Raw genomic sequence first — 56,289 nt, forward strand, 5'->3', positions numbered from 1 at the left:
TAAATAGTGTGTTTTTGATCTGTACCGGTTACATCAGGAGAAGCTCGATTTAGTTGTAAAATTTCTGGAAGTTAACACTGTTCTTCTATGATCTTTCTGGCAAGATACAGACCGACACCCGCTCCGTCTTTTACCTGTTCCTTTGCTTTCCTTCCCCGGTAAAATCTCTGATAGATCTTATGCAGTTCCTCCGCAGGAATGCCCATTCCTTCATCTTCTACTTCAATAAGCACATTGCTTGCTAGCTCCTGCGTCCTCACTGTAATCGTTGTATGTTCCGGTGAATATTTGACTGCATTCTCAAGGATATTCGTTAATGCTTCTACCGTCCATTTTGAATCATGGTTCACAACTATATCATCATCCATCTCCACCTGAATGGAAATATCTTTTCCTCTTGCCTTCATATAAATCTGACTGACAGCCTCTGTTAGCGTTTTCTTCAGGCTTTCATGAAGCGAATGTATCTGGATCATATGTGTTTCCAGCCTTGAAAGATTTACCAGTTCATTCAAGAGCTGTTCCAGTTTGGTAAGTTCCTGTGATTCCTGCTCCAGAAACTCCCTCTGTTCTTCTCCTGTAACCCGATTTTCTGCCACCAGCTCATGACTCATCCGGAGTGATGCAAGCGGAGTCTTCAACTGATGGGAAATATCTGTAATCAGACTCTTCGTACCATTTTCTTCCTGCTCCAGACGTTCCTTCAAATCTTCGAAATATTGCCCCAGCTCCTTTACAGATTCCCACACCTTTAACCATTGTTCCGATTCTGATGTTTCTTCAGGATATGTTTGGAATTTTCCTTTTCTGAATTCCTGCAGACATTCATATAATTGCTGTAATTGTTCCTCATCACCGTATCTGCTCCAGTTTTTTCTTCGGTCCAGGTACAAGAACAGGCTACATACTATGACTCCCACTAGTAATCCAATTCCCCAGATAATCCTTATAACCACATCTGAAGATCCACTCCCTGAGTGATAACCATAAGTTTCTTCCAGCATCTGTACGACTCTTTCTATCTTCTGATCGTCCCGGTCTCTTATAAAATCTACTGTTCCTGACTTTTCCCAGATTGCAACTATTTCCCCTTCCAGTTCAGGATGTTCTGCAAGGAGCAGTGCTATCTGCGTTGCTTTCGCATTTTCCTCATACTTTGTTATCAGATACATTCCTACTGTAAAAAATACTGCAAAGATTACATATACGATAAAATACCGTTTTAATTTTTGTTTACCTTTCCGGTCCATATATATCCCAGTCCTCTCACATTCGCTATCTCTTCTGTTCCAAGTTTATTCTTCAGTCTGCTTATATTGACAGTAACCGTATTATCATCGACAAATTGACCGTCTATATCCCATACATGCTCCAGGATACTTTCTTTTGAAACAATCTGTCCTGCATTCTCCCAGAGATACAGCAACAGAGAGAATTCTTTCTTACTTAAAGTAACTGGTTCATCCCCTTTATACACCTGCATCGTTTTCATATGCACCGTAATCTCTCCGGAAGACATAATCTGTGCCTGTACCTTAGAAAGCCGTCTCATCAATGCGTTCACCTTCGACACCAAAGCCATCAGTGAAAATGGTTTGGTAATATAATCATCTGCCCCTGTATCATAACCATTTACAATATCTATTTCCTGATCCAAAGCCGTAAGATAGATAAGATATGTATCTCCACCTGCACGTACCATCCTTCCAAAATCCAGTCCTGTACCATCCGGCAATGTAATATCGCTGATAACAAGAGCATAATCTCCTTTTTGAAATGCTTCTTTTGCTTCCTTTATTGTATAAACCTGACGAACCTCATACCCTTCCCGTGAAAGTAACAGGGCAATTCCCCGATTTAGATTCAAGTCATCCTCCAGTAATAATATTTTCTGCATCAAATACTCCACCTCTATTTGTAATAACCTGTTCTTTTATCATATCAGTCCTATCTTTTGTCTACAATAAAAATAAAATTAACATACATACTTTTCCTTCATATGTTCAAGGATTTCACCGGATACTGCTTCAGAAATCGATCAATCCATTTCTGATTGCTTCTCTGTAACATCCGAAGTCTGGATAAAAGCTGTAGACAACTGCAGCTCTATGTTACTAAAGTCCTATCCATCAATACAGGAGTTATAGAATGCCGTGAAGATACCGTCAAATTCCATTTCAATAATATGTAGGCTGTCCATTGTGTGCTCCAGATAAGTCAGTGTTCCTCTATCCAAATCTATACTCGGCTTTCCTAGTGAGTTTGCTATTACATCTGGATTTGTAATTCCAAACATCTCCTTTATATCCGGCATAAGATAATCCACGATATCCGGCAGCCTTTTCTCATACGCCTGTGCCAGTTCAACTGCATGCTTCTCATAATCGGAATGTATACTGTCACAGACAAATTCAATCCCGTTTATTTCCATCTTATAGTAATCATTATTCTCATCATAGACAAACGCTGTACCCTTACTTTTTTTATTTTTTTCCAAAATCCCCATGATATATCTACACTTTCCCGGTTCTTCCGCCATACACAGTCTAAAAAACTGTAACTTAATGCTTACGTTTGTAAAAAATAACTCCTGCCAAAATCAATAAAATAATTCCAACTACAATCATAAAAATAAAATTATCACCATTTAACTTCCCTGCTATGAAAATAGAAGTCGGGCCATCCGCACCACCAATAACAGAAACGGCTGTGTTTTCTTTCTGCTTCAGTACAATGCCAATGACTGCCAATACAATTCCTAAAATTCCGGCTATGATTCCCAATCGCTTTTTCATTGCTACCACCTCAAATCATTTTTATCTGCTCAATCAAATGTAAATTGTTATGCAAGTATTTCTATGCAAATGAAGCATAGATAACCCATATTTCTGCAAACATTACCAATAAAAGTACACCATCTATCATCCAATTAAACTGAATGTCCGTTAAGAAAGTTTTTGAATGTGTCAGGCAATATTTTACTTTTTCTCGTCCAGTCAAAAAAGTGATAAGCACTTGTAATATAGGAAATAAAAATATTTGTATTTTTCTTCCATAATCATCCGCAATCCCATTTGCAAAATGTACTGGAATAATACTCGGTAAGAAAAATATACTTACAAGAGCAAGCAAAAATCCTATTATACAAATTATCCATGTGAATTTTCTAGTATTGATAAATTTCATAACAATCCTTCTTTCTGCTAAATTCAAGTTTTTCCAATACATAACACGTACTTACATTATACTCCTCACCAATGCAAACCTCAATTTATTCTCCATCCTTTTTCCCGTTATTAAGCTTCGGGCAGTAAAATGCCTTTACTTCCACCCCATCTTCCTCCGACTCAATTTCCACATAATAATCCCGGATAAAGTATCCCGCATTATGCTCCTGAATGGCGTACAGCTCCAATGTCTGAAAATCCACCAGTACCAGATCACGGGGCTTGGGTTTTTGCGTTTCCTCACAGAATACCTCCATGCTTTCCACCAGCTTATCCAGGCATTCCTGACACAGATGGTTCTGTACTTTTTTCACATCGAAGATACTATCTTCCCCGTAATCCACCGATACTTCGGAAATCCCGTAATCCGACATCTGCTCCGTATGGAAAAAGCAGCCGCCTTCTCCTGTCCCGGTATAACCCATATGCCCGTTTCCCTGCGGGCCGGTAAGATTCCCGTCCTCATCATGATTCCGGATATGCATATCCATCACATACCAGTGATTGGTACAGATCACTCCCAGATCGTCAAACTTCCGGAAATAATCCATCATACTCCGTTCATCGCTTCCACACAGCCAGCACTGTTTTGGATCTTTCAGCTTGCTTTCTACTGATTCAGGCACCTTTCTTTCTACCGGGTGATATTCCTGCTCCTGTGTTTTTTCAAGATAACCTGTCAGATCCAGCCGGCTGATTCCCAGTCCGATCAGAATTCCTGACGCACATGCCAATAATCCCACATATCCCTTTTTCATATTATAGTCATCCTTTAAGAATTAGTTTTATAATGCTTTTAGGATTACTATATCAAATCTTGCAATCACTTTCATCATAAATCGCATATTTTTATGTGTTTTATTGCATATACAGCTTTCAAAAAAACTGCCTGCGGCAATTTCGCAGACAGCTTCTATTTCATCATCTCTTCAATTATCACATCCAGCATCCGAAGCACGCTTTCCTGCTTCTTCGGTGTGAGCCTTTCCAGCTTTCCTTCCACTACAGAAGTATGTTCCATTCTGGTAAGAGGAATCACTTCCTTCAGCACTTCATTCGGTTCCGCACCTAATACATTCAACAGCTTTACAAATGTTTCCATCGTAGGTGTTTTCACTTCCCGCTCAATCGCACCCAGATGGTTGGTACTGATATCCACCAGTTCAGCCAGTCTCTCCTGCGTAATTCCTGCCTCTTCCCTGTACCTGCGGATTGCCTTTCCCATTCCTTTCACACGCACACCTCCTCCTTCCAGTATTCACTAACGCTTAAAGCATTAGTCATGTAAATCCAGTATAATTGGTTGCAAATCACGCTTACAGTATCCATAAGGATTGCATTTATAACGCTTTTAGCGTTGGTCACATTTTTGGCACTCCATCGTCTGTAACTGGCACAGTCCTGCGATTGTAGCGGTAATTTACCCATGTTAAAATTGATATTGTCAAAATTATATGCAGAACGAAACGCAGCACTGCCGTATGGGAAGCCTCTCCTGCGGCAAATAAGCTGCGTTTTTTCTGTAAGATAGGAGGATCTTTACAATTTCATACTTTGATTTAGGACGCAGCCTGCATTGACCGGGCTGCGTCCTTTCTTGAGGCAGGAAAACCATAAGCAAAGGCAGGGGAGGTAATTCTCCTGCCGCTCTTATAAAAAGGAGGTACTTTTACGTGAAACACAAACTGAAAAACGCTCCGCCGGACACAAAACGGCATGTCAATTATGGCAGATGCCTGTATGCTGCATTTCTGGCTGTCACAGTCCTCTGCGGATACACACAGCCGGTTTTTGCCGCTACCATCTGGACCAAAGCCAATGAGATCATGAAGGATGTCTATAACCAGATTATCCTCATTTCCACCATTGCTGCAGTCGTAACGGCATCGGTTGCCCTTCTGATGATGAATTTTTCCAAAAGCGGAAAAACCGTGGACGAATCACGTGCATGGCTCAAGCGTATCGTCATTACCTGGGCGATCTTAAACGGGCTTGGCTTTATCATGGCTTACATCACCCCGTTCTTTGCAGGCGGAAAATGGAACGGATAGACGAAAGGAGATGCCACTATGGGAATACTTGACGGAATCGTGGAATGGATTGCCGAACAGGTCATGAACATTCTGGATCTGATCACCACTTCAGTCCTCGGTGCTCTGGGCTGTTCCATGGATACGTTTCTTCGCTACTTTCCTGCTGCCGAGACCATGTATCAGGTCTTTCTGGCACTGGGCATCGGGCTGATCCTCTTAAACTGGGTATGGCAGCTCTTTAAAAATTACTTTATGGGAGCCGGTATCGAAGCGGAAGATCCCATTAAGCTGTCCATCCGTTCCTTCCTCTTTATCTTTCTCACCTTCTATGCGAAAGATATTGTGGATCTGCTCCTGAAGATTTCAGGAACACCGTACAACTGGATTCTGACGGAAGACCTGCCGCCTTTAAAATTTGCGGATTTTAACTCCGTAGTCACAGTCATCCTGGGAGTCTGTGCAAATGGGGCGGTAGCCATCATTGCACTGATTCTGGTACTGATTCTGGCGTGGAACTACATCAAACTGCTCTTTGAAGCGGCAGAACGCTATATTCTTCTGGGGGTACTGGTCTACACAGCCCCGGCAGCTTTTTCCATGGGTGCCAGCCAGTCAACCGGAAATATCTTCAAAAGCTGGTGCCGGATGCTTGGCGGCCAGTTCTTTTTGCTTCTGATGAATGCGTGGTGCCTGCGGCTGTTTACTTCTATGGTCGGCACCTTCCTTGCCAATCCGTTATCCCTATAAGAAAGGAGGACCAAAATGAAACTTAGAAAGAAACTCATACCATTCCTGGTACTAACTGCCTGTCTGGTACTGTTTTGCTCCATGCCGGTCTTTGCAGCGGAGCTTACGGAAGCAGACGTGGAAGCGGCAGTTGCCAGTCAGGGAAAGGAAGCGGTAACCGGAAATGTCTTCGTCTGGTTCCTGTGTGCCATTGCCTTTTTAAAGGTATCCCAGAAAATTGATTCTTTTCTGGCATCGCTTGGCATCAATGTCGGCAATACCGGAGGAAACATGATGGCTGAACTTCTGATTGCAGGACGGAGCCTGACCGGTTCCATGCGTTCCCATGGTGGTGGCGGCTACCACAAAGCCTCTTCTCCCGGAAGTGCGGCTGTCGCAGGAAGCTTCCTATCCGGCGGGCTTGCCGGGGCAGTGGGAAGACAGGTACAAAGAGAAGCGGTCAATTCCGCAACCGGTTATACCGAACACAGCAGTATCGGAAACATGCTCTACCAGTCATCCCTGAACAAAGGCGGAGACTTTGCCAATCAGGTCATCAGCAACATTGCACAGGGAAATTACGGTCAGGTAGGTTCCATCAAGGGAGCAGACGCACAGAAAGCCTTTACTTCCTATATGGGCATCAATCCGGGCGGCGGTTCTTCCTATGATAATGTAGAAATCGGTGGCGGAAGGATCACCGGTACCGAAACCGGAAGCTCCGGAAACCGGGATTTTGCCCTGTACCATGCCGACCAGTATGCAGCTCCTACTCAGGGCTCCTACTCTACGGTACAGTCCGTGGATGGTTCCACCTGGTACAAGCAGTATGCACAGGATACGGTCGAAAAAACACCATATACTTCCGGCAGCGGCAAAGTAGCCTACAATGAATCCATTGTCCAGAAACTGCCGCCAGCCCCACAGCGAAAGGAGCGTATGTAACATGCCAAAAACAGCCTTGATGGGCAGTCCTCTTGCTGTCATCGGTACAGTATTCCGGCACAGGCGCACCCTTGCGAAAACTGGAGCAGCCGTCGGCGGTGTACTGATGCTTCCCATTCTGTTCCTTGTCATGCTTCCGGGACTCGTCTTCGGAGACCTCTCTGAAAATACCGGAGCACTGACCAGCAACACGGTAATCAGTGAAAATATCCGGGCTTCCAATCAGGCAATCGTGGAGGTGCTTCAGGAAAGCCATGATGCACTGCTTGCTAAGATCAATGCGGAAATTGCCAGACTCCCGGAAGGAGATACTGCCTCTATCAGCGATCCTTACGCTTCCAGTATCATCGTAAATGCGAACCAGCTCATCGCACAGTTTTGTGCCAGCCAGGATGACTATAAAAATATAAATATCAGCAAACTCAAAAGCCTGATCCGGGAAAACGAGGACGGGCTTTTTTCTTATGACGTTACTTCAGAAACGGCCACGGTGGAAGTTCCGGCGGAAGAGGAAAATGCACCACCCAGAAAGGTTACTTTTACCCGCCATACCTACACGGTCAGCTATGCCGGAGATGCCTACTTTGCAGATCACGTCTTTCATCTGACCGATAAGCAGAAAAAAACGGCAGACAGTTATGTGGAAAACCTGACCATGTTCTTTGGCGGCTCCGCTTCCGGTCTTGCCATGGCGGTAGGTGTCAGCGATGAGGTGCTGGCTTACCGGGCTACCATCCAGCAGGTCGCACAGAAATACGGCATGGAAGCTTATGTGGAACTCCTCATGGCAGTCATGATGCAGGAAAGCGGCGGGCGTGGAAGCGATCCCATGCAGGCGGCAGAAGGCGGCTTTAATAAGAAATACCCCCATGTCCCCAACGGCATCACCGATCCTGCTTATTCCATCGAATGTGGGATTCAGGAATTAAAGTATGCACTGGATAAAGCAGGATGTACCGGACCTACCGACCTGGACCGCATCAAGCTGGCGCTTCAGGGTTACAATTACGGCTCCGGCTATATCGACTGGGCAATGGAACGTGACGGCGGTTATACCAAAGAAAACGCCATTGCTTATTCGGATATGATGTGTGCCCGTCCGAACTGGCATTATGCCCGGTATGGGGACAAGGAATATGTGGAGCATGTTCTCCGGTATTATCAGATTACCAATACCGGCGGAAGCTATCCGGCAAACGGAATGCAGATTCCGCACTATCTCCAGACCGATTACGGGAACATTCCTTATGGCGGCGGCTCCATCGCATCTTCCGGCTGCGGGCCTACCAGCTTTGCCATGATCGCCAGCTACCTGACCGGGAATACCATTACCCCTCCGGATGCGGTGGCATGGTGCGGGAATTCCTATTACAAGCCGGGAGTTGGAACCTACTGGAGCTACTTTCAGGCTGCAGCCAGTCATTTCGGCTGTGGCAGCGTCACACAGACCAGCAATGCCAATACGGTACTTCAGGCACTCTCCGAAGGCTGTCCGGTCATCTCCTCTCAGCGGGCAGGACTTTTCACCAGCGGCGGACACTTCATCGTACTCCGAGGTGTTACGGCAAACGGCAAGGTACTGGTCAATGATCCCAATGACAGTGACGCAAAGAACTATATTAACCGTGAATTTGATATGATGTCGGAAATCCATGCTACGGCAAATGCCTACTGGATCTTCGACAAAAAATAAAGGAGCCATTATGAACAGAACAAAAGTGATTCTTTCCATTTTTCTGATGCTGTTTCTGCTGCTTGCCGGACTGGTTCTCCCCAGTTTCTGGAAAAGCCAGAAAAAAGAAGCTTCCGGAAACAAAGGCAGGGAACCGGCAAAGGAAACAACAGAAACAAATTCTGATACCCCCATGCCGGAATATCTGGATTTTGATGCTTTAAAAGCATTTTTCTCCGACAGCCAGATTGCTTCTCTCAAAGGGCAGTTTCCTGTCTACCTAAAAGAGTATGTCAAAAAAGAACAGACAAGCATCACCTTCCTGCCGGAAAAAACCAGCTACCCTACCGAAACAACCGTCTGCCTGATGTTTTCACTTTCCGATCAGGATACGCTTCCGGTTACCTATCACACCCCGACGGGTGTGTTTTTATTTGGAGAAGACGGGGTACAGGTCTCTGCAGATACGACTGTTTACGAAAAGCAAACCGATGATTCCCTGCCGTCCCTGACTTCGCAGGACATTGAACACCTGCAGGAAGGCGGGTATCCGGATACTTCTGACAGCCCGGAAGCTCCGGACACAGAATCCGGCAGTGCCTCTGTGCCTTCCGAAGATGCGAAAGATACGAAAAAGGAGGTGCAGCCATGACACAGCCAGAAGAAACACCGGTTTCCTTTATCCCTTCCAACTTCATTGAGAAAGGCAAGATCCTAAACGGAACTTTTGACATCCGCAATGCCATAGAAAGCATTGTTCTTTCCCTGGCAATCGGTATCCCTGTTTTCCACCTGCCGCTGTCCCTGACTGCCCGCATCATCATTCTCTGCATGACCGCACTTCCAGCGGCAATGGTAGCCCTGATTGGAATCGGCGGGGAGAGCATCACTGCCTTTTTGATGAATGCCCTGCGTTTTGTAGTGAACCGCAGGGTAATCTGGAGGTCCGACAGTCTTCCGGAAGGAAAGCCACGCAGGAAACCACGTTTCAAAGAGCCAAAGACAAAGAAACACCGGAAAGCAGAAAAAATGGCAGAGCCTTCCAAAGTAATGGCATCGGCTCCCCCACAGTCTGAACCGGACGCACCAGCTCCGCCAAAAAGTAAAAAAAAAGAACACCGGCAGTTTGATACCTCCACCAAGCGGGGCATCAAAAAACAGGCAAAGGAAGATATCCGTTATCTGAAGTGGGAGCAGAAAGAAGCCAGCCGACAGAAAAAAGAGGCGGCGAAACAGATAAAAATACAGAAAAAAACGGAAGCCCGGAGACGAAAGGAGGAAGAAAAACGGGCAGTTTCCGAAAAGCGGGCTGCAAAAAAAGAGCAGAAAAAAAAGGTGGTTTCCAAGGAGGACACCTCATCTGCCACGTCAAAACCCGTTTCCCGGAAAAAGCGAAAGAAAGACCAGACCTTGGAGGATTATCTTCCGGTGGAAAAAATCGCAAACGGAATCGTCTATACCACAGACGGACGGTACGTGAAGATCCTGGAGATTGAACCAATCAACTTTCTGCTTCGAAGTGCCAGGGAACAGCAGGGCATTATCTACAGCTTTATCAGTTACTTAAAGATCAGCCCTGTCAAACTCCAGATCAAGATGATCTCCAAAAAAGCAGACATCAATAAGCATCTGGAGCAGTCCCAGCTGGAGCTGGAGCGGGAAACCGATCCCCACTGTCAGGAACTGCAGCGTGACTACATCCAGTTTGTCCAGAACTTAAGTTCCAGAGAAGCAGTATCCAGACGGTTCTTTCTGATCTTTGAATATGAACCATTCAACGCAAACCGAAAGGAAGAGGAACGGGAAATCCTTGCTGCTCTTGAGACAGCCTCCCAGACCGCCAAAACCTTTCTATACCAGTGCGGGAATGAAGTGGTCTCCCATGACAATGAGGATGAATTTACTACGGATGTTCTCTACACCCTTTTAAACCGTACCCTTTGTACGGAGGTTCCGCTTTCGAACCGGATCAGCACTGTACTGTCCGCCTATACAAAGGAAAATCGCATGGAGGAACTGGATCACATCCGGATCAACGAGTTTCTCGCACCGGAAAGTGTGGATTTCAAGCACTCCCATTATGTGCAGATCAATGGGCTTTACCATTCCTACCTGCTTGTGCCGTCTGACGGCTACAAAAACCGGGTAACTCCCGGATGGCTGTCACTCCTTGTCAATGCCGGGGAAGGGATTGATATTGATTTCTTTCTCCAGAAACAGCCAAAGGACAAGATTCAGCAGCGTCTCGGTCAGCAGATCCGTATCAACCGTTCCAAATTAAAGGATGCGTCCGATACCAACACTGATTATGACGATCTGGATTCTGCCATCCGCTCCGGATATTTTCTGAAGCAGGGACTTGCCAACAACGAAGATTTCTATTACATGAATCTTCTCATCACCATTACTGCTTCCACGTTGGAAGAACTGCAGTGGCGGATTCAGGAAATGAAAAAGCTCCTGATCTCGCAGGATATGAACTTACACTCCTGCTACTTTTTACAGGAGCAGGGATTTTTATCCTCTCTGCCGCTGGCAAATCTGGACAAGAAGCTTTTTAAGCTGTCCAAGCGGAACGTACTGACTTCCGGGGCGGCAAGCTGCTATCCCTTCGTCAGCTACAGTATCTGCGATGATAACGGAATCCTCTTTGGGGTAAACAAGCATAACAATTCCCTGGTCATTGCGGATATCTTTGATTCCAGGCAGTACAAGAACAGCAACATCTGTATCTTAGGCTGTTCGGGAGCAGGAAAGACCTTCACCATGCAGACCATGGCACTAAGGATGCGAAGAAAAGGCATCCAGGTGTTCATCATCGCTCCGCTAAAGGGACACGAATTTTACCGGGCTGCAAGGAATGTCGGCGGAGAATTTATCCAGATCTCTCCTGCCAGTAAGAACTGTATCAACATCATGGAAATCCGGAAGGTAGACAATTCTGTAAATGAACTGCTGGACGGACCGACACTGGATGCCTCCGCACTGGCAGGCAAGATCCAAAGGCTTCACATCTTCTTCAGTCTGCTGATCCCGGATATGTCCCATGAGGAGAAGCAGCTTCTGGATGAAGCCCTAATCAAAACCTATGCCAGAAAAGGGATTACACATAAAAATGAATCCCTGACAGATCCGCAGCATCCGGAGCAGTACAAAAAGATGCCCATTCTGGAGGATGTCTACAATGTCCTGCTGGAAAGCGAGGATACCAAACGTCTGGCTCATATCCTGAACCGCCTGGTTCACGGTTCTGCTTCTTCCTTTAACCAGCAGACCAATGTGGACCTGACCAATAAATATACGGTACTGGATATCTCCGAACTGACCGGTTCCAGCGATCTTTTAACGGTCGGCATGTTCGTTGCCCTGGATTATGTCTGGGATAAAGCGAAGGAAAACCGTACCGAAGAGAAAGCCATCTTTGTCGATGAGGTCTGGCAGCTCATCGGTGCATCCAGCAACCGGCTTGCAGCGGAATTCGTACTGGAGATTGCCAAGATCATCCGTGCTTACTCCGGAGCCGGCATCTTTGCCACACAGGATTTAAACGACTTCTTTGCTCTGGATGACGGGAAGTACGGCAAGGGTATCATCAATAACTGCAAGACCAAGATTATCCTGAACATGGAGGATGAAGAGGCACAGCGGGTGAAGACTATCCTGCATCTATCGGAAACAGAAGTAATGAACATCACCCATTTCCAGCGGGGCAACGGTCTGATCTCAACCAACAACAATAACATCACTGTGGAATTTAAGGCTTCCAATCTGGAAAAGGAGCTGATTACCACAGATCGGCAGGAGCTTCTGGAAATCCTTGCGAAACAGAAGAAACAGGCTGTGTAACTTTTGGCAGCACTGACGCTGCCCTTTTCATTTGAACTTCAAGAAGGAGGAGACTTATGTTACAGACATACAAATCCTATACCAGACGGACGCTGGCTATGCTGCTGGCAGTCCTTGTCGCAGTCGGCGCATTGTTTTCCGGCAGTTTTCCGGTTCATGCAGCCGACGGCACCATCAGCTATAAGGCAGGTGCCAATATCCCTTACGGCAGCTATTTTACCTCCCGCATGAGCTTTGACGGGAGCAATACTGCCTACTGCGTGGAACCACTGAAGAAAACACCTTCCTCTGGTTCCTATTCCTATGACCTTTTAAGCCAGAACTCCCCGCTCAGAAAAGCGCTCTACTACTTAAACGGCGGTTACGGCTACGATAAAGTCGTCAAGGATAAATATTTCAGTGGCTGGAGTGATGATAACAGCTATGTCATCGGACATCTGGTTGTCGCTTACATCTATGCCGGTAATTCCGCTGACACCGGAGCTTTCCATGGCGCCCCGCAGTCCTATATTGATAAAGCACTGGAAGTAGCCAGTGCCATTCAGGGACTTCCGAACCCGCCGGAAGGCTTCCGGGCATTCATCGTTCCGGGACAGGGCAGCCAGACCATTGCCGGAAGCTGGTATCAGGTTCCAAACGGCTGGATCGAACTGAAAAAATCTTCTGCCAACGGAAGCGTATCGGACGGGAATCCGAATTACAGCTTAAAGGGTGCTGTGTATGGGATCTATCAGGGTGAGAAGCTCATCCAGAAACTGACCACTGATGAAAACGGGTATGCCAGATCCGGCGAACTGGAGGAAGGCGATTATACCATAAAAGAGCTCTCTGCTTCCAAAGGCTACATTGTAGACACCAAAGCTCACAAAGTCACCGTAAAAGCAGAACAGACTTCTGCTGCAAACGTAACAGATATTCCGCAGAATAATCCCATGAATCTGGTGCTTGAAAAGCTGGATGCCGAAACAAAGAAAGCCTCCCCACAGGGAGCAGCTTCCCTTGCAAACGCAGAATTTACAGTCAAGTTCTATACCGAGCAGTCTGACAGTGATCCTGCGGAAGCTGGAAAGAAACCGGCACGTACCTGGGTATTAAAAACAGATGTTTCCGGAAAGATGCATTTTACCAAAGATTCCTTTGTAAGCGGCGATGCCTTTTACTATACCAGTGATGGCAAGACCGTCTGTCTTCCGCTCGGTACCATAACGGTACAGGAAAGCAAAGCCCCTGCCGGATACCAGCTCAATCCAACTGTCTTCGTACAGAAAATTACAGGTGACGGTAAGCAGGAAATGGTTTCGGTATACCAGTCTTCTACCATAGAAGAATCTGTCATCCGTGGCGGAGTGAAGATCCAGAAACGTGACAGCGAGACCGGAGAAGCAAAACCGCAGGGTTCTGCCACTTTGGAAGGTACTGTCTTTGCGATCACTACGTTAAATGAAAATCCGGTATTAGTAGACGGAACATCCTACACGAAAGATCAGGTTGTCCTTACACTTACTGCCGATAAATCCGGTTCTGCTGCAACTGCAAAAGATGCTCTCCCATTCGGACATTACCGTGTGGATGAAACAACTGCACCTTCCGGTTATCTGAACAGCGGAAAGATCTCTGTAGAATTTGACATCACAGAACAGGGAAAAATCGTGGAACTGACTGCAAAAGACAATTCCATCTCCAATCAGGTCATCCGCGGGGATCTGGAATTTGTCAAGATTGCTGACGGCAGCCAGAACCGTCTGGCAAATGTGCCATTTAAGATCACTTCCAAAACAACAGGCGAAAGCCATGTGATTGTGACAGATGCCAACGGTTATGCCAGCACTTCCTCCAAATGGAACAAACATACCGCAAATACCAACCGGGGTGAGTCTTCGGAAGACGGCATCTGGTTCGGCACCTCCAAACCGGATGATTCCAAAGGCGCTCTCATTTACGATACTTACACTCTGGCGGAACAGCGTTGTGATTCCAACAAAGGCATGGATCTTTTAACCTTTGAAGTCAAGGTTTATAAGGATTCTGTTCTGATACAGGTTGGAACTCTGACCGATGATGCCATTGAGATCGGCACGACTGCTCTGGATGCCGAGACCGGTACACACATGAGCCAGCCGGCAAAAGAAGTGACCATTGAAGACGTTGTGGAATACGAAGGACTGAAAAAGGGCCAGAAATACAAACTGACTGGAACCTTAATGGATAAAAAAACCGGGGAACCAATCCTTGTGGATGAAAAACCGGTGATTTCTGAAACTGAATTTACTGCAAAGAAATCCTCCGGCTCCGTCAAAGTAACCTTTACCTTTGATGCAACTTCCTTAAAGGGAAAAACAACCGTTGTCTTCGAGGAATTATATCAGGATGAGATGCAGCTTGCAGTCCATACCGACATCAACGATGAAGACCAGACCATCTATTTCCCGGAAATCAAGACTACTGCGAAAGATGCGGACACGAACTCCAATATTTCCTGTGCAAAGGAAGAAATCACGCTGGTGGATACGGTTTCCTTTAAGGGGCTGGTTCCTAACCAGAAATATGAAGTGACTGGAACTCTGATAGATAAAGAAACAAAGAAACCAGTCGAAGCAGACGGAAAACCGGTGACAGCAAAAGCATCCTTCAAGCCAAAAGAATCCGCTGGTACGGTAGATGTTACCTTTACCTTTGATGCCAGCTCCTTAAAAGGGAAAACAGTAGTTGTCTTTGAATCCCTGGCTTACAAAGACAAGGAAGTTGCCGTACACACAGACATTGCGGATGAAGGACAGACTATTTACTTCCCGGAAATCAAAACCACTGCAACAGATGCTGCTTCCGGCACACACTATGCAAAACCGGAAAAAGAACTGACGCTTACAGACCTTGTGGAATACAAAAACCTGATCCCAGGCAAAGAGTACAAGCTGACAGGAACACTCATGGATGCGGAAACCGAAAAACCTTTCGATGTGGATGGCAAAGCTGTGACTGCAGAAACAAGTTTCACTCCGGAAGAAGCTAACGGCAGCGTAGAGCTTTCCTTTACCTTTGATGCCTCTGCACTTTCCGGAAAAACGCTCGTGGCATTTGAAACAATGACTTTTGAAGATCACGAAGTAGCGGTACATGCGGACATCAAAGATGCCAACCAGACCATCTACTTCCCGGAAATCAAAACCACAGCCAAAGACGGCAGTGACGGGGATCAGGATGTCTCTGCTTCCAAGGAAGCGACTATCGTAGATACGGTCACTTATCATGGTCTGATGCCTGGATCTGAGTACAAAGTCATCGGAACCCTGATGAATAAGGAAACCGGAGAGGCTTTGTTAAAAGACGGAAAACCAGTTACCGCTCAGGCAGAATTTAAAGCAGAAAAAGCTGGCGGCTCTGTGGAAGTTACCTTTACCTTCGACGCTTCTGCTCTTGCCGGACAGGATGTGGTTGTCTTTGAAAAGCTCTACTATACAGACGGAAAAACCGAGCATGAGATTGCTTCCCATGAGGATCTGAAGGATGAAGGTCAGACCGTACACATGACGGAGCTTCCGAAAGAACCGGAGACGCCTCCGGTAGCTCCGCCTGTAAAGACCGGCGATGAGACGCCGCTTCTCCTGTATGCCGGAATCGCCATAGCTGCACTTGCAGGTGCAAGTGTCCTGGGCATCGTTTACTTCAAACGCAAAAAGAAACATCAGTAACTCATAACGAAGACTCCTGCAGGCAGCTCCCACATGGAACTGCCTGCTTCTTTAGTAGGTGATGAATATGAAACACCCCCACTGCAAGACAGATGCCAAGCACATCCGTCATTTTCTGAACCTCTGTGAAGGGAACTGGCACTCCTGTATCTACGTCTGGTGCCGCACTTGTAACGCACAGGAAAGCTGTGAGAACTCTGGCTTTTTATTCCATCCGGATGAAACGGGAAGCCCCTGCATCCTCCCTCTTTCAGATGCAGCGCTTTTGTTTCCCCGGATACCGGAGCCAACCGAATGTACCGGAAGCATGAGCATTGCTGCTTTTACAGAGCTTTATCTGCCCTATCTGGCCGCTCAGAAGCTGCCTTTAAAGCCATGTCCCATTCCGGCACTGCTCCGGCTTCAGGAGAACCAGCAATATGACTGGTAACAAAAAGTTGCACTTTCAGGCTCTTATACGTACAGGATATGTAAAGAAAGGAGGCACTGCCTATGTTAAACGTAATTTCAATCATCCAATGTATCGATCAGGTCTTTACGAACCTGATATTTATTCCCATGATTTTTGTCCTGTATGTGAAATTCCGTCCGAAAAAGCCATGGACCAGAAGGCGCAGGAACACTTACCTGCTCTGTCTGGTACTGATCAGCTTATTCCTGCTACGGATTTTCTGTGAGAAGTTCATCTTTACACCGGTTAATTATCCACGTTTCACAGACAGCGGCTTATTCCCGCTCATCCGAGCAATTTTCTATCCCGGCATCTGAAAAATGGGGATTCGTGCCATTTAGTCCGAATCTGGGATCAGTATCCGCTTGCGTCCTATGGGAATTCATCACCTGCTTACTTACAATATAAGTATACAGTACGTACTGGTTATTCACGTACACGTTACGTATCGTGTATGTACAAGCGAGGTGAAAACAGATGAAGAAACCAAAAATCATCCGCTGCCCTTACTGCGGCGGAACAGCAATATTAAGAGATGCATCCTTTGTATATGGAACGCATTCTCATGGCGGACAGGTTTATGTCTGCTCCCACTATCCATCCTGCAATTCCTATGTCGGGGTACATCCGGGAACCAAGATACCAAAAGGAACGCTCGCCAACCGGGAGCTTCGTCAAAAGCGGATTCAGGCACATCGAATTTTCGATCAGATCTGGCAACAGGGCATCCTTTCCAAACCGGAAGCATATCGCTGGGTGGCAGATAAGTTCTGTCTGACAGATAAGCAGGCTCACATCGGACAGTTCAGCAACTATATGTGCGACCAGCTCATTCGGGAATCCGCAGATGTTTTAAAGAACAACCATATTCCCTTCCGCCTCCGGGCAGCCAGCTGAAAGGCGGTGATTGATGATGACCTTACCACTAAATAAAAAGCAAAAACAACTGGTGGAAAAATCCATGGATCTGGTTCCGATCATGATTCGTTCCATGACCCGCACCGCTGCCTATGTAACTGAGGAAGAACAACAGGAATTATGTCAGATTGGATATCTGGCTTTGTGCCGGTCGGCTGTCGGATTTGAGGAAGGAAGATCATTCCAGCCTTATGCCAAAACTATCATCCGTCATGCCATCTTTGACTACTGGCGGAAAATTGCCCGTGACCGCTCCATGCTCTGTTCTCTGGACGAAGCATCATCTGAAGATGAACATCTCCATTATCGTGATTTGTTTTCCTACGAGGATACACAAACAACTCACCCGGAAAAGGACACAAACCAGACCTTGCTTCTTGAGCATTTAACCCAGCTTGGCACCGGACAGTCCTCAACTATTCAGAAGGGAATTGTAGCCCTCTATCTGCAACAGCAGGGATATACCAGCTTTGACTTGGCAAAACACTACCAAGTACCAGCCAATCGTGTACGGGCATGGCAGAGCAAAGCACGGAAACTATTACAGCAGGATGATGCACTCTATGCACTTCTGACTTAACCTTGAAGGAGGGAACTTTTATGCTGACACTTTATACTGCTGTCGGAACCTTAAAATTTCAAAAAACGACAGGCGGAAAATCCATTCCTCTTGTAATCAACGATGGACAAGAATATGGACTATCGGATGACGAGCTGCTGCTCTGGAGCTGTCTTGCCTTCCAGATTCTGACGCTCCATGAACTCCAGGATGCCTATACCCTGCGCCAGATACAGAAAGAAGGTCCGAAAGGCTTATCCTTCCAACACTATCTGAACCGACTTTCCTTACGCGGTCTGGTTGTAAGCGGAATTGGACTGACAGGGGTGGATGCCTTATATCGCCTTCTCGGCAGTCTGACCATTATTCCCTTGAAGGATACCTTTCCCATCCGGCTCTTTGGCTGCGTTCAGCTTTATCTGGAAGGAACTATTGGTGCAAAAGAGTTTGGCAGATATTTAAAGAAGAAACCCTCTTCACCGATGGAAGATACCATTCTGAAGCTGGCTGATAAGGTATCCCTCACGACCGCTGAGCTTGTCACAAGTATGGAGCAGGAAAAAGTAATCCACAACGAATCGGATATTATGGATGAGTTATACACAGAACCGGAGACAACTTACCAAACACTTGTGGATGATGTCCAGATTCACCATACCCAGTATCCAGTGCTGCAGGCTATTGCTAATTTGTACCTGAATAAACAAATCACATTTCATACATGTTAAAGGAAGGAACCTTATGCCAAAACCATTTTTCACAAAGCTGGTTGCCATCAGTGCAATCGGCTTTTTCTGTGTACTTTTTGGGTGCATCTTCGGGATCGCCACCCATGACCGGCTCTTTATCCTCATGAGCCTCCTCATCGGAATCTGCAGCATCTTGCGTGCACTCAGTTTCTACCACCTGATCCATACACATGCTTATCTGTCACTGGACGTAAGCTGCACGAAACGGGAACAGACACTCTTCGGGAAAAACCAGCAATATTGGTTTGCCAGTGATAACGGAAAGGAATACGCCTTCTCACTGGAAAAGAATATCAAACTCCTAGAGGGACATCGGTATCGGCTGTACTTCCGGAAACCACAGCAGGGAACAGGGCAATCGATGCCATGTGCCGGAGATATTCTCGGATATGAAGAACTCACCGATCAACTGCCGGAACTTCCGGATACATCCGTTTAGATAGAAAATGAGCCGCCCGTACTGCATCACCCCTACAGTTCTGGCGGCTCATTTTATTATAAATAACCTCTCTTATTTCTATCAAACAATAGTGTTTGTATCCGCTTCAATGCCATGAGCATTTGCTCCGGGAATGTCTTAGTTAAACTTGAAAGAATTAGATTTTCATTCTCATTACACAAATATTATTAGATAACCAATTCAGAAATATCAATGCTCGTTTTATAGTTTTGTTTTACTCCGCCAGGAGAAGTAATAAAAATCGTAGCATATTCCCCATTTTCATAAAGGGTAATTTCTTTTATATCTTTTTCTTCATCTTGGTTCGTAGTATCGCAATAAAATTTTATGGTATATTTAGGGTTCATACCTATGCTTTTTTCTGTCTCTTTCCATGATTTTATATTTAAAGCAGAAATAACCTTGTCTATATTATGCTTATCATCATACTTTACCAGCAATTCCTTATTTGCGGCATCATATATCTCTATAACTTTTACACCTTTTACATAATTGTCCATTCTCTGCCTTTTTCCGCCCCGCCAGATACCTGTGCCGGTATTTCAGCTCTGCATACTCTGTGATCCGTTTCATGTAGACTGCATCATAAGCTCCGCCTACAGCACCAACCACCGGAATTCCCTGTAAGAACTTCATATACAGAAGCTCTTTTGACAAAGCTCCCGCCGTTTGTTCGATCTGCTCCTTATCCTGATACTCTTCCGGCAGTATTCCGTTTCTGATAAATTCATTTACTTTCCCGTCAATCTCACAAAGTGTATCCCCATAGGATACTGCTCCCCGGATCAATAATAAGATAAAATATTTTTCTTCCCTGCTTTCATAGCTGTATCCATACTGCAGAGCAGTCTCATAAATATTCTTTAAAATCATCCCTGTAAATACCGGAATATCCGGCAGACCGATTCCCAATACGCCCATCCCGATTCCAGACACACCGGATAGCAGTAAATTCTTTGTTCCCGTATCTCTTGCCTTTTTAGAAAAAGAGCGGAGGGATTTGGAATTCTGCTTTACATCCGCCATATACTGCCGCACCTGATAATCCTGCTCCAGTTTTGTCCGCTGATACGTCTTTTCAATAACCCCGGTTCCTTTCTCGAAAATCAGAGCAAATGCCTTCGCAAAAGCGGTATCCAATGTTTTCTGAAGTTTCGGCGGTATCTTTTCCTCCAGTTTCTGATTCAGAATGCTCTCCCTTTTCTCTGAACGCTTCTGAAGGAATCTCTGCTCCTGTACTTCCAGCTTTTCCCACTCCTTCTGAAGCGGTGTCCTTTTATCAAATAATCGCATCTTAATACACCTCCGCACCAAACGGCATCAATGCCAGTTTCGCCAGTTTAAACTGCTGTAAACCAAACGGGATTCCGATAATCGTCACACATAAAGCTGTACCCAACGCCAGATGCTCCAGTGCAAGAGGCAGACCGGATACAATCAGCCAGATGATATTCAAAAGGAACGAACCAGCTCCGCCACCATACTGCACCTCTTTTCCAAAGGGGAAAAAACTAAGCGCCGCAAATTTAAAACACTGCATCCCCACCGGAATCCCCACAACGGTAATACACCAGAGACAACCTGCCAGACACCAGCTCAGCCCACTGACTGCGCCGCCAAACACAAACCACAACACATTTCCCAGGCATCCCATATGCTACACCTCCCCATTCATCCGATTTTTCACATCAGCAAGTATCTTTTCTATCCGGTTGATGGCATCATCCACCTGTTCTCTTGCATCTGCAATCTTGCTCTGCACCATATAATCTGCCACCAGCCCGTCCAGAAAGAAATCCGCAAAGGAAAGGAAGCTGCCGATTTCCATGCGCAGATCCAAGGAAACCTGCACATCTCTTAATTCTCTCTGAAAACGCTGAATATCGCTTTTCGCCTGTTCCATCAACGCAGCTGCGTCATTCATTTTAGAATGCTTCACAAAGTCACTGATAAAGCCTCCTCCAAGCATATCAAAAATGCCCCAGTTTCTCGCACTTCCCAACTTATCCCTTGCTGCGTAAAGGCTCTGAAGCGCCCGCTCCCCTGCCTGTACTGCTTCCTGCATTTCCCGTTTCATCATTTCGTTACTCATCGTTTATCCTCTCTTTCTTTTTAGCAGACTATTGCGGCAGATTTTCTATATTTCATAATAAAAAAAGACTCCTATCATGACCTCTGCCACAATAAAAGTCTTGCTATCTCATTTGCTACGGGTATCTCTCGATACCGGTTGTCGGTTACAAAACCACCTCTTTCAAGGCGTTCAGCTACTCCCTTTTTTGCTTGAGATGAATATAACATATTGGAAATAATTTGTCAAATCATGCATTTTTCTTTTCCAACCGTTCCGCTTCTCTGGCAAATACATGCGAGATATCAAACAGTTCCGGTACATCTGATATGGTACACACATTCACACAATAATTGAGCCATGGAAATTCTTTTGTCATCTGATAAATAACTGCCATGGCTTTTGCTTCTGACATTGCTTCCACCGAATGATATCCCGATCCCTGAATATGCTCAAATCCGTTTGCTTCAAAAAAGTCCCTTACATCCGCATATGCATTATGCCAGTCACCTTTCGGATAATATTCCTTTAGTGCTTGTGTATTCAGGTCAAAATTGATGCCTTTCCTCTGTAAGCTGTCCATCTGTTAGTTCCTTATAAAGTCTGTAATCAGGTTCTCCTTTTCTGTTCCGTTATACCAGAAACACTCTAACAAATTCTCTGCAATTCCTACGGAGTTTTTCAACTGAAAGATTGCTGCCCAGAATCTTCCATAGTCCTGCTTGCGTCCCCGGTCAAGATAAATCCTGCTTCCAAGGGCTTTGACTGCACAGCTTAAATCCTCCTGCTCAAAAATCTGATCTGCCTGTTCACACATCTGATTTACCGTTTCCGGAGCGAGCTTGCTTGTATCAAATTTAAGTTCTACTTTATACATTATACTCATCCTTTCATACAACAAATGACTGAGTGACTCTTCTCTTTCTACTGTAATTCTACCATGAAACCTATATAAAGTCATTCCCCATTTTCACTTGCTTTAATATAAATTTTTCCTTTTATTTTGGAAACACAATCTCCACACAGAACTCATTCCCTTCTATCCGGGCGCTGATTTTCCCATCCATACGAAGTACCAGCTCTTTCGCAATTGATAAGCCGAGACCGCTGGAAGTCTTACTGCGTGCTTCATCCGCTTTATAAAACCGTTCAAACACCTGATCTACATTTATTTTTTCCACATGACATACTTGATTTTTTATCTGTATCCGGATGTTGTTTTCAACTTCTTCCAGTGAAATACTGATTTTCTTCTCCCCGTGATCCAGTCCGTTTTTTATGATATTCTGAAAAATTCTCTGGATTCCCTGTTCATTTCCGTTCATAAACAGCAGTTTATCTGTAATCTGTATCTCCGGTTCAATTCCTCTGCCCGTCCATTCATCGTAGTAGGAAAATATGGTATCTTTCAAAATCTTGTTGATACAGCAGGATGACATTTCCAGATGAAAAGAATCGTTTTTAAGTTTTGTAAAAGTAAATAATTCTTCCAGCATTTCTTTCAGGCTGCCGATTCTCTCCTGTATGATCTTCATATACCGTCTCTGCTCTTCCTGGTCTTCACAGGTTTCCATTAACTGAAAATATCCGTCAAGGGATGTCAAAGGAGTACGGATATCATGTGAGAGATTTGTATATGTATCCGAAATCATCTCCTCTTTCTTCAAGTATTCCTTCTTTTCCCTTCGCTTCAGTTCCAGCCATTCGTTTAAAACATCTGCCAACTCACCAATGCCTCCAAAATCCATTTCTCTGGTAATCAGCATGTTGCTGTCGTGCTTCATCAGAAACGACAACTGGCGGCAGATGTCTTTCACCTGCCGCTGGTATTTCCAAAATAACATTCCTTGTACCAGTATCACTGCTATCAATAGCACGAACCCTAGTTTTATCATTTAGATATCTCTCTTTCTGAATACCCATGCTGTCAGTAATGTAACCACGATTCCGAACGCCGCCGCAATCACAACTGCCGTCAGGCATTCCTTATTGGTCGGTGACATGGATAAAAGTGCAATCTTTCCTGTCACTGTATATTTCAAAATCTGGAAATTCTCCACACCTGCCTTCTGGATCAAATGATTGATCACTCCGTATAAGACAATCATGGTATTCATGCACAGGCAGATAACAATCGTCATGCTGAACACGTTGCTGTTCAAAACCACCGCAATCGCCATACTGATTAGTACCAGTGCATAATGAAGCAAAATCTGAATACCAAAGTATCTCAGCAACTCGCTTCCATTCCCCCACTCCAGATATCCGAAGTACATCTGCTGTGCAATAATCTGAATGATGAAATAAAGCAGCATGGTAACAGTCGTATACACAAACAACACGGAAGCTTTGGAAAAGATCAGGTTTCTCCGGCTCCTTACCTGCCCGCCGATATTTTTAATATAACCGCTTCCTATATCTGCACTGGAAAACAGCACTGTAAAAATCACCAGAAACAACGCCTCAAACTTCGCCTGCAGGTTTGCATATACCTGATCAAAGACCGTTACTTTTTCTCCCGGCTGTGTCGGCAGGAATACGGACATTCCCATATTGATGGTTTCTGGTTTCACTGTTTCTGCAATGTTTTCTGTCTGCTGTTGTTCCGCTTCCTTGTTCATCGTATCAATATCCAGTTTCGACATGGATGTGGAGAAGAATATAGCTGCCGCCATCACAATCCATACCACATACATACTTTTTGTCCGGACCATCCGGTACAGATCCATTTTTATCATATTAAGCATTTTGATTCCCTCCTGTCAGATTCAAGAAATAGGTTTCCAGTTCTTCACTGGTAATGGAAATTCCATTGACCAAAATTCCTGCTTTTGCCAGTTCCATATTGACATTGGCGCTTTCATTCAATCGTTCAAATATATGGATATGGCTCTTATCTGTAACCTGATAGTTGGTAAATCCCATTCTGTCCAGAATCGGGACTGCCTGCTCCGGATGGATTAACTCTATTTCAATCCGTTCACTGCAGCGTTTCATCAGTTCTTCGCTTGTCAGCTCCTGCAGAAGACTTCCATTATGGATAATTCCATAATCCGTTGCAATCTTAGATAATTCCTCTAAAATATGACTGGATATCAAAATCGTCATATTCCGTTCATCTCGCAGTCTCTGTATGGTATCACGCACCTCTGCAATTCCCTGGGGATCAAGCCCATTGATCGGTTCATCAAGGACCAGGAGATCCGGCTCCCCGACCAGTGCCAGCCCGATTCCGAGACGCTGCTTCATTCCAAGGGAAAAATGTTTCGTTTTTTTCTTTCCGACACCTTCCAGTCCGACCGTCTCTAAGATATCTTCGATGTATCCCTTTTTCCGAATACCAAACAATTCACATTTTATTTTCAGGTTTGTATATGCATTCATGTTGCCATACAGCCCCGGTGCTTCAATCAGACACCCCACACGAGAACGAATCCTCTCCAGTTCTTTTCCTTTACACCCGAACATCTCAATCTCTCCGGCTGTCGGTCTTGCAAGTCCACTGATCATCTTCAGGCAAGTCGTCTTTCCCGCACCGTTCCGTCCGATAAATCCATAGATAGCACCCTTTTTTATGTGAAGGTTTACTTTATCCACTGCCTTATGATGACCATACTGCTTCGTCAATCCATTTGTACTTAATAACAATTCACTCAATGCTTTCATCTCCTTTTCTTATCTGCTGTTATCATATCGGATAAATCCTAATCAAACGCAAATAAATAGTAAAAAAAGAGTAAAGATTAAGAATGCAGACGGTAGCCGATTCCCCATACGGTATCAATATATTCCTCCTGCGTTACTGCTTTTATCTTTTTCCGGATATTGCTGATATGTACATCCAGTGTCTTTGTCTCTCCCATATAGTGTTCATCCCACGCATATTCAAAAATCTCTTCTTTGCTGAAGACCTGTTTCGGATGCTCCAGTAAAAGCTCCAGAATTGCAAATTCCTGCTTTGTAATTTTGGGAAGCAGCACTCCGGCAATCCGGACTTCAAAGCGCTCACGGTCCAGTTCCAGGTTTTTATATGACACGCTTTTATGTTCCGGCTCCTGCTGCATATGGCGGAGCTGAACCTGAATCCGGGCAAGCACCTCCTGTATCTCAAACGGTTTTGTAATGTAATCATCTGCCCCACTGGTAAGAAGCCCGATTTTTTCATCCAATCCGTCTTTGGCTGTCAGGACAATAACCGGCGTATTGCCCTGTTTCCGAATCTGGGCAAGCACCTCTTCTCCTGAAATTCCCGGAAGCATCAGATCCAATAGAATCAAAGAAAAGCCCGCCTTATCCATCTGGAACAGCATCCTCGCTTCCGTCCCGGAAAAAGCCTGTACCGTCTCATACCCTGCTTTCTGTAATGCCGTATATAAAAGATTATTGATATCCGTATCGTCTTCTACAATCAGAATTCTGTTTTTCTGCTCCATTTTTCTCATCCTTCCATTTTCCGATTTAAACAATATTATATTGCACTTTTATAACTATGTCCAAAATTCTTTTGATATTATCCTTCCACCTCGTCTACATATGCTATATATAGTTCTAATTCTTTTGACATATGCTATATCTTGTGTTAATATAATCTTGTATTTAAGTTTTTGTGCTGTCCCGTCATGGGAGTCTGGACCATTCATCCAGAAGCATATGCAGTTTAAGTTTGGAAAATCGTGTCATTATACTGCCGTTTTATACGGTGCTATAATGGCACTTTTTTTATTTTAATCTATTTTAACGCCCAAAGAGGCAGAAAGGAGAATTTTTATGTCAGCAATTTTAACAATTTTAGGGAGGGCCACAAGAGATCCTGAGATGCAGCAAGGAAAAAATTCCGGTACGGAATATGTTTCTCTGGACATTGCAGTTTCACAGCGAGGCCAGGATGGAAAGGAAGAAACCATTTACTATCAGTGCTATTTTAACAAGTTCCTTGCAGAACGCTTAGCAAAAGCAGGCGTAAAGAAAGGAACCGGGCTGATGATCTATGGTGATCTGGAGCTTCATCCGTTCATTTATCAGAAAGGAAAGAATGCGGGGCAGGCAAATGCCGGTCCGAGGATCAATGTCAAGGACTGGCACTTTGTACCATCCAACCGTTCTGACAGCAATACCGGACATCCGGGTGCAAACCAGAACAGCCAGCCGAATGGTGGTGCGGCAACGCCCGGTGCAGCCGGCAATGGCAGCTACCCAATGCAGGGAAATCCCAATGGCAGCTACCAGAATCAGGCAATGCCTGGCGGCTATCCACAGCAGGGAATGGCTCCTGCTAACGGTGCCTACACGCCTCCTGCAAATGGCGGACAGTATCAGGCTCCGCCAAACGGAACCGGTCAGCCACAGAGCAGCTACCCGCCGCAGGGCAGTTATACCGGAATGCCAAATTACGGAGGTATGCCGGGCAGTCAGCCAACTGACGGCTTTCAAAATGTGCCGGAACAGATGGCATCCCAGTTGCCCTATTAACTCTCAAGGAACCCTATGTTGAGGAATTGCATTTATCATCTTTGTGATGATGCAGTTCCTCTTTTTCATGTCCGGAAGCGGCGATTTCCCATCCAGCTTCCGGGCTTGTCTAAGAATCATGAATCAGAAAGGAATCAGCTCATGAAAAAATCAAATCGAAAAAAATTCTTACAGTTTGTCGTGCTTGTACTGTTTCTTGCAGCACTTTTCGTACCACAGGATGCCAACCGGCTTCTGATTGCAGGCATTGCCCTGATCGGTATCGGAGTCACGCTGTTCAGTTATCTTCTCCCGCTTTTCACGGAACGCCTGAAAAACAGGGAGCATAAGCTACGAAAACGCCCAGAAAGAACTCGTCATCTGGAAGGAACACCTGATCTGGAAACCATTCTCTGGAGACAGATCAAATTCCAGATTACCGGAAAGCTCAAGGAAGCCTTCCCGGATGCCACATGGGATTTTGTGAAAGAACCACCGCTCTCCCAGATACTGGATGGGGAACCATTACGGATTCGCACACGGAATACCGGAAGTTATAATTTTGCGGAAATTCTCATGGATGCCCGTGGCAGTCTGACGCTTCAGATGATGACCATTGAATCCTTACATAAAAAGGAACCGTCAGAAGGAAATCCGGATTCCAGACCAGCCGTTAATCCCAAATCATGGTATTCCCTGATTGGGAAACCGCTACTGATGGAATTGGTCGGTGACTTACAGGCAAGGGGCTATGAAAAGCTGTTTATCAACGAGCAGGGAGATGTCTATATTCTGAACGGCACTGAACCGGAAATCCGGGGAAAGCTGGAACATTTCCCGCCCAAAGATTACTGGGGCGAATTGACGGAGATTTTTACTGAAGATGAATTGACCACAGAAGAGACCGAGCAGGCACTGGAACTGTCCTGGATCTCATAAGAAGGAGGAACGAATCATGGCAAATAACATCGTAGCAACCTGGGGGTTCAAACGCAAACTCCCGGAACCATTTGAGGATTATACGGACCATGCAATCTTTGATGACATTGCATCCAAATACTGTACTCAGCCACGGAAAAAATCCACGCTTCATGCAGCTACCCTGCGGGCAGTCCTTGCTTATCTGGAGCTGGAAAACCCGGTTGGCAGTACCCCGCCGGAAAAGCTTGGGGCGGTCGGTACCCAATCCAACAATTTTGTTGTGGCGGAATATCCGAGCAAAACCGGTGATCTTCAGGTGGTTGTCTACAACCAGCTAAACGGAAAGTTTTACGGAGGCTGCTATACTCCTCCGCCGGATGTGGAAAGCACACCGGAAAAATACGAATTTAAAGACTCCAAACAGTCCGGTGCGGCTCTGCTGTTCGCACTGATGCCGGTTTTTCTGGCAGATGAAGAGTGTAATGAAAAGTATCAGGAATTAAAAGCGCACCGGGACAACGGTTATCCCGATCTGGACGCCGCTGCGGAAACAGCAGCCGTTCTCTGCGACAACATTTACCGGAGAACCCGCTATGCATCAGGTCTCCCGACCGGTGGTGTTAAGATTGACCTTCCGGCAAACGGCGTATTGTCGCTGATCAAACCGTTAAATATCCAGAAGGGGGTCTATGCACCAACCGAAGTGCTCCATGGAGACTTTCAGGTGTTACGTCCAGGAAGTGGATTTAAGAAAGCACAGGCAGCCATTTCCAGAGATGATTTTGTTGGGAAATTTATCCTGACCGCATCCCGAAGGCTGTCTCCGGAAGAGGAGGTATCTGTTCCGACATTGGCAGAGTGGTACATCATCCCTCCGGAAATCAAACGGATCTGCGAACACGCAAAACTGACAACGGATACCACACAGCCGATGCGGAATTTTCTTTTACGGGGACCGGCAGGTACCGGAAAGACCGAAGGAGCCAAAGCCATTGCTTCCGCACTTCACCTTCCTTACCGCTGCATTACCTGTTCCGCAAATACAGAGGTATTCGACCTTTTAGGTCAGATTCTTCCGGATGTGGACGGAAAACGCACCCGGCTTCAGCGGCAGTACCCGTCTTTTCAGGAAATCCAGTTAGATCCCTCCGGTGCCTATCAGAAGCTGACCGGAAACTATGATGAAGAAATTTCTGCCGAGGACACCTACCAGAAGCTGATCGATACGATTTTTGATGAAATGCACAGCTATTATAAGGAACACACCTCCGGACAGAACTTCCAGTATGTGGATACGCCTCTAGTCGAAGCCATCCGCTATGGGTATATTCTTGAGATACAGGAGCCTACGGTCATTGCTAATCCCGGTGTACTGGTTGGACTTAACTCCCTTTTAGACCGCTGTAACAGCGTATATCTTCCAAACGGAGAAACCATCCACCGTCATCCGGATACGACCATCGTAATCACCACAAACAATGACTATGCAGGCTGTAAACAGATGAACCAGTCTGTCATTTCCCGAATGAACCTTGTGATTGATCTGGATGAACCGGATGAGGATACACAGGTAGAACGTGCCATGGCTGTTACCGGATGCAAGGATGCAAAAACGGTACGTCTGATGACACGCATTGTCAAATCCATGGCTGTCTACTGCCGGGAAAATCTCATTACAGATGGCTGCTGTGGCATGAGGGAGCTGATTTCCTGGGTGCAGTCCTACATGGTCTGCGGGGATATCCGGGAAGCGGCCCGTTACACGGTGCTTGCCTCTGCCTCTGCCGATGCTGAGAACCGTACGGAAGTGGAAGAAAGCTGTCTGGATACTGTGCTTGCTGCGTAGGACACGCCTATGAGAAAAGCAGCACTCACAGAAGCCCAGATCCGAAAGCATCTGGCAGATAATCTGTCTTATCTCCGGCAAGCCAAAACACCGAAGTTATCACAAAAGGCAGTTGCCAGAATCTTAAATCTTCCCCCGAAAACCATTATGAATTATGAAAATGCAAACTCCTCCCCGATGGCTTATGCCGTCCTTCGCCTTGCTGTGTATTACGGCTGCACGATGGAGGAACTGCTGACAAAAAATCTAAGAAAAGAAAGGAAGAATATCACGTGAATCACAGCCAAAGAAATTTAAAGAAACTAATCCGGGCAAAAGAGGATTCCATTGCGGATGAGGAGTTATTCCTCTCCGCTGCCTATCAGAAGTACCAGACCTCCCTTGCCAGAGCCGTTACCGGACGTTACCGGTATGGACTGCAGGTACTGCTGGACTGGGACATTTCCGAACAGGCAGGCGTTGCATATACCGACAATTATAAGGTACATCTCAACGCAGCGAACCCGATCACCCAGTCTTTCCCCACCCGTTTCTTACGTTCCCAGAGCCTGACAGGGCTCACCGGGCATGAAGTGGGGCACTTACTCTATTCTGATTTCACAGCCCACGCTGTTCATCTGAGGAGTCTGGAAAACGGTTCCTTCTATCCGAAGGAGCCGGAGCTATCCCTTCCAGCTTATCAGACAGCACTGGAGGAGATCAAAGAAGTGTTAGAAGAAAAGGACAAAGCCGGATGCCTGACACTGGCACGATGCGCCGCAACTTTTCAAAACATTCTGGAAGACATCCATATTGAAGACCGTATGTGTGAGGAATTCCACGGCACCTTCCGACAGGGGATTGAACTCAATAACCTGCGTATGTCCGAACAGATTCCTTCCATACAGGAACAAATTGACAAAGAATACCAGCCATTTTCCATCATTGCCAACCTGATCCTTTCCTATTGCCGGACCGGAAACATCAACAATCCCACCGGCTATCAGGGGGATTATCTGGATACCATTTCCGATTGTACCGATCTTCTGGATACGGCAATGGAATCGGAAAAAGGCACTGACCGGATGCTGGTTTCCAATGCGCTCTTAGCCCTGACCTGGAACTATATCCAGCCGCTCATCGAAAAAACACGGGAGGAATTGGAAATGCATGGCGAGGATTCCGCTGCCGATGCTCTGGAAGATCTTCTAGGGGATGAAGTCAGCAGCGGCGCTCCTCTTCCGACCGGAAAAAGCGGTGCCATTCCAAAGAATATCAAACCAGCTTCCCCAAAAGGAAGCGGGAATGATGAGGGCAATGCTCCTTCCGGTCCACGTACCAAAGAGGATGCTATAGAGGAAGCCAAACAGGTGCTTTCGGAAGAAGGCGGGCGCATCGCTCTTACAAAGACCAATACCATTCTGGATGAAAACAACCCCGGCGTCACTTATGTCAGTCAGTATCAGGGCAGCGGCTATGAGCATGCTGCAGAGGATCTGTTCCGGATCTTGAACGATGTGGCTGCAGAAAAGGTGCAGGAAGACTGTCAGACGGAACTGACCGAGGAACTGCAGAAAACAGCCAATGATATTCATTACGGCAATGCCCATGCAGGCATCCATGTTACCATCCATCGCCTGACCAGTGTTTCCGATTACCTGAAGAATGAATACCAGACAGTTGCTCCCCCGCTCCTGCGGGCTTCCAAAAAGCTGCAAAGCACCATCCTGCCGCTTTTGAAAGAAGAACAGCAAGGCGGAAAGCAGAAGAATCTCCTGTTTGGAAAACGTCTGGACTCCCATGCTCTCTATAAGACAGACGGAACCATCTTTACCAGAACCAGACTTCCAGGAGAGGAAAAACGTCTGGCTGTTGCCCTCCTGATTGACGAGAGTGGTTCGATGGGTTGGGGTGACCGGATGACACATGCAAGAAAGACTGCCATTGTCCTTTATGATTTCTGTAAAAGCCTCGGTATCCCTATCACCATTTACGGGCATTCCACGGATGCAGGCGGCGTTGCTCTTTACTCCTATGCAGAATTTGATTCTGTGGACAATGAGGACTGTTACCGGCTGATGGATATGTGCGACCGCAACGGGAACCGGGACGGCGCAGCTCTCCGCTTCGTAGCAGAGCATTTGTGCACACGCCCGGAGCTTCAGAAGCTGCTGATCCTGATTTCTGACGGTCAGCCAGCCGATTACGGCTACAGCGGAACGGAAGCAGAGGCAGATCTGCGGGGCATCAAGAAAGAATACGAAAAACGGGATGTCATCCTGTTTGCGGCTGCCATTGGTGACGATAAGGAAAATATCCGCAGGATTTACAAGGACGGATTCCTGGATATCACGAAACTGGAAGAGCTTCCAAAGAATATGGCACAGCTTGTCAAACAGCATCTCAAATAAAGGAAGGTGAATACTCATGAATGAAACTTATCAAAACCGGATTACCGACCAGATCTGCAAGATCCAGAATGACCGGGCACTCATTGCCTTTTATGACCGGCTCCGCTACGCACCACTCGGCAACTATGCACAGCTACATGCCAAAGGGGAATATCAGGAAAACGGGCATAAAGTACATTCTTTAATCTGCATCACCATTCAGGATTATTCCAACGGTACCGGAGACCGGAATATCATCACCCGTTTCAACCTGGCACCGGAACAGATCCAGTTCCTCTTAACCCGGATCACTTCCGGTTTTCAGGAATTTGAATGGAGCCAGAGCAAGATCTACGGCAATCCCGATCAGAACGGTTATTCCACAGCCCAGATGTTTTATATCTCCAGACATCCCTATGATTCCAAAGGGCAGCCTATGAAAAGCCCATGGAAAATCCAGATTGTAAATGGGAAAGGCATCAAAGCACAGAATAAGAACGGTGGTTCCTACATGCAGCCACGCAGCTTCCAGTCCGAAAAGACGACAGCCATCCAGCTTACCGACATGGATCTGTTCACGCTTCTGAAGCGGACGGATTCCTATATTTCCAACTGGGAAACGGTGATTGCTGCATCACTGATCAATAACGGAAAACGGATGCTGGCAGACCAGCAGAACAGTCAAATGCAACAGACAGCACAGGCTCCGCCTTACGCTGCCTAAATTTTCAGAAGAGAAGCGGTACTTTACTGCTTCTCCTCTTTTTAAGAAAGGAGACTTTAGTTATGAATATTGCACTCATCCGGACCATGGACTCTCAGGGGCGTATCGTCATCCCTGCAGAAATCCGGAAACAAATGAAGCTCTCAGACGGAGATGCACTGGAACTGGAAAATGTGGGAATGGAGCTGCTTTTACGCAAATGCCCTACCCACTTAAACGGAAAAGAGGAAATGGCTTCCTATCTTTCCGTCCTCTACAGTGTCATCCACTGTGGTATCGCAATTTGCAGTGAGGCTCACATACTCGTATCTGCGGGCATCTATCTTCCGGAAGGCACTCCCGTTACAGAAGAACTCGCCGAATTGGTTGCGGACGGCCAGGAACTGATCTCTGCTGAGAACTGCCCTGTCTACCCGGTATCCAACACCCGTCAACCGGTTTGTGCTTTTTTCCCGATTTTAAGGGAAGACAGAGAGCCGCTGGCACTTCTTCTCTGTTCCAGAACCGGACAGCATTTATCCGAGATGGAATTGGGATGCGCTAAACTGGTCGCTGCCGTAATTGCAAACAAAATTAAGTAAGGAAAGGAGCGTGAAATCAATGAAGAATACAAATATAACCTTACACACCACCCAAAAGAAAGAATATGTCCTCACCGGAATCCTGTCCCTGCCCCTCCATCTGGGAGAACGGGCGTGGATCTATAGTTATAACCAGACCTTTGCTACCAGTCCGGTGCAGAGTATTCTGGAAGTATCCGAAAACGGTGTGGTATTTGAGACCTGCAACAGTATTTACCGTCTCAGCTACACCCGTGTTCCGATGGAGCTGGAGGCGATGTGTGCTTGACAAGAATGGAAGAACTGGAGAGCTGCCTTTCGGGGCTCCTCTCCACCTTAAAGAAGAACCGGGAACATGTGCCTCTGGAAGTGCTGAAGACACAGTATAAGCAGCCGTATGAAGAACTGGTCAGAAACATCAACCTGACCGCTTCTGCCTATGCAAAATCTGTGCTGCTCCACCGGCTGGTCCTGAATCCGGATGCAGATGTGGAGGAACAATGTACCGTCATCAACCAGATGATACAAACTTCCGGGATGCTGAAGAAAATCAGCTCCTGCATGTCCAAAACCTATGATGTAGGACAGATATATCCTCTGATACTGGAACTACGCCATATGGTCGAACAGGCACTCTGGCCCTATGTGAATCAGGCAACTTGTCTGGTCGCAGATCTGGATGATATAGAAAAAGAACCGACAATTTACAATTTTTTGACACATGAAGTTTATGAAAATGATACCTGGATTCACCGAGAAATCGACCTGCGCTGGAAACTACTGGTACATCTTACTCCCGAACAAAGAGAATCCGTACCACCAGCCAATCATAGTATGAATGGAGGAATTTACCATGAAAGAACAACCATCTAATCCTTGCGAGAAAGTCTCATTTATTTTGACCTATGACCAGCTTGAAGCTGCTTATAACATCTACCGGGAACAATTTATTTCCTGCGACTTCATCCGCCGCTCCATGGAACGTCTGGAGGAAAGAATCGGACTCTGCAACCTTCCATATGAAACGCTGCGTGATGATCCAAGCCTTCTTCATGAAGCATACCTGCAGTTTCTCCGACTGGAAGACTGCAATGTGGCTTATAACGACACGCTGGAGCAGGTAATTGATGCAATCGAACAATGGCTTGCCTCTGGCACCTTATCCCCTGTAAACCTTACGGTTTCCAACCAGAATATGGGTGAAACTTTTGGAACGGAGGTGGATGTGTAATGGCAAATATCTGCTGTGATGATGTGATCTTTTATACAGAAGGAAATCCGGAAGGACTATATGACTTGTGGGAGGACCTGGAAACCTACATCATTCTGAACCAGAATCCTGATTTATGCTGGATTGGCAATTTATTTTCCCACAAGAAAATAGATTCCACCGGAATATCTCTTCGTGGAAATGTCAGCTACATGGAATGGAATGATACGTATATTCTACTTTCTTTAGAGACAGCATGGACTCCACTTTATGAAGCATATCAGGCGATAGCCGCTGCATATCATGTTCCCTTTGTGATGCAAAGCATAGAACCTGGAGAACGAATTTATTATAACACGGATGAAGCACACCTATTTTTCCCTGACCGATATTGTGTCCGCTTATATGAAGAAAGCCTATTGACTCCATGTGGCTTAATAATCGGAGAAAAGCTGGAAGACGGTGAACCATTTGAAACGGAAACAGACGTATTAGAACGATTCAGAGATTGCGGATATCCAGCAGCTACACTAAAAGAGTTGGAGCTCATGTTCGATGCGGATGAACTTATTATTTTTGAATTTACAAATCCATATTTGGATCTGGAGCAGAAAAATGCTTGTGCATGAAACTTCTCCCCTCCACACCAAAGACGATTATCATCAGATTTAAAGGAGGAACACCATGACTGATTTGGAACTGGATGTCTGGGATGCATGGCTCAGGGAACGTCAGGAACATCTGGAAGAAACCCTGTCCAATATCTCACCATCGGAAGAACCCTGCAGATATTACCTGCTAACCGGATATATTCAGGGAATGCTAGAAGCTCTTACCATGCTTACGACTGTTGAGGATGGGAAACGCTTCAAGATCAAACTGGAGCAATTTCGCCAGAATCTGCTCCTCTCTGGAGATTACGATGCTACCGGTAACTATAAACAGGCAGTGAAGAAAACTGCTGTTTAAATACTTCGAGCCGCCCAATCGGACGGCTCTTTTTATGCCCGAAAACGGTAGCCTACACCACGTATCGTTTCTATGTAGTGCGGTTCTTCCGGATTTTCTTCTATTTTCTTTCTCAGATTCTTGACTAACCCATAGACACGGTTATCCACTTCTGACTCCACATCCTCATAAATATGCTGGTAAATCTGTTCTTTTGTAAATACCCGATTGGGGGATAAGGCCAGATAAAAAAGCAGGTCATATTCATGTCTGGTAAGTTCCACAACCTTACCATCTTTGATTACGCTCCGCTGAAGCTGGTCTATTTCCAAACCTTGGAATGTCAACTTTTCAGAATTTGTAATCTCCATAACTTCTAACGTACTTTCGCAGGCTAGAACTGATTTAATTTTATTCAGGATTCCCTCTTCGGAATCAGAAATGGTAAGAATCATCACTTTCCCATAACATCACCTGCTTTTCTTAGCATTTAGCTTTCACTCCTCATTAACAATGTTTATCGATTGGTTACATAGATATATGCATCTTCCAAAGTTACGTCACAAGCTATACATCCACTTTCTGACGGCATATTCTCCCCTAACAGTCTTAATCTAATTCCTTCCTCCGTATACTGCTTACTGGAAATATGATATTTTCTTTCTAATTCTCTTGCAAGGCTTTCGTCCTCTGTACAGCATTCCCATACATGCCCTCTTGCCTTATTCAATAATTCCCTCATTGTTCCTGTATAAAGGAATCTACCTTTTTTCATAACCGCAAGCTGATTACAGGTTGCCATCAGATCCTCCACCACATGCGTTGAAAATAATACGGTGCGTTCTTCTGCAAAATCTACCAGTAAATTACGGATACGGATGCGTTCCTCCGGATCGAGCCCTGTTGTTGGTTCATCCACAATTAAAAAATCCGGCTCATGGAGTAATGCCTGCACTAATCCAACTCTTCGCTTCATTCCACCTGAAAGCTGCCGCATTTTCTTTTTCTGATGGTCTGCAAGACTGGTCTTCTCCAGATAGTAATCAATCCTTTTCTTGCTTTCTCTTTTCTCAATTCCAGCCAGATCTCCCATATACTCCAGACATTCTCGAACAGTCAAAGACGGATACAGATCAATTTCCTGTGGCAGATACCCAATCTTTTTCTGTATCTTTTCGTAATTTGCTTCGCAATATAGCGTACCATCTAACAGAACTTTTCCACTTGTGGGTGCAAGCACCGTTGTAAGCACCCGCATCAACGTTGTTTTTCCTGCACCATTTTCACCTAACAGACCAAATATCCCATGTGGGATTTCCAGATCCACATGATCTACCGCTGTCACTCCATTTTTAAATGTTACTGTTAAATCGTCTATTCTTATACTCATAATCTTACCCTCTCTTCTTTAATATCTTAGGAACAAATGCAAGCATCATCCCCGCAAATACCACGCACAGCACCTTCCCGCCAAGCCATCTCCACTCTGTCAGCTTACCGAAATCACAAGTTCCGTAGGAAAATGGTCCCCAGTTTTTCAAAAACTGAGTTGCCTTTCCGGAAATAGAGAAAAACCAGAAAAGCAGCACGACACCCATACCAATCCATCTGTTTCGAACCAGATTGCTGACAGTTACGGAAAGCACACTCCAAAACAAAACAGTTCCGGGAATCGCAATACAATAAATTCCAAACAAGGCACCGCCATCTAATTCTTCTGTCAGATTCACCGGTTTCTGCCAATAAAAGAGTCCATATGCCAACAAACTGATTCCAATCAGATAAGCTACCTGCACAAATAGTCTTTTATAAACTACCCCTGCCTGCTTTTTTAGATTATAAAGGCAGAATACTTCCGAGCGTTTGCTCTGCACTTCCACCAGATAAGTATCTGCACAGAAAACGACTGCCAGAAGCGAAACAGCTCTTTCTACTGCCTGCCCGATTTCATTCGCATATACAACAGGCTGGATTGCACTCAATATCACAACAAAAGCGATTGAATATGCAATTTTATAATATGGCATACATATTTTTACTTCTTTCTTCAATATACTCTCCTCCTTTTCCACATCCACACCGCTATAAACATGAGCAGTATGGATGCTGCCACAAGAAGCAGTTGATTGAGATATACCTGATGTGGCAATTCCGTTTCAAAAAAATTCCCCGGAAATCGAACCATAATAGAGAATGGTCTTGCATGACACTGTCCTTTGCTATCCCATGTCAGCATATTAGAATAAATGATATAAAGAACCAGCGCCGGAACCGCTGGAAGCGGATTCTTAAACAGCAGCGCTGTAACCGCATACACACAGCAGATCATCAGGATGTTCGGCAGGACATACAGGATCGAATTCTGAACAAAATCCAGTATGTTCATAGCAAATCCTGATTTTACTGCCGTGGCGTAACACAAAATGATAAATACGATATTCATAATGACCAGTGCCGCCGTCATAATGAGAAATCCACTGCTTATTTTCCCGGCAATATATTGAAAAGCCGTCATCGGTTTGGTGTGCAGCAATTCATAAGTATTTTTCCTCATATCCTGGAAAAATAAAAACGCCAGCAGAACCGTTGCAAAGAATGCCATATGCAGGCTTGCAAAATCTGTAAATTTTCTTCCGAAATAATAGGAGAATGGATGTTTCTCAAGATTTTCTCTGATATACCGGTTGACTTCCTCCGGGCTTCCCTGATACCATGAAACGTCCTCATACACATAATTGGCACCATTAAAGTGGTATTCCGTTTTCAGATACTGACACGCCTCCGTAATCTTCATCTGTTTCATCTCAGATATCACTGCCTCCGCCTCTACTTCCGACATGCCAAACCCATTCTCTGTGTCCTGAAGTATCTTTACAATCTCTTTCTCCCACAGTTCTCTCTCCTTATCCGGTGTTGCCGGAATACATCCCTCCATAACATCCCCATCGGAGGCCATTTTTACCTTCCTGAAGGTTTCATCCGACTTCACGTAATGAATGGACAGATAGGGTGCAAGTGTCTGGTACATACTGATTAAAACAACAATCAAACCGATCCAGAATATCGGATTTTTAAGATAATTTTTCAGATTCCTTTTTATGATTGCTTTCATAAGTCATCCCGCCTTTCTTTTTTCTACAAACAGCATAGCCTACAAATCACAACAAAAAAACAACAGCCATTTATTTCTGCTGTTGTTCTTCTAATACATAATTTTTAAACACTGCCTCAACTTCCGCACCGCCATCTGCTACATTTTTTATCAGCAGTTTCCCACCATGCCGTTCGCAGTAGATACGGCTGATATACATACCCATTCCAAAATGCTTTAAGTCATCCTGTGGATTCTCATGATAAAACGCCTGTGTCACCCTGTCGATATTTTCCTGAAATCCAATTCCGTCATCCCTGATACTCATTTTCAGATATTGGGGTGTCACTGTCAGCTTCAGCCTAACTTCCTGATTGGCATAGCGGAATGCGTTAGCCAACAGATTATCCGCTACTTCCATGATGATTTCCTCATCCGCAGTCAGTATTTCAGATTCTCTCACTGTCGTCACTGTAAAATTCTTTTCTGATTTTTCCACCACGACTTCTGCCAGAGCTTCTATCTGGTTTATCAACTGCCGGATATCTACCACGGAACAGTTTAATTCCCGTTCTTCCAATTTCGTCATCTTCCTCATACTATCAATAAAATGGTTCATCCGTTCAATCTGAAGCATACCGCCCCTTAACATCTCCATCATTTTCTCTTGATCAAGCATATCTTCCGGAACAAATTCCAAAAGCATTTCCTGATATCCCCGCATGATTGCAAGCGGCGAGCGGATATCATGGGCAATCGCTGCACGCAGTACCCGCTCATCTTCGATCATCTGCCAAAGTCTACGGTTATTTTCTTCCAACTGCCCACGCATCCTTTCAAATTCCCTGCACAGCATCCCCATCTCGTCCTCGTTCTCATAAGCCATATGAAAATCCAGATCTTCCTCCGCAATCATCTGTGATGCCATCTTCAGTTCCTGAATCGGTCTCTTTAATTTATTTTTGTAAAACAGGCTGACCGCAATTCCACATCCGGCAAAAGAAAAAAGCAATACTCCGTACGTCCGAAGGAAATCACAGGTTTCTGAAATATGCCAGTCCATTCTGCTCATTTTACTCTGATTCGGTCTCGGTACCACTACCTCAAAATTTTCATTGCGGTCATTCATTGCCTGATAATACTCGTCCTGATCCACGTACTTCCACCAGACCTCCTCCTGTATCTGCCCGGCAATCTCAATAATTGACACAGAAAGAAAAAAAGTGACAATCAAGCTGAGTATCGTATATAAAACCATTGTCTTTTTCAAGGATAAATTTCTTATCTTTTCCATCGATACCCCATCCCCCATACTGTCTCAATGTATTCTGTCTGCGTATATTCCGCCAGTTTCTTTCTCACTCTCCGGATCAGTTCCGTAACAACACGGCTGTCACCTTCCGCATCATAACCACACACCTTTTCGTATATCCGCTCCCTGTCAAAAACCTGTCCTGGATTCATGGACAAAAACTCAATGATTGCATATTCCAGCTTCGTAAGCTCCAAATCATTTTCACCGATCTGAACCCTCTTTGCTCCATAATCAATACTGAGGTCTCCGTGGAATCTGTATTCAGACTTCCCTTTATGACGCTCCTCACGCTTCAAATGTGCAATAATACGAGCATCCAGTTCTTTCAGACTAAACGGCTTCAGTATATAGTCATCCCCACCGGATAAAAGCCCGTTTACCCTGTCCTGCTCCTCCACTTTTGCCGTCAGGAAGATAATGGGACAAGTTACTTTGCCCCGGATACGTCTGCATACTTCTAATCCGTCTATTTTAGGCATATTGATGTCCAGCAAGATAATATCCGGTTTCTTATGGATTTTTTCCAAAGCATCTGTGCCATCTTCTGCCATCATTACATCATATCGTTTGATTTCAAAATAGTTCTTTAACATCTTTAATAATTCGATGTCATCATCCACGATCAAAATTCTATATGCCACTTTTATCACCTCGTTTTATCAGTATACAACGAAAAAAACAATAAATAAACAACAAGAGAAACACTTCGAGCCGCCCATTGCCGGACGGCTCCTTTTATGCCCGAAAGCGATAACCAACACCACGTATCGTTTCTATGTAGTGCGGTGTTTCCGGATTTTCTTCTATTTTCTTTCTCAAGTTCTTAATCAGACCGTAAATTCGGTTATTCACTTCTGACTCCGCTTCCTCATAGATATGCTGATAGATCTGTTCTTTCGTGAATACCCGATTAGGAGATAAAGCAACCACAGCGATTTGCTTCAAAAGTCTCTTTCGCCTGGTATACCGTTTATAACTTCTCATGTTTATCACCTTCAATCTGCTTTCAAATTTAATAATCTATATTTTATGACAATTCAGCATATAGAAAAGTTAGTTATTCGTGAAAATTATTTTTAAATTTAGAACTTGCATAACCACTACGATGTAAAAACAGTTTAGAGGCATTTATGACAGAGATTGATTTTATCTGGTTTTCGACTTTCTCCACGAAAGTGGCAAAAAATACCTGGCTACGAATTCCTTCGCTTAGGGCAAATCTGAAATCCTGAACGCTTTTATTCCTGTAGCCGACAAATTTGTCATCAACATAAGGCAAAAGCTTCATTGAGGAATCTATTTCATTTGACATATACTACATCTAGTGTTATACTGTTCTTATATCAATTATTTGTGTCAATCCGGAAAGGATTTATCACACGCAGTTTAGGTTTGAAACGTAGTCAGGAGTTTTCCTATGCCCAACAAGCAGCAGGGACTTCTGGCTTTTTTTATTTTGCAGGAAACTGCATCTATTTTGAGAATGAACATAAGCGTCATTCTCTTTTTTTATGCCTGAACGCAGGGAAAGGAGGATTACGGAAACAAATGATTCCGGAACTGGCACGCCACAAAAGAAAGGAGACTCTATGTCAGTCAAAAGAATTAAGAATCTTGTAAAACAACTCAATGAATACCGTCATGCCTACTACAATCAGGATGCCCCTCTGGTATCTGATGCCGAGTATGACCGACTCTTTGACGAACTGAAGGAACTGGAGGAACAGACTGGTTTCATCCTGTCAAATTCTCCGACACAGACGGTTGGATATTATCCGGTCAGTGAACTTGCCAAAGTCACCCATCCGATTCCACTGCTCTCGCTTGAGAAAACAAAACTGATTTCAGAGCTTTTAGATTTCATGAAAGGACAGGAAGTTCTCTTTATGCTGAAACTGGACGGTTTGACTACCAAACTCATTTACGAAGATGGCAGACTGATTCAGGCTTCTACCCGTGGAGATGGTGAAGTGGGGGAAGATATTACACACAATATCCCGGCATTTTTAAATGTACCGCTTACCATTCCACACAAAGAACGTCTGGTCATTACCGGTGAGTCTTTTATACCAACCAATGATTTTGAACGTCTGAAAGATACTCTGCGTGATGGAAATGGAAAACCTTATAAAAACGGACGTAATTTTGCTTCCGGATCAGTACGAAGTCTTGATCCGAAGAACTGTATCGGACGTTGTGTTCGCTTTCTTCCGTTCAATGTATTAGAAGGAATGGAGGATGTTCCCTTCCCGGACAGCAGAGCCTGCAAATTAGAAGGTTTAACACACCTGGGCTTTGGTTACTGCCCGTTTTTCTCAATTTCAGGAACCGGACTTTCAAAAGAATATGCGGAGAAATTCATTCAGGAATTGGTATCCACAGCAGCAAATTTACATCTTCCTATCGATGGCATTGTCATGATTTTTGACAGTCTCAGCTACTCCAAAAGCTGCGGAAAAACCGGACACCACTATAAGGACGGCCTCGCCTATAAGTTTGAGGATGATACCTACGAAACTTTCTTGCGTGAAATTGAATGGACACCGACCAGATTCGGAGAGATTGCTCCGGTCGGCATCTTCGATACCGTGGAGATTGACGGCTGTGATGTTTCCAGAGCTTCCCTTCATAATCTGACCTTTATCAAAAATCTGGAGCTTGTACCCGGATGCCGGATTCTTGTTTCCAAACGAAACATGATCATCCCACATATAGAGGATAATCTGGATCGTGGAAGGTATACCGACATCACGCCTCCGGTCTGCCCTTGCTGTGGTTCCAAAACCAGAACCTACAGCCGTAAGACCAGCGACGGTCGCACCGTAGAAACTCTGCATTGTGATAATCCGCAGTGCGACAGCCAGATCACAAGAAGGTTTGTCCATTTTGCCAGCAAGAAGGCAATGAACATCGAAGGACTGTCAGAAGCCACTTTAGAAAAATTCCTGAATCTGGGCTATCTGCACTCTTTTCAGGACATCTATCATCTGGAGGAACACCGGGAAGATATTGTGGCACTGGACGGATATGGTGAGAAATCTTTCGACCGCTTGTGGGAATCCATCAACGCCAGCCGGAGGACCAGCTTTGTCCGCTATCTGGTTTCCATGGATATTCCTATGATCGGCAGAACCAAAAGCCGGATTCTGGACACCGTATTTTCCGGAAATTTAACTGCATTTGAACAGGCGGCTGTCGGAGATTACGACTTCACTCAGTTAGAGGATTTTGGCGAAATCTTAAATCACAACATCCATTCCTGGTTTGCAGATGAAGCAAATCTTGATTTATGGAAAAACTTACAGAACGAATTCACATTTGAACAAAGAAAGGAAGAGACCATTATGACAAAAGAAAACAAATTTACAGGATGTACCATCGTAGCAACCAGTTGATATATCACTTCTTTTTTCCCGACTACGCACACTTTGTTATAGATACAAGAACGTACAAAATAATCTTTTTTCTGCATACCGCTCGCTTTGATTTTTGCTTCTATTTCATCCCTCTCTCTTGGGGAAATACGAAAACTGATTGTTGGGTATTTGTGTACTCCGCTCATAGCTACTCCTCTCCGTTGGCAATTTCCAACTTCTCTGCCAATTCTGCTTGTTTATTGGGATACAAATGTGAGTATGTGTTCAAGGTAGTCTCAATCTTCTCATGCCCCAACCGTTCTGCAATCGCCAATGGCTGAAATCCCATTTCTACTAGCAAAGACGCATGAGAGTGCCGTTACGGTATAATAACGACAAACAGAAAAAGCCTTTATTTTCAAGGGGTTTGAGCGTTTGTCGTCTTTTATTCAATTCCTTTTCCAAGTTGAAAATTGACGAAAACTATAAAGAAAAAAGGAGGCTGTTTTATTAACGACAAAATTTAATAGTGCCAGCGGTTCGGCTTTATGTCTGACCGCTGATTACCGTGGGCGTTTCACTTTTAAGGTGGGCGCCCTTTTTTTATACCTATTTTCAAGAGAAAGGAGATCCCCATGGAATTAAACGAAATGGAAAAAAAGCTGCTCTTTCAGGTTGAGGGCGATTATCAGACAAAGATCCTGAATGAACTTTATATGACTGTGCGGTATTCAAATAATTCCGAACAGCGGGAGGCGGCAGAAGGTCTTATGGCAAAACTCCGTGTTCTGTCAAATGCAGAGTGCATGGACTTGGTAAAAGATATTCAGAAGAATTACCGTCTGCCCTATCCAGCCCGGACGATTGGAGAAAAGATCGCCGAGGCCAGACAGCAATCAGGTGCAGAAAAATTGAAGGGGCATGACATCATGGCACTTGAACGCTTTGACCCGGAGGTAAGGCACATGATCGTTTTTGATGTATTGTCTTACGATTCCCCTGTTGGCGACAAAGGCGATAAGATGCGCTTGTTCCTTACAGATGCCGGCTATCAGAAATTTTTAGAGAGCCAGGAACGGGGCGAAGTGAAACTGAAAAACCATGCGAAGGTCTCTGGCGGTCATCTCCATTATGACCACAGGGATCATGCTTTGTAACGGAATAGTCGAAGAAAGGAGGCGATACAATGGCAGTATTCCGTGTAGAGAAAACAAAGGACTTTACGATAATGAGCAATCACCATCTGCGCAATACGGAGTTGTCCTTAAAGGCAAAGGGGCTTTTATCACTTATGTTGTCGCTGCCGGAAGATTGGGATTATACCACGAAGGGACTCGCCCATATCTGCAAGGACGGTGTGGATTCTATCACTACTGCCCTGAAGGAACTGGAGCGGCATGGTTATCTCACCAGACAGCGTCTCCGCTATGATAACGGGCAGTTGGGAGACATTGAATATACGATCCATGAGCAGCCTGTAAGCACCGAAAACACAGGGCTTTCACCTAAACGGGAAAATCCAAGACAGGTAAAACCTGAACAGGCAAAACCTAAACAGGCGGAACCTGAACAGGCAAATCCGGCACAATTAAATACTAATCCATTAAAAACAAAAAAATCAAAAAAAGATAAATCAATAACTTATCCATCAATCTATCCGGCAGAGCCGGAAGCGGCAAGCCGCACGGATGGGATGGATCGGATAGAGCTGATAGAAGCCTATCGTGAAATCATCAAAGAAAATATCGAATATGACTTACTGGTCTTACGGTATGGCAGGGAACGTCTGGACGAAGCCCTTGAACTTATGCTTGAAGTGATTTTGTCGAAACGCCCTTACATTCGCATTGCCGGAGATGATTTTCCGAGGGAGATCGTCAAGAGCCGGTTCCTGAAGATCAATTCCGGCCACTTAGAGTATGTCTTTGACTGTATCGACAAGAACACGACGAAGGTCGGAAACATCAAAGCCTACCTGTTGGCGGCACTATATAATGCCCCGGCTACAATGGACAGCTATTACCGTGCCGAGGTCAATCACGACCTGTACGGCTGTTAGGCACCTTTGGGTGTCTTTTTTCATTTCATCACAGAAAGGAGGCAAAGCACAATGAAAAGAAACACTGTGCCGGTACTATGCCCGGCGTAACCAAAGAACAGATTCAGGCAGCGCGGGAAGCTGACTTGTTTACTTACCTGCAATTCCATGAACCCGGCGTGCTGAAACGGGATGGACCTAATTTCCGGCATAAGGAGCATGACAGTCTGGTATATGTGACCGGGAAAAGGTACTGGTACTGGAACAGCCGTGGACGGAGTATCAATGCGCTGGACTACCTGATCCAGATTCGTGGATATGGTCTTGTGGATGCGGTTCATGCTCTGGTAGGTGGAGAAATCCGGCAGGAACCGGCCTACCGAAATACGGCAGAAATACAGGTATCAAAGGAACCGGAAAAGAAAGCATTCTCTCTCCCCTGGGCCAGACGTTGCGCGACCGCTGCGGTCTCCTATTTGCAGAAACGGGGGATCAGCTCAGAAGTCATTCGCCAGTGTTTACAAGCCGGGATTTTTTACGAAGCCCGGTATCATGGAGAACCAGTTTGTGTATTTGTAGGGAAAGATGATTCCGGGAAAGCGAAGTTTGCCTGTATGCGCAGTATCAGTGGCAATCTCAAAAAGGATGTCTATGGCAGCGACAAAGGATATAACTTTTGCTATCCTCCGCAAAGTCCGGGCAGCCGGCATGTGGCAGTCTTTGAAGCTCCTATTGATGCGCTTTCCCATACAACGCTTCAAGAGCTGGAGGGATGGAAATGGAATGGTTACCGCTTGTCTTTGGGAGGTACTTCCCATGTGGCGCTGACTTCTTTCCTGGAACGCCACCCGGAGATCCGGCGTGTTACCCTTTATATGGACCACGACCTTGCCGGATTTGTCAATGCCCGGAAAATCAAGACCATGCTCCACGAGGATAAACGTTTCCGTCATATCCGGGTAAGTGTCAACCCTCCCCGGATGGGAAAAGATTACAATGAGAAACTGCTGCAGGTTCGGGAACAACTGCAAACCAGCCAGCACCAACGCCGCCCAAAAGAGGCGGCTGTTTCAATTTAGGGAGGATTTCAACATGAATGGATCTCAACAGATCTGCTTTACAGACTGCGCCGGAAAAGCGCTGTTTTCCATTCCTGACAATGGTTTACTTTGCCTGTTCTATGGAAACGGGGACAGGCACTTTGCTGTTTGCCATCGTCTGGATGACACCCATGCAGAAATTGACGGGGTAAATTATTCGCTGTCGGACTTTGCCAAAAGGATGAAACACAACCAGATCAGCTTTGCCCCGGCATAAGGCTGGCAAATAAATAACAGGAGGATTTGAAAATGAAAAAAATTGAAAATACCGCTTTGCAGATGATTGCCGAGGCTTCCCGGTGTCCAGACTACGGCCCCGATATGGTTAAATCGCTGATGAAAAAGCTGGACATGAACGAAAAGGGCTTTGCGCTTTTGATGAATGTTGCTCCATCCACAGTGCGTCTTTGGACCAGCGGAGCTGCACAGCCCTGCGGCACAGCAAAACGCCTCATGCAGATTTATGAAACTGGTCCGGAGATTGTTGGCAAGATTGCCGGCGGGCAGCTACCGGCAGATGGGAGGGATTGATGAATGACGGAGACAGATAGCCAGCCGATTGCGGAAAATGAGCAGGTCAAAGAGCTGCTTGCTCTCCTAAAAGACAACAATACACCGGGATATGAAGAATTTGCCAAACTGATCGAGCATGTAACCGGGATGGAGCAGCGTCTTTCGGAGGCAACTAAGGAACTAAAGGCAGTGCGTCAGGAAATGCAGGGGTTACAGAACCATTCCCTGAAAGATGCTCTCCAAAAGAGCTGTAAAGCTATGGAGACGAATATTTCCGTTATGCGTCACCGTCTTTCCAAACTCAAAGGCCAGATCATAAACGGATGCAGGAATATCCTTGCCGATTTCAGGGAACGCGGTGCTGTCGCTTTGAATGGGATCACACAGTTTTTACATGTCAGACCGGTGTTGGAGTCCATTCAAAGTGCAGCAAAAAAAAGTATGCAGGCCAGCAACAGGGCTGTTGCCAGAATTGACGCTTTCAGTACGGAATACCACGAAATGGGGCGGCATCTCAAAAATATGGGCCGTACCCTTCAAGGAAAACCTGCGGAGGCAGACGCAAAAGAAAACGGAAAGGTTGCCAGGGTGTTCAAAGGTGCTTTCAAAGTGGAGGGCGCCCTTATATCCTCCATTAACCGTAATGCGGAGTGGGCACTTAATACCCTTGCCCGGTTGGAACAGACTGCGGAAAGGCGCCCTTCTGTTTTGGAAGCAATGCGGGAACAGGCAGCAAAAACGGAACCGGCAAAAAAGCCGCCGGCACCTTCCCATGATAAGGAAAGCCGGTAATTGTCAGGTTCACATGAAAGGAGGAATTTGATTGAATCAGGAACCACTACCGCAGATTCATTTGATCCGTGATACAGACTTATCCGTCTTTGCGTATGAGATCCATATTTTTGCCGGAGATTTTCTTAGGGAATGCGAATTTAATATGCGTTCTCTGGCGACAAATACCGGGGCTGATTCCATTGCCATCATGGGGAAAAATCACATGTGGCTTTCCGACGCTTTGTTTGCTTATTGTTCTACGGCAGACCTTCATCAAATGATCTCAACAACGGAGTTTATCGGAGCGAGGGCTTTCCTGTTTCATACGGAACGCAGAGAGGACGGTCACTTGTACGGAGATGTCCTGATGATGGATTTAGACACGCTGCGGCAGGATATAAAAAGAAATATCCTCTATCCTTGCGGCGTCAATATCGAACGCAAAGATGGTTCAGCGGCTACGGTCAGCCTGAAAGAATGGACTGAAATGGAGCTTTACGAAAAAGATGCTCTGAAAAGTTGGGGATTTTCTTATGCCCCAAATCAAGTTACGGAATGGCAGTACCACTATTCCACGATGTTCAGACAGTGGATGGATCAGGCATTTCGTTATATGCCCCAGGATTTAGAAGAACGCCTGAATATGCAATATATGGAGGCAGCCCAGAACCCGGATATGGATAAGTACCGCATACCACAGGGAACGGCAAAGCAGATGCTTCTTTATGACGAAGCCCCTGTGTATCGCCTTCTTCCATCTGGTTCGGAGAAAATCGCGCCCATCGCGGCAGTCTCTACGGGCCTGTGGTATGAAAATTACCGGGAGTTTGCCATTGCACCGGAGGATTTAGGCGCTCTGGACAAACTGATCCGCAGGGAAACTGACCGGCTCACAGGAAACCTCCCACAACTTCACAAAAACGAAGAACGCCGCCCCGCCCCGGAGCGATAAGAATTTTACACTGACTGGAGGTGATGAAGATTGGCAGGAGTGCATGAAGATTTCGGCGAAAAGATCGGCGGTGCGAAAAAAGACCTGTGGAAAGACCGCGGGCTGTATGCAGATGATCTGGAAGCCATGAATGAGCGCGAAGCCGAAAAATTTGTGAAAAAAGATAATGTCTGGAAAAAGCCGGACTATGCAGCCATGCTGGAGGAAGGGATTCCTCTTGGCGTGGTCTATTTTATTAAAAAAGCAAGGGACGGCTTAAACGCTTCCCCTCAGTATTACCGCATGGATGACACCCCGGAAAAACGGACCGCGAGACAAAAGGAATATATAAAAACAGTCCGGGAATTGCAGACAGTGCTTTCAGATGTCCGTACTGTGGAGGATGCTGTGAGAGCTTATGACCGCTTTTTCGTTGACAATGGATATTTAGAAAAGGTACAGGGCTGGGGAAGCGGAATCCATTACCGGGCAACGAAAAAGGGACAGGACAATCCCGTGATCACAAACAAATTGTCCAATACCATGCTGATCCGCTCGGCTGAATATTTTGAGCGCAACTTTACTCAGAAAGCAAAAAAGGAACAGTTTTGTGTTTCCAAAGAGCAGAAAATACCGAAAGGTTATGCGATCCACTTCAACGACGGGAAACATACCTATTCTAAAAATGAGGACTGGAAACCCGGTACCTACTATGTGACAAAAGGCTATTCGATTCTGCGGACCAATTTTGAGACCAAAGAAGCTGCCCTGAAATGGGTGCAGGAACTTGCCAAAGGCAGGAACAAAAACGGAAAGATCCGGTTTGTCCCTCCCCAGCTCGCCCATGTCAAACGTACCGGGCCGGATTACCGGAATGGTGTGGAGATCACCGGACAGCATTATCTTGATACATTTGGGTTCCGCGGCGGCGAGTTTGGAAACTGGATGAACCAGAACGACCGTCAGACCTCCCTTAACATGGGATTTGAAGCACTAAAGGATCTGGCGTCAGCCCTTAAGATCAGCGATAAAGATATTGCTTATCAGGGAACGCTTGCTATCGCTTTTGGTGCAAGAGGCAGCGGCAATGCTGCGGCTCATTATGAACCTTTGCGTACAGTCATCAATCTTACGAAAATGCACGGGGCCGGTTCGCTGGCACATGAATGGTGGCATGGATTTGACGATTATCTTGGTACAAAGATGGGCGCAAAAGGGATGCTGTCAGAACAGCCCCGCCTCTATGCGCCGTTCCAAAAACTCATTGACACCATGAAGTATAAACCGGAAACACCGGAACAGGCAGCAAAGCGCACGGAAGCACAAACAGAACGCACCCAGAAAAATGCGGCAAGCTGGCTGGATTCCTCGGTTCTTGCCTCCCTGAAACGGTATGGCAATGAGGAACAGATGGAAACCTACGCAGTCTTGCGGGAAGCATTTTTGTCCGGCGAACCCGGCTCTGTGGAACAGATCAACGCATTTAAGAAGAATGTTACCGGCCGGGTAATTCCCAAAAGTGAACGAGAACGGCTGGAAATTTTTGAGCGTATGCTTTCCGGGATGCAGGCGCAGGAAGCTCCGCAGATTGGACGGACGGAAACTGATTTTTACCGTAATTCAGTACGCATGGGAAAAGAATGTGAAAAAGACGGCGGTTATTGGGACAGCAATGTGGAAATGACAGCCAGAGCCTTTGCCTGTTATATCAAGGACAAACTGCCCTACACATCGGATTATCTGGCAGGCCATGCCGACTGTGCCCTTACCCTGCTTTCCGGTAAAGACGGAGAAATGGAGGTATTGAAAGCCTTCCCTGTGGGGGAAGAACGCCGTGCGATCAACGCCGTTTTTGACGAGATCATTCAGGATTTGAAACGGGAACAGATATTGACCCATGCCGATGTAACGCTTCCCCTCTCTGTTTCTGAACTTCGTGAGGCAGCGGACGGTCAGCTATCCATGTTCGGCGTTGGCCGTCCTTCCGTGATGGATCAGCTTGCGGCAAACAGACCGACAGATAAAAAATCACCGGTTCAGACGGTTTCCAGAAAAACCCATGAGCCGGAAATATAGCAGGAGGTGAACAGCATTTTGGAAGAAAACAGGGATTACCATGCTTACCGGTATGGCGACCACTTGACGCCGGGATCAGAGCTTAAAATAGAACACAGCGTAGTTTGTGAAAATGTGGACATTTCTACACTGATCACAATGGGAACAGATAGCCTGGAAGCCATGCGCCAGGGAAGTATCGACGGGGAGCAGAAAGCCTATGAAATCGTGGTGTCTGCCGCAAAACAGTGGGAACAGCAGGCAGCGGCAACACAGACGATCAACCGGGCTTTGGAATATCTTCGTACACCGGAGATTGAACATACCGGCAACCAGTGGAAAGATACCGATAACTGGAGGGCGGATCAGAAAATCAGCAACCGGGTCTATCAGATGACCTGCAGTATTTGGGAAGATACGAAATATGACCGGGAAACCAAACAGAGTGTTCCGGTTGCCTGGTATGTGACATGGGAAGTCCGTATTCATTCCCCGAAGCAGGGATATGGAGCAAAGATTGCCGGACAAAACCAGAAACGATATACAGATAAGAATGCAGCCATAAAATACCTGGACGGGCGAAAGAAAGCCTATTCCCATTTATTCACGGAAATTTCCCCGCCAATCCCGAAAGAATATGAGCACCATTTTATGGTCCACGGCACTCTTTTACCTGGCTATACAGTTGAAGGACTGGAACAGGCCAAAACGGAACATGCCGCCGCCGAGGTTTCGGAGGGCGGTATTTTTACACCCGAAAACCGGGAGAAGCCTTCCGTCCTGGGGAAGCTCTCTGTGGCAAAAACTCAGGAAAAAACGCCAACCGCTCCCGGTACGTCAATGAAAAAGAAGGAGGATATACAATTATGAAAGTGTTAATGGTAGAGCCGGGCAAGTCCCCTTATGCTGCGGAGATCGAAAGTGGTCTGAAATCCTTGCAGGCGGCAGTGGGCGGAGATATTCAGGCGGTCTATCCGTATGAGGACCCGGTAGCTCTGATCTGTAATGAAGAAGGCAAGCTGATGGGGCTGCCTCTGAACCGGGCTCTCTTTGACGATGACGGCCACATCTATGATATTGTGTCCGGGAATTTTCTGATCGTTGGTCTTGGCGAGGAAGATTTTACAGACCTTTCCCCGGACCTGATGGAGAAATACGGGGAGCAGTTCAAGTACCCTGAAAAATTTGCAAGGATTGCCGGCGAGATCATTGCAGTCAAGCAGCCTGCAACCAATGAACACCGGGAAAAACCGATGATGCACCATTCCGGCCCGGATTTGTAGAAAGAAAGGAGCCAATTATGTTAATGGCAGTAAATGAACCTTATGCCCTTATGGTGCAGCCGGACGATATTCTGATCTCTCCCCGTGAGGTAGATGAACATTTTGGGACGATGGTATGCTTTCATCCCCGCTATGCGCTGGGCGACCATCACAACTATATGGACAAAGACGACTTTCTGCGGGAAATGTATTTAGATACCGTAGGACATGATGAAGCCGGCATGAAACGCTATGAACGGATGGTAAACATTGTAAGCAGCCGTTTCCGGCATGGACCAAAGACAGAGGAACGGGCGATCGATGAAGCAATGCAGAAAGTAATTTCGGAAAAGTATCTGATGCTCCCCCTCTATCTCTACGACCACTCAGGTCTTGCCATGAGTACAGAAAGTTTCTCAGGCAGGGCTCCTCATGCAGAATGGGACAGCGGACAGGTCGGCTGGATCTATGTTTCAAAAGAAGATGCCCTAAAGGAATTTGACGCAGACAAGATGACCAGCGCCATCCGGCAGAAAGCGGACGCACTGATGCGCAGTGAAGTCGCCGCTTATGATTCCTATCTTCGTGGCGAGTGTTATGGGTTTGAGCTTTATAAAAACGGGGAGCTGTCGGATAGCTGCTGGGGCTTTATGGGTAACTTTTCCGATGTGTTGAAAGATATGACGGAATACCTCCCGGATGAGTGCAAAGGGATGGTCGATCATCTGGAGGAACAGGAACGCCCGGCTACGATCATCAAGACGCTTTTGAAACACGCTAAAATTCAGGTCGATCAGGCAGCAAAAGCCTTTGAACACGCTTCCCGACAGCAGGTTCTTGGGGAAAGCCGGTAAAAAGTTATTTCCATATTATAAATACCGATTTTATCAGAAAGGAGGATGCTCTTGCAGGAAGATCTCGAACAACGAACGGTTTCTGTTTCTATACAGGCAGCAAAACTGTCAGGGCGGGTACTGCGTGCGGCTATTGCTGCGGTACTCCAAAAGATGGAACAGGAACGCACAATGCCAAAAGTCGGGCGCAACAGCATGAAGCGGCTGACTTATAAAGACCCCGGAGCCAATACCATTGAAGTTTCAGGGCGAATCCGCTCTTTTGAACGGTATGCCAGGAAACATCAGGTACGCTACCATATAGAAAAGGAACTTGGGACCGATCCCCCAAAATGGACGGTATATTTCAAGGCAAACCAGGCGGATGCACTGACGGCAGCTTTTAAGGAATATACGAAGAAAGACCTTACACGCAGCACCAGACCGTCGCTGCTTACACAGCTTCATAAGTTCAAAGAACTGGCACAGTCGCTTGGCCGTGACCGTGTAAAGAACAAAGAACACGGAGGACCAGAACGATGAAGATCGATGCAGAAACATTGAAAAAACAGGTCATTCTCCATCTGCCTTATGTTCTGTTCCTTCTGGTATTTGCCAAGCTGGGCGAGGCGGTGCGGCTGGCTCCCGGAGCGGACGCTTCCCAAAAGCTGTTAGGACTGTCCGAAGGCTTCGCCCTTGCGTTTCAGAGTATGTGGCCGGGGGCGGCAATGGACTGGCTGATCGGTTTATGCGGTGCAGCCATTATGCGGCTGGCAGTCTATCTTAGAGGGAAAGACGCTAAGAAATACCGCAAAAATGTGGAATACGGTTCAGCCCGTTGGGGAAATAAAGCCGATATTGCCCCGTTTATGGACCCAAAGCCGGAAAACAATATCATTCTTACCCAAAGTGAAGGACTGATGTTAAACGGAAGGCCCAAAAATCCGGCCAATGCAAGAAATAAAAATGTACTGGTAGTCGGAGGATCAGGTTCGGGAAAAACGCGCTTTTTCATCAAGCCCAATCTGATGCAAATGCACAGTTCCTACGTCATCACCGATCCGAAAGGTACAGTCCTTGTGGAATGCGGAAAGATGTTGCAGCGAGGCACACCAAAGCTGGACAAGGACGGAAAGCCTGTGCGTAATGAAAAAAGAAAGATCATCTATGAGCCCTATAAAATACGGGTATTCAATACGATCAATTTCCAGAAAAGTATGCACTTTAACCCCTTTGCCTACATCCACTCCGAGAAAGATATTTTGAAGATCGTCACGACTCTGATTGCCAATACCAAAGGCGAAGGAAAAGCCGGAGACGATTTCTGGGTCAAGGCAGAAACCCTGCTCTATACGGCACTGATCGGATATATCTATTATGAGGCTCCGGCAAACGAACAGAATTTTGCCACACTGGTAGAAATGCTGAACGCAATGGAAGTCCGTGAGGATGATGAGTCGTTCAAAAATGCCGTTGACCTTCTCTTTGACGCGCTGGAACAGAAAGACCCGGATCATTTTGCCCTGCGTCAATATAAGAAATATAAGCTCGCTGCCGGAAAAACAGCGAAGTCGATCCTTATTTCCTGTGCTTCCAGACTGGCTCCTTTTGACATTAAAGAAGTCAGGGAAATTACCATGTATGACGAACTGGATCTGGATATGCTGGGGGATGAACGGACTGCTCTTTTCCTTATTATGAGTGATACGGACGGAACCTTTGCATTTTTGATCAGTCTGATCTATTCCATTTTGTTTAACCGCTTGTGCGAGCGGGCGGATGATGTGTATGGGGGCAGGCTTCCCATCCATGTGCGCTGCCTGATCGACGAGGCGGCAAATATTGGGCAGATTCCGAATCTGGAACGTCTTATGGCGACCATCCGAAGCCGTGAGATCTCTGCCTGCCTGGTGTTGCAGGCGCAAAGCCAGCTCAAAGCCCTGTATAAAGACAACATGGACACCATCATCGGTAACTGTGACGCCTCCCTTTTCTTAGGAGGTAAAGAAGAAACCACCTTAAAAAGCTGGAACTCCCTATTGGGGAAAGAGACCATCGACCTGTATAACACCAGTGTCACAAAGGGCAATCAGGAATCCCACGGACAAAATTTTCAAAAGCTGGGAAAGGATCTGATGTCGGTGGATGAACTGGCGGTCATGGACGGGGGTAAATGTCTGCTGCAGATCAGGGGTGTGCGGCCGTTCCTCTCCCGGAAATATGATATAACCAAACACCCAAATTACAAACTGCTTTCCGATTTTAATGAGAAGAACGCTTTTAATATCGAAAAGTTTCTTTCTACCCGGATGCCGATGCGTCCCGGTGAACGATACCGCAATTATGAAGTCACAGCCGAAGATCTGGCTTCCCAGACTTTATAAAGTTGTTCCTGCCTGTCAAAGCATGATGCCCCGGCAGGCTTTGTTTTTGTCACGATGAAAGGAGGATTTTTTGAGGATTCGTGATTCTCCCTGAAAAGTAAATAACCGCAGGATTTTTCCTGCCCCATGCCGCCGTGCTGTTTGAAACAGATTTTTTTCTAAAAACAGTGCGGCGGCTTTTTTGTTTCCGGCCTGATACGGCCATATCACAAATTAAAATTTCTGAAATTAAAGGAGGAACTATATGGCATTTTTTGCAAGCGCGATTGATACTTTGAAGATCCTTGTGATCGCCCTGGGCGCAGGTCTGGGCGCATGGGGTGTTGTAAACCTTCTCGAAGGTTACGGAAATGATAACCCAGGGGCAAAATCACAGGGAATCAAACAGCTTATGGCAGGCGGAGGTATCGCTCTGGTTGGTGCAACGCTGATTCCGCTGCTTTCCGGCCTGTTCGGTTAAGGGCTGACTTATGGGCAGTCTGTTTGAATGGATAACAGACTGGATTAAAGAGGGCCTGATCGATGCGATCACCGGACAGTACACCAGTATTTTCAACTCCGTCAACAACCAGGTTGCGGATGTGGCAAATCAGGTAGGACAGACCCCGCAGGGCTGGAATGGCGGCGTGTTTTCCATGATCCAGAATCTTTCAGAAACCGTCGTCATTCCCATTGCGGGCATGATCCTGACCTTTGTTCTGGTGTATGAACTGATCCAGATGATTCTCGAAAAGAACAACATGCACGAATTCGATACATTCAACATCTTCAAGTGGATTTTCAAGACTTTTGTTGCCACTTACCTGCTCACCAACTGTTTTACGATTGTGATGGCGGTCTTTGATGTGGCCCAAAATGTGGTGTCGCAAAGTGCTGGTGTCATAAACGGGAACCTGGATGTGCAGGCGGCGTTGTCTGATCTGGAAACCCAGCTTGAAGCAATGGGAATGTGGGAACTGATTGGACTATGGCTGGAAACCAACATCATCAATCTGTGTATGTGGGTACTGTCCATCGTGATCTTTGTCATTGTATATGGCCGTATGATCGAGATTTATTTAACCGTGAGCCTTGCACCGATCCCGTTTTCCACAATGGCAAACCGGGAATGGGGACAAATGGGAACCGGGTATCTGCGTTCCCTTTTTGCCCTGGGCTTTCAGGGTTTTTTGATCCTGATCTGTGTTGCCATTTATGCAGTGCTGGTCCAGTCTATCCCATCGTCCGGCGACGTGCACGGCGCGATCTGGGGAACGGCGGGTTAT

General features: G+C 45.8%; 66 protein-coding genes and 2 pseudogenes (1 of these 68 only partly in view). 41 read left to right on the forward strand and 27 right to left on the reverse strand.

Going from position 1 to position 56,289, the window contains the following annotated elements:
• Positions 1 to 71: 71 nt before the first annotated feature.
• The 7 genes from EAI83_RS11065 to EAI83_RS11095 all read right to left on the reverse strand — a co-directional run bounded on the left by EAI83_RS11065 (position 72) and on the right by EAI83_RS11095 (position 4,452).
• Positions 72 to 1,250, reverse strand: coding sequence for a sensor histidine kinase (locus tag EAI83_RS11065; RefSeq protein ID WP_243113485.1), 1,179 nt, complete (start codon positions 1,248 to 1,250; stop codon positions 72 to 74).
• On the reverse strand, positions 1,223 to 1,897 hold the full coding sequence (locus EAI83_RS11070) for a response regulator transcription factor (protein WP_005333533.1): 675 nt from the start codon (positions 1,895 to 1,897) through the stop codon (positions 1,223 to 1,225). Before EAI83_RS11070 ends, EAI83_RS11065 begins: the two co-directional genes overlap by 28 nt.
• Before the next feature lie 225 nt (positions 1,898 to 2,122).
• Positions 2,123 to 2,506, reverse strand: coding sequence for a hypothetical protein (locus tag EAI83_RS11075; RefSeq protein ID WP_226850873.1), 384 nt, complete (start codon positions 2,504 to 2,506; stop codon positions 2,123 to 2,125).
• Positions 2,507 to 2,561: 55 nt separating this feature from the next.
• Positions 2,562 to 2,795 (reverse strand): LPXTG cell wall anchor domain-containing protein, encoded by a 234-nt coding sequence (locus tag EAI83_RS11080; protein WP_005333531.1) that lies wholly within the window; start codon positions 2,793 to 2,795, stop codon positions 2,562 to 2,564.
• 61 nt (positions 2,796 to 2,856) lie between these two features.
• Positions 2,857 to 3,186: a DUF1648 domain-containing protein gene (locus EAI83_RS11085; protein ID WP_022415592.1), complete on the reverse strand. Its 330-nt coding sequence runs from the start codon at positions 3,184 to 3,186 to the stop codon at positions 2,857 to 2,859.
• Positions 3,187 to 3,271: 85 nt separating this feature from the next.
• On the reverse strand, positions 3,272 to 3,985 hold the full coding sequence (locus EAI83_RS11090) for a hypothetical protein (RefSeq protein WP_005333529.1): 714 nt from the start codon (positions 3,983 to 3,985) through the stop codon (positions 3,272 to 3,274).
• Between the two features lie 155 nt (positions 3,986 to 4,140).
• Positions 4,141 to 4,452 (reverse strand): helix-turn-helix domain-containing protein, encoded by a 312-nt coding sequence (locus EAI83_RS11095; protein WP_179960461.1) that lies wholly within the window; start codon positions 4,450 to 4,452, stop codon positions 4,141 to 4,143.
• Positions 4,453 to 4,900: 448 nt separating this feature from the next.
• Here EAI83_RS11095 and EAI83_RS11105 point away from each other — a divergent pair, with 448 nt between their 5' ends.
• From EAI83_RS11105 to EAI83_RS11165, 13 genes are all read left to right on the forward strand, one after another.
• Positions 4,901 to 5,278 (forward strand): hypothetical protein, encoded by a 378-nt coding sequence (locus EAI83_RS11105; protein ID WP_005333524.1) that lies wholly within the window; start codon positions 4,901 to 4,903, stop codon positions 5,276 to 5,278.
• 18 nt (positions 5,279 to 5,296) lie between these two features.
• Positions 5,297 to 6,007, forward strand: a complete 711-nt coding sequence (locus EAI83_RS11110; protein ID WP_005333522.1) for a hypothetical protein — start codon at positions 5,297 to 5,299, stop codon at positions 6,005 to 6,007.
• 15 nt (positions 6,008 to 6,022) lie between these two features.
• Positions 6,023 to 6,931: a hypothetical protein gene (locus EAI83_RS11115; RefSeq protein ID WP_005333520.1), complete on the forward strand. Its 909-nt coding sequence runs from the start codon at positions 6,023 to 6,025 to the stop codon at positions 6,929 to 6,931.
• Between the two features lies 1 nt (position 6,932).
• Complete coding sequence (locus tag EAI83_RS11120) at positions 6,933 to 8,624, forward strand: lysozyme family protein (protein ID WP_129975397.1); 1,692 nt, start codon at positions 6,933 to 6,935, stop codon at positions 8,622 to 8,624.
• Positions 8,625 to 8,634: 10 nt separating this feature from the next.
• Positions 8,635 to 9,255: a DUF5038 domain-containing protein gene (locus EAI83_RS11125; RefSeq protein WP_023921583.1), complete on the forward strand. Its 621-nt coding sequence runs from the start codon at positions 8,635 to 8,637 to the stop codon at positions 9,253 to 9,255.
• On the forward strand, positions 9,252 to 12,449 hold the full coding sequence (locus tag EAI83_RS11130) for a TraG/VirB4 family ATPase (protein ID WP_023921581.1): 3,198 nt from the start codon (positions 9,252 to 9,254) through the stop codon (positions 12,447 to 12,449). Before EAI83_RS11125 ends, EAI83_RS11130 begins: the two co-directional genes overlap by 4 nt.
• A gap of 56 nt (positions 12,450 to 12,505) precedes the next feature.
• Positions 12,506 to 16,138: a VaFE repeat-containing surface-anchored protein gene (locus EAI83_RS11135; RefSeq protein ID WP_023921579.1), complete on the forward strand. Its 3,633-nt coding sequence runs from the start codon at positions 12,506 to 12,508 to the stop codon at positions 16,136 to 16,138.
• Positions 16,139 to 16,205: 67 nt separating this feature from the next.
• Complete coding sequence (locus EAI83_RS11140; RefSeq protein ID WP_040015509.1) at positions 16,206 to 16,568, forward strand: hypothetical protein; 363 nt, start codon at positions 16,206 to 16,208, stop codon at positions 16,566 to 16,568.
• Positions 16,558 to 16,815, forward strand: a complete 258-nt coding sequence (locus EAI83_RS11145; RefSeq protein ID WP_005333506.1) for a hypothetical protein — start codon at positions 16,558 to 16,560, stop codon at positions 16,813 to 16,815. Before EAI83_RS11140 ends, EAI83_RS11145 begins: the two co-directional genes overlap by 11 nt.
• Positions 16,816 to 17,066: 251 nt before the next feature.
• The gene (locus tag EAI83_RS11150) at positions 17,067 to 17,486 is read left to right on the forward strand and encodes a DUF3268 family zinc-finger domain-containing protein (protein ID WP_005333505.1); all 420 of its coding nucleotides are present in this window, start codon (positions 17,067 to 17,069) and stop codon (positions 17,484 to 17,486) included.
• Between the two features lie 13 nt (positions 17,487 to 17,499).
• A complete protein-coding gene (locus EAI83_RS11155; protein ID WP_005333504.1) occupies positions 17,500 to 18,087 on the forward strand; it encodes a sigma-70 family RNA polymerase sigma factor in 588 nt (195 codons plus the stop codon).
• 20 nt (positions 18,088 to 18,107) lie between these two features.
• Positions 18,108 to 18,794 (forward strand): hypothetical protein, encoded by a 687-nt coding sequence (locus EAI83_RS11160; protein WP_005333502.1) that lies wholly within the window; start codon positions 18,108 to 18,110, stop codon positions 18,792 to 18,794.
• A 13-nt stretch (positions 18,795 to 18,807) separates the two neighbouring features.
• Positions 18,808 to 19,254 carry a hypothetical protein gene (locus tag EAI83_RS11165; RefSeq protein ID WP_005333500.1) on the forward strand — a complete coding sequence of 149 codons (447 nt, stop codon included), beginning with the start codon at positions 18,808 to 18,810 and terminating at the stop codon, positions 19,252 to 19,254.
• A 188-nt stretch (positions 19,255 to 19,442) separates the two neighbouring features.
• On the opposite strand, the gene EAI83_RS11170 is transcribed toward EAI83_RS11165, so the two are convergent.
• The 10 genes from EAI83_RS11170 to EAI83_RS11215 form a co-directional block, all read right to left on the reverse strand.
• On the reverse strand, positions 19,443 to 19,775 hold the full coding sequence (locus EAI83_RS11170; RefSeq protein ID WP_005333498.1) for a DUF5301 domain-containing protein: 333 nt from the start codon (positions 19,773 to 19,775) through the stop codon (positions 19,443 to 19,445).
• A complete protein-coding gene (locus tag EAI83_RS11175; protein ID WP_005333496.1) occupies positions 19,732 to 20,568 on the reverse strand; it encodes an EcsC family protein in 837 nt (278 codons plus the stop codon). The genes EAI83_RS11170 and EAI83_RS11175 overlap by 44 nt, the downstream gene beginning before the upstream one ends.
• 1 nt (position 20,569) lies before the next feature.
• Positions 20,570 to 20,929, reverse strand: coding sequence for a YccF domain-containing protein (locus EAI83_RS11180; RefSeq protein WP_005333494.1), 360 nt, complete (start codon positions 20,927 to 20,929; stop codon positions 20,570 to 20,572).
• A 3-nt stretch (positions 20,930 to 20,932) separates the two neighbouring features.
• Entirely contained in the window at positions 20,933 to 21,367 is a 435-nt protein-coding gene (locus EAI83_RS11185) for a hypothetical protein (RefSeq protein WP_005333491.1), read from the reverse strand.
• A gap of 229 nt (positions 21,368 to 21,596) precedes the next feature.
• Entirely contained in the window at positions 21,597 to 21,929 is a 333-nt protein-coding gene (locus EAI83_RS11190) for a hypothetical protein (RefSeq protein WP_005333489.1), read from the reverse strand.
• 3 nt (positions 21,930 to 21,932) lie between these two features.
• The gene (locus EAI83_RS11195; protein ID WP_022415108.1) at positions 21,933 to 22,223 is read right to left on the reverse strand and encodes a hypothetical protein; all 291 of its coding nucleotides are present in this window, start codon (positions 22,221 to 22,223) and stop codon (positions 21,933 to 21,935) included.
• A gap of 121 nt (positions 22,224 to 22,344) precedes the next feature.
• A complete protein-coding gene (locus EAI83_RS11200) occupies positions 22,345 to 23,241 on the reverse strand; it encodes a sensor histidine kinase (RefSeq protein ID WP_005333486.1) in 897 nt (298 codons plus the stop codon).
• Entirely contained in the window at positions 23,242 to 24,093 is an 852-nt protein-coding gene (locus EAI83_RS11205; protein ID WP_129975399.1) for an ABC transporter permease, read from the reverse strand.
• Positions 24,086 to 25,012 carry an ABC transporter ATP-binding protein gene (locus EAI83_RS11210; protein WP_008373911.1) on the reverse strand — a complete coding sequence of 309 codons (927 nt, stop codon included), beginning with the start codon at positions 25,010 to 25,012 and terminating at the stop codon, positions 24,086 to 24,088. The genes EAI83_RS11205 and EAI83_RS11210 overlap by 8 nt, the downstream gene beginning before the upstream one ends.
• 77 nt (positions 25,013 to 25,089) lie before the next feature.
• Positions 25,090 to 25,788 carry a response regulator transcription factor gene (locus EAI83_RS11215; RefSeq protein WP_005333481.1) on the reverse strand — a complete coding sequence of 233 codons (699 nt, stop codon included), beginning with the start codon at positions 25,786 to 25,788 and terminating at the stop codon, positions 25,090 to 25,092.
• Positions 25,789 to 26,113: 325 nt separating this feature from the next.
• Between EAI83_RS11215 and EAI83_RS11225 the strand changes: the two genes are divergently transcribed.
• The 12 genes from EAI83_RS11225 to EAI83_RS11280 all read left to right on the forward strand — a co-directional run bounded on the left by EAI83_RS11225 (position 26,114) and on the right by EAI83_RS11280 (position 35,393).
• Positions 26,114 to 26,815 (forward strand): single-stranded DNA-binding protein, encoded by a 702-nt coding sequence (locus EAI83_RS11225; protein ID WP_005333477.1) that lies wholly within the window; start codon positions 26,114 to 26,116, stop codon positions 26,813 to 26,815.
• Between the two features lie 141 nt (positions 26,816 to 26,956).
• Positions 26,957 to 27,733, forward strand: coding sequence for a hypothetical protein (locus tag EAI83_RS11230; protein ID WP_243113486.1), 777 nt, complete (start codon positions 26,957 to 26,959; stop codon positions 27,731 to 27,733).
• Positions 27,734 to 27,749: 16 nt separating this feature from the next.
• On the forward strand, positions 27,750 to 29,561 hold the full coding sequence (locus tag EAI83_RS11235; RefSeq protein ID WP_005333473.1) for an AAA family ATPase: 1,812 nt from the start codon (positions 27,750 to 27,752) through the stop codon (positions 29,559 to 29,561).
• 9 nt (positions 29,562 to 29,570) lie between these two features.
• Positions 29,571 to 29,837: a helix-turn-helix domain-containing protein gene (locus EAI83_RS11240; RefSeq protein ID WP_005333471.1), complete on the forward strand. Its 267-nt coding sequence runs from the start codon at positions 29,571 to 29,573 to the stop codon at positions 29,835 to 29,837.
• Entirely contained in the window at positions 29,834 to 31,951 is a 2,118-nt protein-coding gene (locus EAI83_RS11245; protein WP_005333469.1) for a vWA domain-containing protein, read from the forward strand. The genes EAI83_RS11240 and EAI83_RS11245 overlap by 4 nt, the downstream gene beginning before the upstream one ends.
• A 16-nt stretch (positions 31,952 to 31,967) precedes the next feature.
• Positions 31,968 to 32,654 carry a hypothetical protein gene (locus tag EAI83_RS11250; RefSeq protein ID WP_005333468.1) on the forward strand — a complete coding sequence of 229 codons (687 nt, stop codon included), beginning with the start codon at positions 31,968 to 31,970 and terminating at the stop codon, positions 32,652 to 32,654.
• A 62-nt stretch (positions 32,655 to 32,716) separates the two neighbouring features.
• Positions 32,717 to 33,235, forward strand: a complete 519-nt coding sequence (locus EAI83_RS11255; protein WP_005333466.1) for an AbrB/MazE/SpoVT family DNA-binding domain-containing protein — start codon at positions 32,717 to 32,719, stop codon at positions 33,233 to 33,235.
• Between the two features lie 19 nt (positions 33,236 to 33,254).
• Positions 33,255 to 33,503 (forward strand): hypothetical protein, encoded by a 249-nt coding sequence (locus EAI83_RS11260; protein ID WP_005333464.1) that lies wholly within the window; start codon positions 33,255 to 33,257, stop codon positions 33,501 to 33,503.
• Positions 33,504 to 33,508: 5 nt separating this feature from the next.
• On the forward strand, positions 33,509 to 34,087 hold the full coding sequence (locus tag EAI83_RS11265) for a hypothetical protein (RefSeq protein ID WP_005333462.1): 579 nt from the start codon (positions 33,509 to 33,511) through the stop codon (positions 34,085 to 34,087).
• A complete protein-coding gene (locus EAI83_RS11270; RefSeq protein WP_005333460.1) occupies positions 34,068 to 34,445 on the forward strand; it encodes a hypothetical protein in 378 nt (125 codons plus the stop codon). The genes EAI83_RS11265 and EAI83_RS11270 overlap by 20 nt, the downstream gene beginning before the upstream one ends.
• A complete protein-coding gene (locus EAI83_RS11275) occupies positions 34,445 to 35,053 on the forward strand; it encodes a hypothetical protein (protein ID WP_005333458.1) in 609 nt (202 codons plus the stop codon). The genes EAI83_RS11270 and EAI83_RS11275 overlap by 1 nt, the downstream gene beginning before the upstream one ends.
• A gap of 55 nt (positions 35,054 to 35,108) precedes the next feature.
• Positions 35,109 to 35,393 carry a hypothetical protein gene (locus EAI83_RS11280; RefSeq protein ID WP_005333456.1) on the forward strand — a complete coding sequence of 95 codons (285 nt, stop codon included), beginning with the start codon at positions 35,109 to 35,111 and terminating at the stop codon, positions 35,391 to 35,393.
• A 32-nt stretch (positions 35,394 to 35,425) separates the two neighbouring features.
• Here EAI83_RS11280 and EAI83_RS11285 read toward each other — a convergent pair whose 3' ends face one another.
• The 8 genes from EAI83_RS11285 to EAI83_RS11320 form a co-directional block, all read right to left on the reverse strand.
• Positions 35,426 to 35,827, reverse strand: coding sequence for a winged helix-turn-helix domain-containing protein (locus tag EAI83_RS11285; protein ID WP_005333454.1), 402 nt, complete (start codon positions 35,825 to 35,827; stop codon positions 35,426 to 35,428).
• A 62-nt stretch (positions 35,828 to 35,889) separates the two neighbouring features.
• Positions 35,890 to 36,762 (reverse strand): ABC transporter ATP-binding protein, encoded by an 873-nt coding sequence (locus EAI83_RS11290; RefSeq protein ID WP_005333452.1) that lies wholly within the window; start codon positions 36,760 to 36,762, stop codon positions 35,890 to 35,892.
• A 4-nt stretch (positions 36,763 to 36,766) separates the two neighbouring features.
• Positions 36,767 to 37,423, reverse strand: a complete 657-nt coding sequence (locus tag EAI83_RS11295) for a hypothetical protein (protein WP_022415113.1) — start codon at positions 37,421 to 37,423, stop codon at positions 36,767 to 36,769.
• Positions 37,420 to 38,484 carry an ABC transporter permease gene (locus tag EAI83_RS11300; RefSeq protein WP_005333443.1) on the reverse strand — a complete coding sequence of 355 codons (1,065 nt, stop codon included), beginning with the start codon at positions 38,482 to 38,484 and terminating at the stop codon, positions 37,420 to 37,422. Before EAI83_RS11300 ends, EAI83_RS11295 begins: the two co-directional genes overlap by 4 nt.
• 70 nt (positions 38,485 to 38,554) lie before the next feature.
• A complete protein-coding gene (locus tag EAI83_RS11305; protein WP_005333442.1) occupies positions 38,555 to 39,757 on the reverse strand; it encodes a HAMP domain-containing sensor histidine kinase in 1,203 nt (400 codons plus the stop codon).
• Positions 39,745 to 40,419: a response regulator transcription factor gene (locus EAI83_RS11310; protein ID WP_023921570.1), complete on the reverse strand. Its 675-nt coding sequence runs from the start codon at positions 40,417 to 40,419 to the stop codon at positions 39,745 to 39,747. The genes EAI83_RS11305 and EAI83_RS11310 overlap by 13 nt, the downstream gene beginning before the upstream one ends.
• A gap of 94 nt (positions 40,420 to 40,513) precedes the next feature.
• Positions 40,514 to 40,762, reverse strand: a complete 249-nt coding sequence (locus EAI83_RS11315) for a winged helix-turn-helix domain-containing protein (RefSeq protein WP_005333437.1) — start codon at positions 40,760 to 40,762, stop codon at positions 40,514 to 40,516.
• A gap of 73 nt (positions 40,763 to 40,835) precedes the next feature.
• Positions 40,836 to 41,090 carry a hypothetical protein gene (locus tag EAI83_RS11320; RefSeq protein ID WP_005333435.1) on the reverse strand — a complete coding sequence of 85 codons (255 nt, stop codon included), beginning with the start codon at positions 41,088 to 41,090 and terminating at the stop codon, positions 40,836 to 40,838.
• Positions 41,091 to 41,289: 199 nt separating this feature from the next.
• Between EAI83_RS11320 and ligA the strand changes: the two genes are divergently transcribed.
• Complete coding sequence (ligA, locus tag EAI83_RS11325; RefSeq protein WP_243113487.1) at positions 41,290 to 43,173, forward strand: NAD-dependent DNA ligase LigA; 1,884 nt, start codon at positions 41,290 to 41,292, stop codon at positions 43,171 to 43,173.
• Here the strand turns inward: ligA and EAI83_RS18025 are convergent.
• Positions 43,164 to 43,340: pseudogene (locus EAI83_RS18025) on the reverse strand (plasmid mobilization protein); the annotation flags it as partial. The gene ligA and the pseudogene EAI83_RS18025 overlap by 10 nt on opposite strands.
• Before the next feature lie 2 nt (positions 43,341 to 43,342).
• A pseudogene (locus tag EAI83_RS17600) lies at positions 43,343 to 43,513 on the reverse strand (tyrosine-type recombinase/integrase); the annotation flags it as partial.
• A 256-nt stretch (positions 43,514 to 43,769) separates the two neighbouring features.
• Between EAI83_RS17600 and EAI83_RS11335 the strand changes: the two are divergent.
• The 15 genes from EAI83_RS11335 to EAI83_RS11405 all read left to right on the forward strand — a co-directional run.
• Positions 43,770 to 44,291 carry a DUF5720 family protein gene (locus tag EAI83_RS11335; protein WP_129900155.1) on the forward strand — a complete coding sequence of 174 codons (522 nt, stop codon included), beginning with the start codon at positions 43,770 to 43,772 and terminating at the stop codon, positions 44,289 to 44,291.
• Positions 44,292 to 44,320: 29 nt separating this feature from the next.
• Positions 44,321 to 45,193, forward strand: a complete 873-nt coding sequence (locus tag EAI83_RS11340; protein WP_129900156.1) for a DUF6017 domain-containing protein — start codon at positions 44,321 to 44,323, stop codon at positions 45,191 to 45,193.
• Positions 45,194 to 45,318: 125 nt separating this feature from the next.
• Positions 45,319 to 46,251, forward strand: coding sequence for a DUF3991 domain-containing protein (locus EAI83_RS11345; protein ID WP_243113488.1), 933 nt, complete (start codon positions 45,319 to 45,321; stop codon positions 46,249 to 46,251).
• Between the two features lie 13 nt (positions 46,252 to 46,264).
• The gene (locus tag EAI83_RS11350) at positions 46,265 to 46,489 is read left to right on the forward strand and encodes a hypothetical protein (protein ID WP_129900158.1); all 225 of its coding nucleotides are present in this window, start codon (positions 46,265 to 46,267) and stop codon (positions 46,487 to 46,489) included.
• Positions 46,490 to 46,521: 32 nt separating this feature from the next.
• The gene (locus tag EAI83_RS11355; RefSeq protein ID WP_005361060.1) at positions 46,522 to 46,803 is read left to right on the forward strand and encodes a helix-turn-helix domain-containing protein; all 282 of its coding nucleotides are present in this window, start codon (positions 46,522 to 46,524) and stop codon (positions 46,801 to 46,803) included.
• Positions 46,804 to 46,806: 3 nt separating this feature from the next.
• Positions 46,807 to 47,577, forward strand: coding sequence for a DUF6674 family protein (locus EAI83_RS11360; RefSeq protein ID WP_129900159.1), 771 nt, complete (start codon positions 46,807 to 46,809; stop codon positions 47,575 to 47,577).
• A 31-nt stretch (positions 47,578 to 47,608) separates the two neighbouring features.
• Positions 47,609 to 48,511, forward strand: a complete 903-nt coding sequence (locus tag EAI83_RS11365) for a hypothetical protein (RefSeq protein ID WP_129900160.1) — start codon at positions 47,609 to 47,611, stop codon at positions 48,509 to 48,511.
• Positions 48,512 to 48,550: 39 nt separating this feature from the next.
• Complete coding sequence (locus tag EAI83_RS11370) at positions 48,551 to 50,566, forward strand: LPD1 domain-containing protein (RefSeq protein WP_330547794.1); 2,016 nt, start codon at positions 48,551 to 48,553, stop codon at positions 50,564 to 50,566.
• 18 nt (positions 50,567 to 50,584) lie between these two features.
• Entirely contained in the window at positions 50,585 to 51,415 is an 831-nt protein-coding gene (locus EAI83_RS11375) for a hypothetical protein (RefSeq protein ID WP_129900162.1), read from the forward strand.
• Positions 51,412 to 51,828, forward strand: a complete 417-nt coding sequence (locus EAI83_RS11380) for a DUF3846 domain-containing protein (protein WP_029731783.1) — start codon at positions 51,412 to 51,414, stop codon at positions 51,826 to 51,828. The genes EAI83_RS11375 and EAI83_RS11380 overlap by 4 nt, the downstream gene beginning before the upstream one ends.
• A 23-nt stretch (positions 51,829 to 51,851) precedes the next feature.
• Positions 51,852 to 52,661, forward strand: coding sequence for a hypothetical protein (locus EAI83_RS11385; protein WP_240143113.1), 810 nt, complete (start codon positions 51,852 to 51,854; stop codon positions 52,659 to 52,661).
• A gap of 45 nt (positions 52,662 to 52,706) precedes the next feature.
• Positions 52,707 to 53,183 (forward strand): PcfB family protein, encoded by a 477-nt coding sequence (locus tag EAI83_RS11390; RefSeq protein WP_223385988.1) that lies wholly within the window; start codon positions 52,707 to 52,709, stop codon positions 53,181 to 53,183.
• Positions 53,180 to 55,024, forward strand: a complete 1,845-nt coding sequence (locus EAI83_RS11395) for a VirD4-like conjugal transfer protein, CD1115 family (RefSeq protein ID WP_129900164.1) — start codon at positions 53,180 to 53,182, stop codon at positions 55,022 to 55,024. The genes EAI83_RS11390 and EAI83_RS11395 overlap by 4 nt, the downstream gene beginning before the upstream one ends.
• A 244-nt stretch (positions 55,025 to 55,268) precedes the next feature.
• The gene (locus EAI83_RS11400) at positions 55,269 to 55,484 is read left to right on the forward strand and encodes a Maff2 family mobile element protein (RefSeq protein WP_005361081.1); all 216 of its coding nucleotides are present in this window, start codon (positions 55,269 to 55,271) and stop codon (positions 55,482 to 55,484) included.
• 10 nt (positions 55,485 to 55,494) lie between these two features.
• A protein-coding gene (locus EAI83_RS11405; protein ID WP_005361084.1) for a VirB6/TrbL-like conjugal transfer protein, CD1112 family crosses the window boundary here: on the forward strand, positions 55,495 to 56,289 show its 5' portion. 69 nt of this gene lie beyond the right edge of the window; the window shows 795 of its 864 coding nt (coding positions 1–795); it begins with the start codon at positions 55,495 to 55,497; its stop codon lies off the right edge, out of view.

The sequence above is a fragment of the Blautia sp. aa_0143 genome, from assembly GCF_004167315.1.
Lineage (GTDB): Bacteria > Bacillota > Clostridia > Lachnospirales > Lachnospiraceae > Blautia_A > Blautia_A fusiformis.

Bases quoted from the DNA above. Each gene is read 5' to 3' on its own strand.
- EAI83_RS11270 (WP_005333460.1), top strand. From the start codon at position 34,068: ATGAAAGAACAACCATCTAATCCTTGCGAGAAAGTCTCATTTATTTTG.
- EAI83_RS11140 (WP_040015509.1), top strand. From the start codon at position 16,206: ATGAAACACCCCCACTGCAAGACAGATGCCAAGCACATCCGTCATTTT.
- EAI83_RS11175 (WP_005333496.1), bottom strand. From the start codon at position 20,568: ATGCGATTATTTGATAAAAGGACACCGCTTCAGAAGGAGTGGGAAAAG.
- EAI83_RS11155 (WP_005333504.1), top strand. From the start codon at position 17,500: ATGATGACCTTACCACTAAATAAAAAGCAAAAACAACTGGTGGAAAAA.
- EAI83_RS11275 (WP_005333458.1), top strand. From the start codon at position 34,445: ATGGCAAATATCTGCTGTGATGATGTGATCTTTTATACAGAAGGAAAT.
- EAI83_RS11075 (WP_226850873.1), bottom strand. From the start codon at position 2,506: ATGGGGATTTTGGAAAAAAATAAAAAAAGTAAGGGTACAGCGTTTGTC.
- EAI83_RS11170 (WP_005333498.1), bottom strand. From the start codon at position 19,775: ATGGACAATTATGTAAAAGGTGTAAAAGTTATAGAGATATATGATGCC.
- EAI83_RS11230 (WP_243113486.1), top strand. From the start codon at position 26,957: ATGAAAAAATCAAATCGAAAAAAATTCTTACAGTTTGTCGTGCTTGTA.
- EAI83_RS11110 (WP_005333522.1), top strand. From the start codon at position 5,297: ATGGGAATACTTGACGGAATCGTGGAATGGATTGCCGAACAGGTCATG.
- EAI83_RS11315 (WP_005333437.1), bottom strand. From the start codon at position 40,762: ATGAGAAGTTATAAACGGTATACCAGGCGAAAGAGACTTTTGAAGCAA.
- EAI83_RS11195 (WP_022415108.1), bottom strand. From the start codon at position 22,223: ATGTATAAAGTAGAACTTAAATTTGATACAAGCAAGCTCGCTCCGGAA.
- EAI83_RS11335 (WP_129900155.1), top strand. From the start codon at position 43,770: ATGGAATTAAACGAAATGGAAAAAAAGCTGCTCTTTCAGGTTGAGGGC.
- EAI83_RS11185 (WP_005333491.1), bottom strand. From the start codon at position 21,367: ATGAGTAACGAAATGATGAAACGGGAAATGCAGGAAGCAGTACAGGCA.
- EAI83_RS11235 (WP_005333473.1), top strand. From the start codon at position 27,750: ATGGCAAATAACATCGTAGCAACCTGGGGGTTCAAACGCAAACTCCCG.
- EAI83_RS11130 (WP_023921581.1), top strand. From the start codon at position 9,252: ATGACACAGCCAGAAGAAACACCGGTTTCCTTTATCCCTTCCAACTTC.
- EAI83_RS11395 (WP_129900164.1), top strand. From the start codon at position 53,180: ATGAAGATCGATGCAGAAACATTGAAAAAACAGGTCATTCTCCATCTG.
- EAI83_RS11350 (WP_129900158.1), top strand. From the start codon at position 46,265: ATGAATGGATCTCAACAGATCTGCTTTACAGACTGCGCCGGAAAAGCG.
- EAI83_RS11320 (WP_005333435.1), bottom strand. From the start codon at position 41,090: ATGTCAAATGAAATAGATTCCTCAATGAAGCTTTTGCCTTATGTTGAT.
- EAI83_RS11380 (WP_029731783.1), top strand. From the start codon at position 51,412: ATGAAAGTGTTAATGGTAGAGCCGGGCAAGTCCCCTTATGCTGCGGAG.
- EAI83_RS11085 (WP_022415592.1), bottom strand. From the start codon at position 3,186: ATGAAATTTATCAATACTAGAAAATTCACATGGATAATTTGTATAATA.
- EAI83_RS11120 (WP_129975397.1), top strand. From the start codon at position 6,933: ATGCCAAAAACAGCCTTGATGGGCAGTCCTCTTGCTGTCATCGGTACA.
- EAI83_RS11205 (WP_129975399.1), bottom strand. From the start codon at position 24,093: ATGCTTAATATGATAAAAATGGATCTGTACCGGATGGTCCGGACAAAA.
- EAI83_RS11115 (WP_005333520.1), top strand. From the start codon at position 6,023: ATGAAACTTAGAAAGAAACTCATACCATTCCTGGTACTAACTGCCTGT.
- EAI83_RS11255 (WP_005333466.1), top strand. From the start codon at position 32,717: ATGAATATTGCACTCATCCGGACCATGGACTCTCAGGGGCGTATCGTC.
- EAI83_RS11065 (WP_243113485.1), bottom strand. From the start codon at position 1,250: ATGGACCGGAAAGGTAAACAAAAATTAAAACGGTATTTTATCGTATAT.
- EAI83_RS11265 (WP_005333462.1), top strand. From the start codon at position 33,509: ATGGAAGAACTGGAGAGCTGCCTTTCGGGGCTCCTCTCCACCTTAAAG.
- EAI83_RS11210 (WP_008373911.1), bottom strand. From the start codon at position 25,012: ATGAAAGCATTGAGTGAATTGTTATTAAGTACAAATGGATTGACGAAG.
- EAI83_RS11290 (WP_005333452.1), bottom strand. From the start codon at position 36,762: ATGAGTATAAGAATAGACGATTTAACAGTAACATTTAAAAATGGAGTG.
- EAI83_RS11340 (WP_129900156.1), top strand. From the start codon at position 44,321: ATGGCAGTATTCCGTGTAGAGAAAACAAAGGACTTTACGATAATGAGC.
- EAI83_RS11125 (WP_023921583.1), top strand. From the start codon at position 8,635: ATGAACAGAACAAAAGTGATTCTTTCCATTTTTCTGATGCTGTTTCTG.
- EAI83_RS11080 (WP_005333531.1), bottom strand. From the start codon at position 2,795: ATGAAAAAGCGATTGGGAATCATAGCCGGAATTTTAGGAATTGTATTG.
- EAI83_RS11150 (WP_005333505.1), top strand. From the start codon at position 17,067: ATGAAGAAACCAAAAATCATCCGCTGCCCTTACTGCGGCGGAACAGCA.
- ligA (WP_243113487.1), top strand. From the start codon at position 41,290: ATGCCTGAACGCAGGGAAAGGAGGATTACGGAAACAAATGATTCCGGA.
- EAI83_RS11180 (WP_005333494.1), bottom strand. From the start codon at position 20,929: ATGGGATGCCTGGGAAATGTGTTGTGGTTTGTGTTTGGCGGCGCAGTC.
- EAI83_RS11095 (WP_179960461.1), bottom strand. From the start codon at position 4,452: ATGGGAAAGGCAATCCGCAGGTACAGGGAAGAGGCAGGAATTACGCAG.
- EAI83_RS11260 (WP_005333464.1), top strand. From the start codon at position 33,255: ATGAAGAATACAAATATAACCTTACACACCACCCAAAAGAAAGAATAT.
- EAI83_RS11215 (WP_005333481.1), bottom strand. From the start codon at position 25,788: ATGAGAAAAATGGAGCAGAAAAACAGAATTCTGATTGTAGAAGACGAT.
- EAI83_RS11070 (WP_005333533.1), bottom strand. From the start codon at position 1,897: ATGCAGAAAATATTATTACTGGAGGATGACTTGAATCTAAATCGGGGA.
- EAI83_RS11285 (WP_005333454.1), bottom strand. From the start codon at position 35,827: ATGATTCTTACCATTTCTGATTCCGAAGAGGGAATCCTGAATAAAATT.
- EAI83_RS11240 (WP_005333471.1), top strand. From the start codon at position 29,571: ATGAGAAAAGCAGCACTCACAGAAGCCCAGATCCGAAAGCATCTGGCA.
- EAI83_RS11090 (WP_005333529.1), bottom strand. From the start codon at position 3,985: ATGAAAAAGGGATATGTGGGATTATTGGCATGTGCGTCAGGAATTCTG.
- EAI83_RS11400 (WP_005361081.1), top strand. From the start codon at position 55,269: ATGGCATTTTTTGCAAGCGCGATTGATACTTTGAAGATCCTTGTGATC.
- EAI83_RS11250 (WP_005333468.1), top strand. From the start codon at position 31,968: ATGAATGAAACTTATCAAAACCGGATTACCGACCAGATCTGCAAGATC.
- EAI83_RS11190 (WP_005333489.1), bottom strand. From the start codon at position 21,929: ATGGACAGCTTACAGAGGAAAGGCATCAATTTTGACCTGAATACACAA.
- EAI83_RS11385 (WP_240143113.1), top strand. From the start codon at position 51,852: ATGGCAGTAAATGAACCTTATGCCCTTATGGTGCAGCCGGACGATATT.
- EAI83_RS11165 (WP_005333500.1), top strand. From the start codon at position 18,808: ATGCCAAAACCATTTTTCACAAAGCTGGTTGCCATCAGTGCAATCGGC.
- EAI83_RS11200 (WP_005333486.1), bottom strand. From the start codon at position 23,241: ATGATAAAACTAGGGTTCGTGCTATTGATAGCAGTGATACTGGTACAA.
- EAI83_RS11280 (WP_005333456.1), top strand. From the start codon at position 35,109: ATGACTGATTTGGAACTGGATGTCTGGGATGCATGGCTCAGGGAACGT.
- EAI83_RS11390 (WP_223385988.1), top strand. From the start codon at position 52,707: ATGCTCTTGCAGGAAGATCTCGAACAACGAACGGTTTCTGTTTCTATA.
- EAI83_RS11135 (WP_023921579.1), top strand. From the start codon at position 12,506: ATGTTACAGACATACAAATCCTATACCAGACGGACGCTGGCTATGCTG.
- EAI83_RS11300 (WP_005333443.1), bottom strand. From the start codon at position 38,484: ATGAAAGCAATCATAAAAAGGAATCTGAAAAATTATCTTAAAAATCCG.
- EAI83_RS11225 (WP_005333477.1), top strand. From the start codon at position 26,114: ATGTCAGCAATTTTAACAATTTTAGGGAGGGCCACAAGAGATCCTGAG.
- EAI83_RS11360 (WP_129900159.1), top strand. From the start codon at position 46,807: ATGACGGAGACAGATAGCCAGCCGATTGCGGAAAATGAGCAGGTCAAA.
- EAI83_RS11355 (WP_005361060.1), top strand. From the start codon at position 46,522: ATGAAAAAAATTGAAAATACCGCTTTGCAGATGATTGCCGAGGCTTCC.
- EAI83_RS11305 (WP_005333442.1), bottom strand. From the start codon at position 39,757: ATGGAAAAGATAAGAAATTTATCCTTGAAAAAGACAATGGTTTTATAT.
- EAI83_RS11145 (WP_005333506.1), top strand. From the start codon at position 16,558: ATGACTGGTAACAAAAAGTTGCACTTTCAGGCTCTTATACGTACAGGA.
- EAI83_RS11160 (WP_005333502.1), top strand. From the start codon at position 18,108: ATGCTGACACTTTATACTGCTGTCGGAACCTTAAAATTTCAAAAAACG.